Origin of the sequence: Lentzea aerocolonigenes, assembly GCF_000955955.1 — a bacterium.
GTDB classification, from domain to species: Bacteria; Actinomycetota; Actinomycetes; order Mycobacteriales; family Pseudonocardiaceae; genus Lentzea; species Lentzea aerocolonigenes_A.
Genome location: NZ_JYJG01000076.1, coordinates 1 through 57671, shown reverse-complemented (window position 1 = coordinate 57671; position 57671 = coordinate 1). Strand labels below are relative to the sequence as shown.

Below are 57671 nucleotides of genomic sequence, written 5' to 3'. Positions count from 1 at the left end.
CTGACCGGGCCGGTACATCTTGCCGCTGTGTGTGAAGCGGCGCACCAGCCGGTGGATCACCTCCACCACCAGCAACGCGAAGGCCACAGAGCAGCCGAGAACCACGAACAGCACATTTCCTCCTCCCGTATCGAGGCCGGGTACCCGGCGTCTGGGGTGGGGAACACGTGCTTGTGACTCGACGCTCAGTCCCGCAACCGCTTGTGCGGCCCAGCCGGGCCGCCATCCGGCCAGGCGGGTCCTGGCGATCTCCACCGCTAAAAGGCGTGCGCATTGGCACCCTCCGAAATGGGACGCTCACCGCATGAGGATCTCGGTGGAACAGCTCGTCCTACGCGCCAAGGAAGGCACGTTGTCCGCTGCGGAGGTCGACGCCGTGGCGGCTCGCCTGACGTCGGAGCCTCTGGACGAGGACACGTACTCGCTGCTCTACGTGATCGCCAGGACACGTGCGACGCGACACCGCCGGATCGTGGAATCGTTCCTGGACTGCTCGGAGGACCCGATGCTGGCACGGCTCGCGGTGCAGACGCTGTGCACGTTCTGGGGTGAGGCAGACCGGTACCGGGACGTCCTCGACCGCTTCATCGCCGGTGTGGAGTGGGACGAGGACGGCGACGTGCGGGATGTCGCCCTCTCCGCGCTGGAGGCCCGATGAGGGCGAGCGTGCGGCACTTCATCAGCCCGGACGTGGACCTGGTGGACTTCCGCCCGGACGATCCGGACGACTTCTCGTTCCTGCTGCAGGCGCTCGTCGGCCCCGCGGACGGCGAAGGCGAGGAGTCGCTCCAGTTCACTGTGAGCACCCTCACCGGACTGGCGTCCACGGTGGAGTCTCAGCGAGTCGTCCTCGGCAAGTCGTTCGTCATCGCCGGCACGTCGAAGATCGGTGAGATCCTCGGCTCGGTCAGGTCGGCGATCGAGCGGGTCGAGGGTGCGACGTGGGCCGAGGTCGCCGAACGCCTGACGCGCCTCGGCCATTACGAGTTCGAGGACTACGCCTGAGGAGTGCGGTGCGAATCGAAGTTCTGAAGATCCTGGACCCGGCGCAGGGGCTGGTGTTCTTCAGCTCCGACTTCGGGTCGGCGTCCGGCCGCTGGATGGAGCCGGGCGTCGGGACCAGGGAGTTCGACGTCGAGCTGGACCTGCCGGTGGTCGAGGAGTGGGCGGCGGCCGCGGGCGAGCCCGCCCTCGTGGGAGCCGAGGCCGGCTTCGACGTGTGGATCAGGTGTCAGGTCGAGCGGGTCCACGGCGGTGTCGACACGTGCGTGGTGGTGCGGACGGGTCCGAACCTCACGTTCGTCGAGATCGTGCACCGGAGAGCAGAACTGGTCGAGGGCGGCCTGATCTCCTTCCGGGTGCCCGAAATCCGTCTCTACCCGTACACCCTGTAGTCAGGCGGGCAGCGCGGGCTCGAACAGCCAGCGCGTGAGCAGATCGCGATGCCCTGCCAGCGACAGGAAGTCCTCGGTCGTCACCACGCCGTGCCGGTTCCGCGCACACCACTCCCGCAGCAGCGCGAAGAACGAGTCGTCACCCATCGCGCGGCGCAGTGCGTGCACCGTCAGGGCCCCGCGCTTGTAGACTCGGTCGTCGAACCAGTCGGCCCGCGCGGGCCGTCCGATCACCAGGTCCTGTGGCAACCGCCGCAACAGATCCCGTGCCCCGGCCGCACAAGCATCGGCGGAGCGGCCACCGGAAGCCTCGGACCACAACCACTCCGAGTAGCACGCGAAGCCCTCGTTGAGCCAGATGTGCTCCCATGAGGCGATGCCCACCGAGTTGCCGAACCACTGGTGCGCCAGTTCGTGCGCCACCAGCCGCTCGGAGCCGCGCCGGCCGTCCACGTGGTTGGCGCCGAACGTCGACAGTCCTTGCGCCTCAACGGGAACGTCCAGCTCGTCGTCGGTCACCACGACCGAGTAGGTGGTGAACGGGTACGGGCCGAACAAGGACGAGAACAGCTCGATCATCTGGTTCTGCCGGGCGAAGTCGTGCGCGACCAGCCGGCGCAGCCGCGCGGGTGCCCACACGCCCGGCAGCGCCTCGACGTACTGCCCGATCTGGACGGTCGCGAGGTACGTGGCCATCGGGGCGGCCATCGAGTAGGTCCAGCGCGTGGTGCTGCCGGACACCTTGCCGTCGACCAGAACCCCGTTGCACACCACCGTGTACGGCGAGGGCGCGGTGATCTCCAGGTGGTACGACGCCTTCGAGGAAGGCACGTCCAGGCACGGGAACCACGATGGCGCGCCAATGGGCTGCGAGGCCACGATCGAGCCGTCCGTGAGCTGGTCCCAGCCGACATCGCCCCACTCCGGCGTGTGCACCGGCACCGGCATGCCCGAATAGCGGACCTCGACCGAGAACGGGCCGCGCACGGCCGCGCGGATGTTCAGGACACCGCCCGTGTGCGCATAGCGCGCGGGCTTGCCGTTCACGAGCACCTTCGAGATCCGCAAGGGACCGAAGGACAACGAGAACGACGACAACGAGGTGCAGGAAGCCTGCAGCACCGCACGCCCGGAAAGGCGTGCGGAGTGCGGCTTGTAGTCAAGCTCTACTGCGTAATGGTGTACGGAGAAGCTCATGTCCACGCGGAGATCGGGTTGCCCAGCCAACGGGTTCCCGACGGTACATCCTCTCCGCGCATGACGAGCGAGGCGGGTCCGATCGTGGTGTCGGAGCCGACCGTCGCACCCGGCAGGACGATGCCGTGCGGGCCCAAAGTAGCGCCGCGACCGAGGGACACCCGGTCCATGCGCAGGATTCGGTCGTGGAACAGGTGCGTTTGGACGACGCAGCCGCGGTTGACCGAAGCACCGGCGCCCAGGGAAACCAGGTCCGCCTCAGGCAGCCAGTACGACTCGCACCACACGCCACGGCCGACGGACGCGCCCAAAGAACGCAACCAGAAGTTCATGATCGGCGTGCCACCGGAGAAGCCCACGAGCCACGGCACCGCGAGCACCTCGACGAACGTGTCCGCCAGCTCGTTGCGCCACACGAACGCCGACCACAGCGGGTACTCACGCACCTTGAAGCGGCCCACCAGCACCCACTTGGCGATCACGGCCACCAGGCAGGCGGCGACACCGGCGCCCAGCAGCACGACGCCGGACCACCAGAGCCCGAACTCCTTCAGCGCGAACAGCACCAGCACGACCAGCGCGACGTTCAGCATCACCGGGACGAACCGGCAGAGCTCGACCAGGGCCCGCGCCCACATCAGGTGCTTGGGCGGGTTGAAAGTGCGCGACTGGTCGGAAACCTCAGCGGCACGCGGCAGCTTCATCGGAGGCATGCCCAGATAGGACGATCCCGCCTTGGCCCGCTTCGGAGCAGCCGACAACACGCCGACGAGCCCGCCCTTGGGCACGTTGCGGCCCGGCGCCGTCATGCCCGAGTTGCCGAGGAACGCGCGCTTGCCGACCCGAGCCTCGGCGATGCGCAGGTAGCCGCCGCCGAGCTCGTAGGTCGCGACCATCGTGTCGTCGGCCAGGAAGGCGCCGTCGCCCACGCGGGTCATCTTCGGCAGCGCGACCACCGTGGACGCTTCGACGTGGCGGCCGACCTTCATGCCCAGCAGCCGCAGCCACACCGGCGTGAACAGCGAGGCGTAGAGCGGGAACAGGGCCGTGCGCGCGTTGTTCATCAGGCGCTCGGTCGTCCACGCCTGCCACGCGACGCGGCTGTGCACGGGGTAGTAGCCCTCGCGCATGCCGATGCCCAGCAGTCGCACGGAAACGAGCACCAGCAGCGCGTAGGAGCCGAACCAGATCGCGGAAGCGACGGGGACGTCCCACAGCGCCGATACCAGCGTCACTGGCTGGCGCAGCACGTACAGCAGGGCAGGAGCGGCTGCCAGCAACGGCAACGCGCCCAGCAGGCCGGAAGACACGCCGTACATCAGGTTCCAGAAGTGCGAGCGCGACGGGCGACGCGACGGGAACGAGCGCGCCGACTTGCCCTCGCGGATCGCGGGCACACCGGCCCAGCGCTGACCCGTCGGCACCGAACCGATGACACCCGAACCAGGAGCCACCTCGGCGCGCTTGCCGATGCGGGCACCGGGGAACAGCGTGCTGCGAGCGCCAACGGTCGCTCCGGCGCCGATCCGGATGCGGCCCAGCACGAGACGATCGCCGTCCAGCCACCAGCCGGACAGGTCCACCTCTGGCTCGACGGCGGCACCGCGGCCGACCTTCAGCATGCCGGTGACCGGCGGCAGCGAGTGCAGGTCGACGCCGGGACCGATCTTCGCGCCCAGCGCCCGCGCGTAGTGCGTGACCCACGAGCCGGAAAGCTCGGTGGCACGCGACATCTGCGCCAGCATCTCGGCGGTCCACAGTCGCATGTGGACAGAGCCACCGCGCGGGTACTCGCCCGGCTTCACGCCGCGGAGCAAAAGCCGTGCGCCACCGGCGGAGACCGCGAGACGGCCGGCGGGGGAGATGAACACCGCCCACCCGGCGACGACCCACCACCAGGAAACGGAAGTCCAGCCCAGCACGTTCGAGAGTGCGGTCAGGGCAACGACCCAGCGCGCACCGGAGATGGTGAGCAGCGGAATCATCAGCAGCGTCTGCAGCACACCGGCCCAGCGCGGCGTCGGCGCGACCTCGCGCACCTCGGCCGTCTGACCGTACGACTCCAGGCGCCGCGCGAGCTTGTGCAGCGTCGTGTTCTGGTAGATGTCCGAGACAGAGGTGCTCGGGTAGCGCGTGCGCACCATCGAGACGAGCTGAGCCGCGGACAGCGAGCTACCGCCGGACGCGAAGAAGTCCGCGTCCTCGGAAGCCGGACCGGAACCCAGCACGGCCGCCCACTGCTCGGCCAGCCAGCCTTCGAGACCCGAGAACACCACGCCGGCGGTGTCCATCGACTCGAGCGGCCACGGCAGCGCGGCGCGGTCGACCTTGCCGGACGTGCGCGTCGGCAGGGTGTCGACCACGGCGATCAACGGGACCAGCGCGGCAGGCAGTTCGGCGCGCAGCGTGTCCACCGCGGCGGTCTGGTCGAACTCGCCGTCGACCACCACGTAGCCGACGAGGATCTGGTTGCCACCACGCGTCGTGCGCACGGCGGCGGCGGCACCGGCCACGCCGTCGAGAGCCTGCAGGGCCGCGTCGACCTCGCCCAGCTCGATGCGACGGCCGCCGAGCTTGATCTGCTCGTCCGCGCGGCCCAGGAACAACAGACCCTCGGGCTCGGCGCGGACCATGTCACCGCTGCGGTACGCGCGGTCCCAGCCCATCGACGGCAGCGGCGCGTACTTCTCGGCGTCCTTCGCGAGGTCCAGGTAGCGCGCCAGTCCGACGCCACCGATCACCAGTTCGCCGGACTCGCCCATCGGCACGACCTCGCCCGCCGCGTCCACGACGGCGAGCTCCCAGCCGTCCAGCGGCAGACCGATGCGCACCGGACCCGTGCCGGTCAGCTGCGCGGCAGTGGCGACAACGGTCGCTTCGGTTGGGCCGTAAGTGTTCCACACCTCGCGGCCGTCCACGGCGAGCCGCTCGGCGAGCTCCGGCGGGCAGGCCTCGCCACCGAAGATCAGCAGCCGGATGTCGTCCAGTGCCTCGACCGGCCACAGCGCGGCCAGCGTCGGAACCGTGGAGACGACGGTGATCTCCTGCTCGACGAGCCACGGGCCGAGGTCCATTCCCGTGCGCACCAACGAACGCGGCGCGGGCACGAGGCACGCGCCGTAACGCCACGCGAGCCACATCTCCTCGCAGGAGGCGTCGAACGCGACGGAAAGTCCCGCGAGCACGCGGTCTTCCGGGCCGATCGGATCGTCCTGCAGGAAGAGCCGCGCTTCCGCGTCGACGAACGCAGCGGCGTTGCGGTGGGTCACGGCAACGCCCTTGGGCTTGCCGGTGGAGCCGGACGTGAAGATGATCCACGCGTCGTTGTCGAGACCGGGCTCGCCGGGTACACCGAGCGGAGTGCCGTGCAGCACAACGGATCGGCCTTCGCCGAGCACGGCACTCACTTGCGCCTCACCGAAAACGAGCTCGGCGCGCTCGTCCGGGTCCTCGAAGTCGACGGGCACGTAAGCCGCGCCCGCCGCGAGGGTGGCCAGGATCGAGACGTAGAGGTCCACCGTTCCGGACGGCACGCGAATGCCGACGCGGTCGCCGACCCCGACGCCCTCGGCGGCGAGCTTCTCGGAGAGTTCCAGTACTTCGGTGATCAGTTCGCGGTACGTGAGTGCGGTGGCGCCGTCGTCGACGGCCAGCGCGTTCGGGTGCTCGGTGGCACTCGCGCGCACGATGTCCAGGAGTGTGCGCGGTGCGGGCGCATCCCCTGCCGTGAACATCGATCGAAGAACAACGGGTCCGGCCGCAATGGTCACGACAGCGTCACTTCTCACCCTCTCGGCAACTTGTGGACCCGCCACTTTACCGTGAGTTAACCCACTACCTGTCGCCCCAGTAACCCGATTCACAGGTGGTCTCAGTCACCGGAACACTTTCGAGTGACTTCTTCGCGTTGTGCCGCGCCAGGTTGAAGTCGCGCCAGTCCTGCTCCACGTTGCGGTCCCGCACCCACTTCAGCGCGCAGAACCGTTGCGGCTCAGGCAACCTGACCAGCGCGGGCACCGCGTCCTCCGTCAACGTCGACAGGTAGCCGGTGTCGATCTTCTGCGTGGCTTCGAACCGCGACACGTTGTAGTCGGCAACCACTCGTTCGGGGTTCATCACCATCACCGCAAGGAGAAACGCCGTCCCGGTCCCGATGATCGCCTTGGGCAACCAGTTGGCGCGCAACGAGATCCCGCCCGCGATCACCATCAGGTACACGACGGCGAGCCACACCTCGCACGACGAAACGAGGAGCCGCAGCACGGTCCACCCGTACGCCTGCTGGTAGAACCACATGCGGCTCAACGCACTGGCCACGATCACCAGCGTCAGCACGGCGAGCGAGCCGAGCAACACCCGCAGCCACAACTGCTCCTGCTTGGTCTTCTTGGCCGCGAAGTGCCCCACGCCGGCGATGACGCCGAGCGTCAGGATCGCGACCCACAGCAGCTGCCAGAACCCGGATCGCGCGTACTCGGCGAACGTCACGCCCGCCGTCTCCATCACGTACTTCTCGCCACCGAAGAGAACCGCGAGCTGCGTCCCGACGAACCCGGCGAACAGCACCACGAGCACACCGACCGGCAGCGCGTAGTCCTTGACCCGCAACGCACCCGGCTTGGCCTCCGCGTCCTCGTTGATGCGGGGAGGCGCCGCCACGAGGTAGCACGCACCCAACGCCCCGAGCGCCGCCACCACCCCGAAGAAGCCCATCCGCACGTACACGCCGACGTCGAGGTCCGGCACCAGCCCCTCGAGGAACTTCCCGAACGCCTGGTCCGCGCCGGCCAGCAACGACCCGAAGATCAGCAGCAGCACCAACGCCACTCCGACCGAGATGAACGGCCTGATGCCGATCGGCCCGCGCCTGCTGAGCCCCTTGGCGACCCACGGAATCGACCGCAGCCCACCGAGTCCGACCCCGAGCGCGCCGAAGATCAGCCCACGCACGGTCTTCCCGCCCGCCATGGCGATCGAGCCGCACAGGAACGAGGCCATGACGCACAGCGGGAAGATCCACTCGGCGGCACGGAGAAAACCCATCGCCAGGAACGCCAGCGCGCCCGCCAGCCAGAGCGCACGCTCGACGGTCGGCTTGCCCGCGTAGTAGAGGACGGCGCCGACGCCGAACAGCCCTGCCAGGAACCAGCCGATGCCGTTGTTGGGCGGGGCCAGGAACGCCGCGGCCAGGCCCGCGACGAGGCCGACGACCATGACCTTCGCGGGTGCGGGGTCGACAGGTGGGGTCCACCAGGGCATGAACGGCACGCCAGGCGCCGCTGGCACGACCGCTGGGCCTGCGGTGGGGTAGCGAGCCGGCCCCTGCCACGGTGACGGCGGAGGCAGGGTGGCGGTCGCGACCTGACCTTGTCGGACCCCCTGAGTACGTTGAGATGCAGGGGTTCCCGGCTCGGGGGTACCCCTGCGGGAGCCTGCCTCGGCCTCCTCGACAGCCGATTCGGCGCTGTCGGTTTCCTCGACAGCCTCTTCGGCGCTGTCGGTTTCCTCGGCGGGCTCTTCGACCTCGTCCACCTCGTCGGGGTCCGGCGAGCCCCCAGAACCCGCCGGCCCACCCGCAACCGGCCGATACCCGACCTTTCGGAAGTGCCGATACCGCCGCCGCGCAACAGCCCCCTCGTCCGAAGACGACGACTCAGCGGAGTCGGGCGTGTCAGGTGTGTCCGTCATGTCTCTCTCCCAAGCCCGAAAATGGGCGCGCTTCACCGTCACACCGCCCAGCGGCGTGAGCAAGAACCGAGCTACAACGAAGTCAGCAAGAACGTCAGCGAGGCAAAGTCACCCGGATGCACGACCCGGGGTCGACCACGGCGATCGTCCCGCCGTGCAGGTCCACCACCCACCGGGCGATGGCGAGACCGAGCCCGGTCCCACCACCACCCGCCCTCTCCCCTCGGGTGAACCTCTCGAAGATCCGCGACCGGTCAGCCGGAGCGATTCCCGGCCCCTCGTCCCGAACCTCCAGCACCACACAAGAACCAGCGAGATACCCGGACACGGACACCAACCCCCCGGTGGGTCCGTGCCGGGCGGCGTTGTCCACCAGGTTCACCAGCACCTGGTGCAGCCGTTCCCCGTCGGCCAGCACCGTCAAATCCCCGGGCACGTCGATCGAGAACGACGCAGCAGGCGCGGCGACAGCAGCCTCGGCCACCACGTCGGCGACCAAGGAAGACACCGACAACGTCTCCCGGTTCAACGAAAGAACCCCAGCGTCGATCTTCGACAGGTCCAGCAGCTCGGTCACCAGCCGCCCGAGCCGTTCGGTCTGCGCCAGTGCCGTCCTCATCGTCGCCGCATCAGCGACAGCCACCCCGTCCACCACGTTCTCCAGCACGGCCTGCAAAGCCGAGATCGGAGTCCGCAGCTCGTGCGACACGTTCGCGATCAACTCCCGCCGCTGCTGATCCGCCGCGGCAAGATCCGAAGCCATCACCGTGAACGCCTCGGCCAGCTGCCCGACCTCGTCCGAAGACGTCGCCCGCACCGACCGCGAGTAGTCCCCGGAAGCCATCGACCGGGCCGCGGAAGTCATCTCCCGCAACGGCGAAGTCATGCCGTGCGCGAGCAACTGCGACGTCAGCAAACCCAGCACCAGAGCGATCAAGGTCGTCCGCGGCGGCAACCAGCCAGTCACGTAACGGAAGTAGGCGAACGACACGCATCCCGACACCACGATGACGATCCCGAGCTTGAGCTTGATCGACCGCACCGAGTCCAACGGCCGCGGCAGCTTGTCCAGCAAGCCCAGCACCCAGTTCACTGAGACACCTTCTTCTGGGGAACCTCCAGCGCGTACCCCACCCCGTGCACGGTCCGGATCAGGTCGGGCCCGAGCTTGCGGCGAAGAGCCTTCACGTGACTGTCGACCGTCCGCGACGAAGCCCCCTCGTGCCACCCGCACGCCTCCGCCAGCAACCGCTCCCTGGCCTGCACGGCGGACGGCCGCTCGGCCAGGAACACCAGCAGGTCGTACTCGGTGGGCGTCAGATGAGCCTCGACGCCCGACCGCGACACCCGCCGCGCCGCCAGGTCGATCACCAGATCCCCGAGCTCCAACGACCGAGAAGCCACTGCCCGTGACACGCGACGCAGCAGCACGTGCACCCGAGCCGCCAGTTCCCGCATCGAGAACGGCTTCGTCAGGTAGTCGTCCGCCCCCACGGCGAGCCCGACCAGCAGATCGGTCTCGTCCCCCCGCGCGGTCAGCATCAGCACCGGCACCGAACGCGACGCCTGGATCCGCCGGCACACCTCGAGCCCGTCGAACCCCGGCAGCATCACGTCCAGAACCACCAGGTCAGGCACGAAAGTGGCGGCCTGAGCCACCCCGGACGGCCCGTCATGAGCCACCGACACCACGAACCCCTCGGCCCGCAGCCGGGCGGCCACGGACTCGGCGATCGTGATGTCGTCCTCCACGACGAGCACCCGGCGCTGACCTGTCATGGCGGCGACTTTATGGGGAGGAAGTGGAGGACGCCGGGACAAGTTGTGAAGATCGTGTGCAGAGATCGATCAGTTACCGCTCGGTTACCGAAACCAGGAGCGCACGCACTGTTAACAAGGCGAACCATTTAATTAGGCTCCGAACATGGACGGGCTCACCTCGCAGCTCCTCGACGCCGCCCCGCTGCTGCTCGGCAGCAGCCACTCCCTCAAGGCCAGCCTGGGCAGGCTCGACGGCCGCACGGTCGGCGTAGTCGAGGAGTCCGGCCCGCTCGACGCGGCCACGGCGGAGCAGGGCGCGCGGTTCGTGCGCATGTGCGACGCGTTCGGCATCCCGCTCATCGCCATCGCCGGCTCACCGCAACCCGGCGGGGAAGTGCACGGCGGCGCGCTGCTGCACGCGTTCGCGGAGAGCGCCGTCCCCAGGATCACCCTGGTCACGGGCCCGGCGCACGTCACGATGATCGCCGAGACGACCTGCGCTTCTTTCGCTGACCCGCGCGACGCCCGCCGCGCCCTGGTGGAGGCGTTCTGTAAGTTCGGCCCATGAACGTCCTCGAAGCGGTCCTGGAGAGGATCACCTACGCCAACGAGGACAACGGCTACACCGTCGCGAAGGTCGACACCGGCCGCGGTGACCTGGTCACGGTCGTCGGCGCGTTGCTCGGCGCCCAGCCGGGCGAGTCGATCAGGATGCGCGGTCACTGGGGCTCGCACCCGCAGTACGGCAAGCAGTTCCACGTCGACGACTACACGACGATCCTGCCCGCGACCATCCAGGGCATCCGCCGCTACCTCGGCTCCGGCCTGATCAAGGGCATCGGCCCGGTGCTCGCGGACAAGATCGTCACCCACTTCGGCGTCGGCGCGCTGGACGTCATCGAGCACGAGCCGGAACGCCTCATCGAGGTCCCGAAGCTCGGTCCCAAGCGCACCAAGGCCATCGCGGCGGCGTGGGAAGAGCAGAAGGCCATCAAGGAAGTCATGATCTTCCTACAGGGCGTCGGCGTCTCCACGTCGCTGGCCGTGCGGATCTACAAGCAGTACACGGACAAGGCCATCGAGGTCGTCAAGGAAGAGCCGTACCGCCTGGCGAACGACGTCTGGGGCATCGGCTTCAAGACTGCGGACGTCATCGCGAAAGCCGTCGGCATCCCGCACGACAGCCCGCAACGCGTCAAGGCCGGCCTGCAGTTCACGCTGTCCGAGGCCACCACGGACGGCAACTGCTACCTGCCGGAACAGTCCCTCATCGCGGACGCCATCAAGATCCTCCAGGTCGACGCGGGCCTGGTGATCGACTGCCTGGCAGAGCTCGTCGAGGAGGAGGGCGTCGTTCGCGAGGAGTTCCCGGACGACGAGGTCGCCGTCTACCTGATCCCGTTCCACCGCGCCGAGATCTCGCTGGCCGCGCAGCTCAAACGCCTGCTGCACAGCGACGACGACCGCATGCCCGGCTTCGCGAACGTCAACTGGGACAAGGCGTTCGCCTGGCTCGGCACGGAACTCGAACAGCACCAGGCAGAAGCGGTGAAGCTGGCACTCACGCAGAAGGTCGCCGTGCTGACCGGCGGCCCGGGCTGCGGCAAGAGCTTCACCGTGCGCTCGATCGTCCGCCTGGCCCAGGCCAAGCAGGCGAAGATCGTCCTGGCCGCGCCCACCGGGCGTGCCGCCAAGCGCCTCAGCGAGCTGACCGGCCACGAAGCCCGCACCGTTCACCGGCTCCTCGAACTCAGGCCCGGCGGCGACGCGGCGTACGACCGCGACCACCCGCTCGACGCCGACCTCGTGGTGGTCGACGAGGCCTCGATGCTGGACCTGTTGCTGGCCAACAAACTCGTGAAGGCCGTCCCGCCCGGTGCGTACCTGCTGCTCGTCGGCGACGTCGACCAGCTGCCGTCAGTCGGGGCGGGCGAGGTGCTCAGAGACGTGCTGGCGCAAGGAAGCCCGATTCCGAACGTCCGCCTCACGCACATCTTCCGGCAGGCCCAGGAGTCCGGCGTCGTCACGAACGCGCACCGCATCAACAGCGGCGACTACCCGCAGGTGCAAGGGCTACCGGACTTCTTCCTCTTCAGCACCGACGAGGCCGAGGAAGCCGCCACGATGACCGTCGACGTCGTGGCGAACCGCATCCCGCGCAAGTTCCGGCTCGACCCGCGCAAGGACATCCAGGTCCTCGCCCCGATGCACCGCGGCCCGGCAGGAGCAGGCGCCCTCAACACGATCCTGCAAGAAGCTCTGACGCCGTCGCGCGAGAACCTGCCCGAGAAACGGTTCGGCGGCAGGGTGTTCAAGGTCGGCGACAAGGTCACCCAGATCCGCAACAACTACGACAAGGGCAAAAACGGCGTCTTCAACGGCACCCTGGGCAACGTCATCGCCCTGGACCCGGTCGAGCAGAAGCTCACGATCCGCACCGACGAGGACGAAGAGGTCGACTACGAGTTCTCCGAACTGGACGAGCTCAGCCACGCGTACGCCATGACCATCCACCGCTCGCAGGGCAGCGAGTACCCGTGCGTGGTCATCCCGATCACGACCAGCGCGTGGATGATGCTGCAGCGCAACCTGCTCTACACCGCCGTCACGCGCGCGAAGAAACTCGTCGTTCTCGTCGGCAGCAAGAAAGCCATCGGCCAGGCCGTCCGCACGGTGGGCGCAGGCCGCCGCCACACCGCGCTGGCCTACCGCCTCAGACAGACGTCAGATAGTCGGTGATCAGCCGCGCCCACGGCATCGCGGACTCCAGCGCGATCGCGTGCCCGCACGCGATGTCGGTGTACTTCGAACCCGGAATCAGATCCGACACCTCCTTGCCGAGGTTGCGCGACAGCAGCTGGTCACCGGACGCGCCGATCACCAGCGTCGGCTGCGACACCCGCGGCAGCACCTCGGACAGGTCGATCTTCAGAATCAGGTCGACGTGCGCCGGCGACCCGGTCGGCACGCTCGCCCCGATCAGCTCGGCGAAGCCCTCTGCCTGCGCGGGTGTGAGCCGGGCCAGGTACTCCCGGCTGCACATCACCGACAGGATGAACCGCGACAGCACCGCGCGTGACCCGTCCAGCAACGACTTCCACTCGTCGATCTTGGCCCGGGTGGCGGCGTCGATCTTCGTGAACGGCGTGCTCAGCACCAGCCCGCGCACCCGCTCGGGGTGCCGCACCGCAGCCGTGACCGCGACCGCGCAGCCCATCGAGTAGCCGCAGACGAAGAACGACTCGTGCCCGGCCTGCACCGCGACGTCCACGAGGTCGTCCGCGAGCTTCTCCAGGTCGAGCGGCCCCGCGCCCTTCGGTGAGCTGCCGGAGCCCGGCAGATCCGGCGCGATGACGGTGAAGTACTGGGTGAGGGTCCCGAGGATCGGGCCGTAGTTGGCCTGGACGCTGCCGCCCGCGCCGTGCACGAGCAGCAGGGCAGGGCCGGTGCCCTTGACGACGGTGGACAGGCCGGACATGGGGAACCCCCGATAGGTCAATCCATGCTGCGGACGATGGTCGGCTCCAACCCCTCGTCGTCGTCCGCGAGAGAACCGCGCCAGGGGAAGTCGTAGGAGATCTCAGCGACACCGTCGTTGTAGAGATGATCCATGGCTGTGAACTCCTGTCGACTTCTCAAGGGGTTTGTGCGGACCTCGCTTGTCGAGTCGGTTTCGGCCTGCCAGCACAATAACCGCTGCGATGCTGGGTGAAATGCTATTGACTTTCGTCACAGAGCACCAAGTGGCCCGTTTCCCGATCCCAAGCACCGGACGGTAATCATCCGGTCGGTCGAACGAACTGGCGTGTCTCACCCGGACAGCCCATCATCGTCGATCATGCGCACCGCTCTGGCCCTGCTCGCCTGTCTCGGCCTTCTCCTCAGCCCCGCACCGGCACCGGCGGAAGGTCCACAAGCGACGTTCGTGCTGCGTGTGCCCGCTCCTCTCGGTGCTGAGGCCCAACGTCTGCTCGGCAGCGGCTACGACGTGCTGGAGCAACGCGATGGTGCGGACCTGTTCGTCGTCGGCGACGCGCACACCGCTGATGAGCTCCGATCGGATGGTTTCCGGCCTTCTGTCGAGACGGCGATGCCTCCATCTCAATGGGCGCCGCGCTCTCTCGGAGACGCGACTTACTACGGCGGCTACCGAACGGTCACCGCTCATATCGCCCATCTCGACGAGGTCGCTCAGGCCCATCCCGATCTCGCCACGGTCGTCGACTACGGCGACTCCTGGCGCAAGACCCAGGGCTCTGGCGGATATGACCTGAAAGCCATCTGCATCACCCGGAAAACTTCTGGTGACTGCGCATTGACGCCGACCGCGCCGAAACCGCGCCTGTTCGTGATGGGACAGCTCCACGCGCGTGAGATCACCACCGGCGACATGGCGTGGCGCTTCATCGATGACCTGGTCAGCTCCGACCTCACCGCGATGCTCGGCGATCTCGAGGTCTGGGTCGTGCCGATCGCGAACCCGGACGGCGTCGAGATCGTCGAGTCCGGCGGTGACTCGCCCGTCCTGCACCGCAAGAACGCGCACGGCGACTGCTCGTCCGGCCCACGCGGTGTCGACCTGAACCGCAACGCCGGCTCGCACTGGGGTGAGGTCGGCACGTCGGCGAACAAGTGCAGCGACATCTACCGGGGCTCGCGCGCTGACTCCGAGGTGGAGACTCAGGCCCTGGAGTCGTTGTGGCGCAAGCTCTACCGCGACACCCGCGCGCCGGGCGACACCGCGGCCGCCGCTGCCGACACCACCGGCGCCGTGATCTCCATGCACAGCTACGGCAACTACGTGCTGTTCCCGTGGGGCTGGAGCACGCAGAAGACGGGCAACGACGCCGCTCTCCGCAAGATGGCGCAGGACATGGCCTCGCTGTCGGGGTTCCAAGCGGGCCAACCGGGTGAGGTGCTCTACAACGCGTCCGGTGCCACGGACGACTGGGTGTACGAAGACCTGGGCGTGCCGAGCTTCGTCTGGGAGATCGGCGCTTCGTCGGGCACGTGCGGCGGCTTCCTGCCGCCCTACTCGTGTCAGAAGGACGCGCATTGGCCGAAAGTGCGTTCCATGCTCGTTTCGGCCATGAATGCGGCGCACAAGCCCTACTGACGGCATCTTGGGTGTCATGGGGATTCGATTGCTCGCCACGCTCGCCGCGACCAGCCTGCTCTTCACCGGTGTCGTCTTCTCCGGCACCGCGGTCGCCGACGACCAGCAGATCGACCGCAAGGTCATCCAGCAGGGCCTGGACCAGATCACGGCCACTGCGGCCCAGGGCGTGCAACTGCGCGTCACGGAAGGCCGGCACAGCTTCACCGCCCGCTCCGGCTCCGCGGAGCTCGGGAATGAGCGCCCGGTGCCGGTCAACGGCCGGTTCCGCGCGGGCAGCATCACCAAGTCGTTCACCTCTGCGGTCGTGCTCCAGCTCGCCGGCGAGGGCAAGGTCGAGCTGGACGCACCTGTCGTCCGCTATCTGCCCGGCCTGGTCGACTCGCGCATCACCGTCCGTCAGCTGATGCAGCACACCAGCGGTCTCTTCAACTACACCAACGCCATCGGCTTCAGCCCGCAGGACTTCGAACCGATCCGGTACGAGCACTGGACGCCAGAGGAGATCATCGCGATCTCGACGAGCAAGCCGCTCCAGTTCGAGCCGGGCACCAAGTGGGAGTACAACAACACCGGTTTCGTCATCCTCGGCCGGCTCATCGAGAAGATCACCAAGCAGTCCTACGAGCGCACGGTCCAGCAACGCGTCCTCAGGCCGTTGCACCTCGGCGACACCACGTTCCCCGGCGACGACCCGAACATCCACGGCCCGCACGCGCACTCGTACGGCCTGGTGAACGGCAAGGCGACCGACACCACCCGCTTCAACCCGTCCGTGTTCTGGGCGGTGGGCGACGTCGTCACGACCCCTCGCGACCTCGACACCTTCTACACCGCGTTGATCGGCGGCAAGCTGCTCAAGCCCGCCCAGCAGGCCGAGCTGGTGAAGACCACGCCGGTCAGCCCGCAGTACGGACTCGGCCTGTTCATCCAGCCGACCCCGTGCGGCACCACGGTTCTCGGCCACACGGGCAGCGTGCCGGGTTACGGCAGCTACGCGTTCTACAGCCCGGACCTCGAGCGCCGCGCGGAACTGTCCGCCACCGCGGGCCTCGGCACGGGCGACCCGACGGCCGGTTACCACGCGATCCTCAACGAGGTGTTCTGCTGACCCTGAGCGGACCAAGGGAAGCCCCTAGGGCTTCGGTGCGACTCAAGGCTGATGCGCCGGATCGTCGTTCCTCGCCAAGGTGTGAGGCATGGGGATTCGACTGGTAGCCACCATCACCGCAGCGAGCCTGCTGGCACTGACCACCGCGGGAACCGCTCTCGCCGACGAGCAGAGCGTCGATCGCAAGGTCGTCCAGCAGGCTCTGGACCAGATCACGCAGGGCGGGGGAGGCCTTGGCGTGCAAGCGAGAGTGACCGACGGACGGCAGCGCTTCACCGCCCGTTCCGGCAAGGCCGACCTCAACAGCAACCAGCCGGTGCCACTTGACGGACGGTTCCGCGTCGGCAGCATCACCAAGACGTTCGTGTCGACGGTGATGCTCCAGCTGGCGGGCGAGGGCAGGGTCGACCTGGACGCGCCGGTGGTCCGCTACCTGCCGGGCCTGATCGACAGCCGCATCACCGTCCGCCAGGTCCTGCAGCACACCAGCGGCCTCTACAACTACACCGACGCGTTGCCGCTCAGCCCGGACGAGTTCGAGAAGATCCGCTACAAGCACTGGGAACCGGCCGAGATGCTCGCGATGTCCACGAGCAAGCCACTCGACTTCGAGCCCGGCACGAAGTGGAGCTACTCCAACACGAACTACATCGTCGCGGGCCTGCTCGTCGAGAAGCTGACCGGCAGTCCGTACGAGCAGGCGGTCGAGCAGCGGATCCTGAAGCCGTTGCGCCTCAAGGACACCGAACTGCCGGGCGACAACCCGAACATCCACGGTCCGCACGCCCGCGCGTACTGGACCGTGGCGGGCAAGCCGTCCGAGATCACCCGCCTGAACCCGTCGGTCGCCTGGGCCGCCGGTGAGGTCATCTCGACGACCCGCGACCTCGACACGTTCATCACCGCGCTGGCCGGCGGCAAGCTGCTCAAGCCCGCGCAACAGCAGGAGATGAGCAGGACCACCGCGGTCAGCCCCGGCTACGGCCTCGGTCTGCAGGTCGAGACCCTGCCCTGCGGGACCAAGGTGTGGGGTCACAGCGGCGGCATCCCCGGCTACTCGTCACAGATGCTGACCACGCCGGACAGCAAGAAGCGCCTGGAGCTCAACGCCACCAGCGCGCCGGTCACCGGCAACCCCGGCGACGCGTTCAACAAACTCCTGACGGAAGTCTTCTGCTGATCATGAAACTGGTAGCCGCACTCACCGCGGCCACCCTGCTCGCCACCGCCGGTGTCGCTTCTGCGGCACCGGCTTCGGCAGGGCAACGGGAGGCCGTGCAACAGATCATCGACGAGCTCACCACCGATGGTGGCGCGCTGGGAGTCCAGGCACGAGTCACCGGCCTCGGCACGTTCCGATCAGGATTCGCCGAGTACGGATCCCGCAAACCCGTGCCGCACAACGGAAGGTTCCGCATCGGCAGCAACACCAAGCCGTTCGTGTCCACAGTGGCGTTGCAGCTGGCCGGCGAGGGCAAGCTCGCCCTGGACGAACCGGTGGACCGCCACCTTCCCGGACTGGTCGACAAGCGCATCACGATCCGCCAGTTGCTGCAGCACACCAGCGGCCTCTTCGACTACTCGGAAGCGCTGCCGCTGGACCCCGCCGGTTTCCCGTCGATCCGCTACCGGACGTGGGATCCGCTCGACCTGGTCGAGATCGGCACGAGCCGGCCGCTCGCCTTCGAGCCCGGCGCACAGCACAGCTACTCCAACACCAACTACATCGTGATCGGCCTGCTGATCGAGAAGATCACCGGCAGGCCGTACGCGAAGGCGGTCGAGCAGCGGATCCTGAAGCCGTTGCGCCTGGGCGACACCGTGCTGCCGGGCAACGACCTGGACATCCCGGGCCCGCACGCCCACGGCTACTACCAGGACGCGGACGGCAAGCCGACCGACGTCACGCGCCTCAACCCGTCGTGGGGCGGGGCAGCGGGGGAGATGATCTCGACGACCCGCGACCTGGACACGTTCCTGAACGCGCTGCTGGCGGGCAAGCTGCTCAAACCCGAGCAGCAGAAGGAGCTCACGAAGACCACGCCGCAAAGCCCTGACTACGGCCTGGGCGTCGCCGTCGCCCAGTTGTCCTGCACCACGATCTACGGCCACGACGGCTTGATCCACGGTTACGCGACGATGATGATCGGCACGCAGGACAAGCGCGTGACGCTCTCCATCACGCAGGCCGCGAACGGTGGCACTCCGGGCGATGCCGCCTTCCGGTTGCTGGAGAAGGTCTTCTGCTGAAAACAAAAGGGGAGCTGGGTTGACCCAGCTCCCCTCCCGGCGTTGTGAGGATCAGCCGAGGCCGTTCCTCATCGCGGAAACCAACTCACCGTTCGAGGTGTCGCCGGACATCTCCCAGAAGAAGGCGCCACCGAGACCCTGGTTCTTCGCGTAGGTCATCTTGCCGCCGATGGTGGCCGGTGTGTCGTAGCTCCACCACTGGTCACCGCACTTGGCGTAGGCCGTGCCCGCGACCGTGCCGTTGGACGGGCACGACGTCTTGAGCACCTTGTAGTTCTGGATGCCCGGCTCGATGCCCGGCGCGGGGCCGGTCGCCGTGCCGCCAGGTGCCGACTGCGTGACGCCCGCCCAGCCGCGGCCGTAGAACCCGATGCCCAGCAGCAGCTTGGACGACGGGACGCCCTTGCTCTTCAGCTTCTGGATCGCGTTGTCCGAGTAGAAGCCCGCGGTCGGGATGCCGCTGTAGTTGGTCAGCGGCGAGTGCGGAGCCGTCGGACCCTGGGCCGCCCAGGCACCGAAGTAGTCGTACGTCATGACGTTGTACCAGTTCACGTACTGCGCGGCGCCACCGTAGTTCGCGGCGTCGATCTTGCCGCCGGACGTGCCGTCGGCCGTGATGGCCGACGTGACGAGGAAGCTCTGACCGAACTTGTTGCGCAGCGAGCGCATCAGGTTCACGTACGCCTCGGAACCGCTGGTGTCGCAGCTCAGACCACAGGCGTTCGGGTACTCCCAGTCGATGTCGATGCCGTCGAACAGGCCGTTCCAGCGCGGGTCCTTCAGCAGGTTGTAGCAGGACTGAGCGAACGCGTCCGGGTTCTGCGCGGCCTGGCCGAAGCCACCGGACCAGGTCCAGCCACCGAACGAGTACAGCACCTTGAGGTTGGGGTACTTCTTCTTCAGCTTGATCAGCTGGTTGAAGGCACCGCGCACCGGCGCGTCCCACACGTCCGCGACACCGTCGACCGACTCGGCCGCCGTGTACGACTTCTCGATCGCCGGGAACGACTCGCCGATCGTGCACTGCCCGTTCGAGACGTTGCCGAACGAGTAGTTGATGTGCGAGATCTTCGAGGCGGTACCGGAGGTGTCGATGTTCTTCGGCAGGTAGTTCGTCGCGGGGTAGGTGCCCCACTCGGTGAAGTAGCCGAGGTTGATCTTGCCACCGGGCTGGGGGTTGCCCGTCGTCGTGGTCGTCGTGGTGGTGGTCGTAGTCGTGGTGGTGGTCGTGCTGGTGGTCGTCGTCGGGTTGGTCCCGCCCGACTCACACGAGCCGCCGTTCAGCTTGCAGTTCGTGGGCGCGGCGAACGTGCCGGAGTACGCGCCGTTGAACCCGAAGCTCACCGACTGGCCGGCACCGACGTTGCCGTTCCAGGTGTTCTTGACCGTGACGACCTGGCCGGACGTGGTGTACGAGCCGTCCCAGAGCGAGGTGACGCGGTGGTTCGCGGGCATCGTGAACTCGACAGTCCACGACGTCAGGGCCGCCGTGCTGTTGTTCGTGATCGTGTACTTGCCCTCGAAGCCCGTTCCCCAGTCAGAACCCTTGGAGAACGTGGCGGACACGCCACCGGCACCGCTAGCAGCGGGGACGACGACGATACCGAGGACCATCGCGGCGACGGCCGCGAAGAGAGCAGCGAGATGCCATCGGAACTTGGACATCGGTCTCCTCAGTCGCAGGGGGTACCGGAACGATGTGGTTTAGACCACTCGAAGGTCAAGGTCTAGACCTCTGCCGTCACTCGAATGGAGCAGTCCGAAAACGGTTGCGGGACGCTGGATGTCCAGTCTTTGTCTACTTGGTTAACCATTCGCGTGTTCGCGAGACGGCAGCGCTAACTTTGTTCCGTGTCAAAGCGTTCGGCCGCGGCGAAGCTCGCGAGGAGGCGCAGTCCGTCCTCGGCGGGGCTGCCGGGAGGTGCGGACAGCACCAGCAGCTCCATTCCGGACTCGGACGGCAGCGAGAAGTTCTCCTGGTGCAGTTCGAGCAGCCCGACCAGCGGGTGCCGATAGGTCTTGCGGCCGTGCGCGCGGGCCCGCACGTCCGCGCGGGCCCAGAGGCGGCGGAAGCGCTCACTGCCCATCGCCAGCTCGCCGACGAGCGAGGCCAGCCGGGGATCGTCCGGGTACTTGCCCGCGGCCAGGCGCAGGTGCCCGACCACGTCGAGGGTGCACTGCTCCCAGCCCGCGTACAGCTCGGTCTCCTCCAGGAAGATGTGCCGGGCGGTGTTCATGCCCTGCAGCGGCCGGCCGTAGAGCAGTTCGGCGAGGTGGTTGCCCGCGAGCACGTCCATGCGGTGGTTCATGATCAGCGCGGGTGCGCCGGTGACCAGGCCGAGGACGCGCAGCAGCTCAGGCCGGACCTGGGTTCCCGGTGTCTTCCTGCCGCGGCGGCGTTGCCGGGCGAGCCGGTGGAGGTGTTCGCGTTCGGTCTCGTCCAGGCCGAGCACGCGGGCCAGCGCGTCGAGGACCTGCTCGGACGGCTGGGTGGCGCGGCCCTGTTCGAGGCGCACGTAGTAGTCGACGCTCACGCCGGACAGGTGCGCGATCTCCTCGCGGCGCAACCCTTCGACGCGGCGGTACCTCTCGGTGGGGATGCCGACGGAAGCCGGTTCGACGCGGGAACGCCGGGTCCGCAGGAAGCCTGCAAGGTCGTCCACCCCTCCACTGTGCCCGCGTCGGAGCTTCCGCACCTGGTCCTGCCAGTACCAGGAAGTCCAGTCCCTGAACACCGCGCTTCGCGGCGCCCAGGATCGAGGTCATCCGATCCGAAGGAGCTCCCGTGAAGACGCTGATCGTCTACGCCCACCCCGAGCCGAAGTCGCTCAACGGCTCGTTGAAGGACCTCGCGGTGTCCACACTGGAATCCGCCGGGCACGAGGTGCGGGTGAGCGATCTGTACGCGATGAACTGGAAAGCGACCGTGGACGCCGCGGACTACGGCCCGCACGCTTCAAGCCCGTTGAAGGTCGCGCTGGACTCTGGCCGGGCCTTCGACGCCGGGACGTTGACCGAGGACGTCCGCGCCGAGCAGGAGAAGCTGCTGTGGGCCGACACGATCATCTTCCAGTTCCCGCTGTGGTGGTACACGATGCCCGCGATCCTGAAGGGCTGGGTGGACCGGGTGTTCACCTACAACTTCGCTTACGGCGTCGGCGAGCACAGCGACATCAGGTACGGCGATCGCTTCGGCGAAGGCACGCTCGCGGGCCGGAAGGCGTTGCTGTCGGTGACCGCCGGCGGTCCGGAGTCGCACTACGGACCTCGTGGGATCAACGGGCCCATCGACGACCTGTTGTTCCCGATCCAGCACGGCATCCTCTACTACCCCGGCATCGAGGTGCTGCCGCCGTTCGTCCTGCACGGCGTCGACCGGATGGCCGGTGACGACTACGCGGACGTGGCCAAAGCGTGGGAGCAGCGGCTGCTCACGCTGGAGTCGACCGAGCCGATCGCGTTCCGGCGGCAGAACTTCGGCGACTACGAGATCCCCTCGCTGCACCTGAAGGGAGGACTGGAACCCGCGGGCCGAAAGGGTTTCGGACTGCACGTCCGCTGACTGTCAACTGTGAGTAAACCTTTACACGTTCAGCCGATTGCCCGCTCGGCTCCCCACGCCGCGATGTCCTCCCGGCTCTGCAGCCCCAGTTTCTCCCGGAGCCGCAGCAGCCGGGAGGCCACGGTCCGCACGGACACGCCCAGCCGGTTGGCGATCTGCTGGTTCGTCAAGCCGGTCGCGAGCAACGCGATCACGCGGCGCTCGTGGTCGTCCAACGAGTCGTGCGCGGCCTCTGTGCGGTCCAGCCACACCTCGTCCTGGATGAACGCCTCGGTCTCCGTCGCAGTCAACGGCGTAGATGCAGCCTCTGCGCGCGCGACAGGCAGCATCAGCCGTGCAGTGCGCATGGCCCCGGCGACCTTCTCCGCCCAGAACGGATCCGGCACCACGCCGACTGATCGCCTGAGGGCCCGTCCGGTCGCTTCTAGTCGTAGCGCGCGCTCAGCCTGTCCGCGCATCAACGCCACCACGGCCAACCCTTCGAGCGCGTCAGGTGCGGTCAACGGGTTCATGCCGTCCATCCGCAACGCCTCCTGGAAAGCGTGCGTCGACTCGTCGAGGTCGCCCTGCACCAACGCCACGGCAGCGCGCGTGTTCAGTGCCGACGCAATGCGCGCGGGTACGCCCGACGTGCGCGAGATCGGCAACGCCTTCATGACGGCCTTCTCGGCGCGTTCGTGCTTACCGAGCGACAACGCCGTACGGGCCAAGTCCACCAAGCAGGTCGCACGGGCAAGAGGTTCGCCAAGCAGTTCGGCAACCCGCAGGCACTCGGTGTTGTTCTCGTCCGAGGCCTCCCACTCGCCAGAGGACTGCTGCACCGCGGCCAGTGTGCTGCGACAGCTCATGGCCAGCGCCGGTTCGCCGAGCGGGCGCACCAGCCGCGAAGCCTCGCCGGACAGCTCGATCGCCTCGTCGTGATCACCCTGCTCGGCGGCGAACCGTGCCGCGTGGTTCAGCGCCACGCAGCGGTAATCGTCCCTTGTGGACGGTCGGCGCAACGCATCCCGCAGCAGCACCCGAGCCTGGCCGAGCCGACCCCGGCGAGCCGCGCAGTCCGCCAGCGCGGAAGTCAGCAGCAGCAACCGTTCATCATCGCGTTCAGCAGCCCATTCGACCGTGCCGAGCAGGCTGTCGACGTGGTTGTCGAGCTTGTCCTGCACCTCGAACGGCACCGACAGCGGCTGGGTGATCAGCACGTCCGACAGGTCCGTGAACCACCGGGCCAGCGCCTCGAACGCGACGTCCAGCTCACCCGCCGCCACCAGCTTCTCCCGAGCGTGCAGGCGAACGGGCTCGAGCTGGCGGAACCGGGTCGTCCCTGGAATGGCGGTGAGCAGCGACTTGGCCTGCAACCGGGACAACACGTCCAGCACGGGCTCGGCCGACCGTTCCGAGGAGCAGACCTCGGTGGCCGCACCCAGATCGAAGCCGCCGTCGAACACGGACAACCGCCGCAACGCGAACTGCTCGTCGGGGGCCAGCAACTGGTAGCTCCAGTCGATCGCCTCGCGCAACGAACGCTGGCGTGACGGCGACTTCCGGCAGCCCAGCGTCAGCAGTTCGAGCGGCTCGTCCATCCGGTCGCAGATGTCGGTGACGGGCAACAACTGCACCCACCGCGCTGCCAGCTCGATCGCCAGCGGCATGCCCTCCAGACGCGCGCACAACAGGGCGACAGCCGCGGTGTTGGCCGGCGTCAACCTGAAGTCGGGCTTGCGCTCGCGGGCGCGGTCCACGAACAGCTTCACGGCCTCCGAGCGCGGTGCGGCCGTCGTGACCAGGTCGCGATCGGTCGACGGCACCGGCAAGCCCTCGACGTGGAAGCTCACCTCACCCGTGATCCACAGGGCTTCCCGGGACGTCGCGAGCACCCGCACGCCGGGGCAGCGGTTCAGCAAGAGGTCGGTCAGTTCGGCGCACGTGTCGAGAAGGTGTTCACAGTTGTCGAGAACCACGACCACTTTCATGTTCACGAGCGTTTCCAGGACCGTGTCGCGCAACGGCTCATCCGGCTGCGCAACGACACCGAGCGCGTGAGCGACAGCCGGCATGACATCGGCGGGGCTCATCACCTCGCCCAGTTCGACCAGGAGCACCCTGTCCGTTCTCCCGCGCCGCAACCGGCCCGCGGCCTCCAGCGCCAGCCGGGTCTTACCCGCACCCGCACTGCCCACGAGCGTAACGAGACGGTGCCTGCGCATGAGCTGGTCGAGCTTCGACAGCTCCGGCTGGCGCCCGATGAACGTGTCGCGCGCCGCGGGCAGGTTGGCGAGCACTCTCGAGTTCTTGCTGCTCACCGGTGCCGGTGGGGCAACGGTCGCGCGACGCCGATACGCCCTTTGGCGGCAGGCGTTGGAGCAGTAGGACCTGCGCTGCTCGGAGGTGGCCGGAGGCAGCGTGCCGTCGCACAGGGCGCAACGTCCAGTGCTGATCATGGGGTCCTCTCCTCCAGCCGTAACGGCGGGCCTTCGCCGTCTTGGTCCGGCAACAACGCAGGTCGCGGGTGGTGACCTGCCGTGTGCAACCCGTTACACGTCGGTGCGCGCGAGACGGTTCGCACTGTGCTCGTTATGCCTACCTTCCCGAGATCCTCGTTCGGGAACAAACTGGCAACTGGTCCGGTCTGACAGGGAGTGCGCATGACGTTGACAACCAGCACCTCGTGGGCGAGCACAGGTCTGCAACTGGTGGACAAGCCGCGCACGATCACCGTTGGCATCGCTGACGACGAGGTTCTGATCCGCACGGGAGTACGCGGCGTGCTGGAGCGTTCCGGCAACGTCGTGGTGGTCGGCGAGGCGGGTGACGGCGGCGGTGCCGTCGAGCTCGCGCGACGCCACCGTCCGCAGGTGCTGCTGATGGACGCCGCGATGCCCGGCATGGAGGGCCTCGGGGCGGTGCGCATGGTGCGCAGGCACGTGCCGGGGACGCAGGTGATCATGCTGTGCACCCCGCAGACCGAAGAGATGTTGTTCCCGGCGTTGCGCGCCGGCGCGGCCGGGTTCCTGTTCAAGAACGGCGAACCCGACGCTCTCGTGAACGCCGTGCGCGTCGTCGCCGCGGGTGAGGCGATCCTCTCGCCGTCCGCGACGCGGGCACTCGTCGACCACTTCACGGGCGCCGACTCGGAACGCCGCGATGCCGCGCGCAGCCGCATCAGCCTGCTCACCCGGCGGGAGCAGGAGGTGCTGGTGTACCTCGCGCAGGGCATGGCCAACGCACGCATCGCAAGGCTCATGTACCTCTCAGAAGGGGCGATCAAGGCCCACGTCAGCCGACTGCTGACGAAACTGCGGTGCGACAACCGCGTCCAAGCCGCTCTCATCGCACGCGACGCCGCCCTTCCCTGCTGAACTGACTGCTGCAACGGCGCAGCAGCCAGACTAGCCAGGAGAGATCGCCGCGCGAAGCAGGTCACCCGGTTGGCCCCGTCCAGAGTGATGTCCTTTTCCCGCCAGCGTCTCGGATGGAATGGCGTCATGCTGGTGTGCATGCGCTTGGACACGTTCACGGAACGCTTGCCGTTCAAGGCACCTCTCTGCCCGTCCAACCTGTTCGGTCACTTGATCGCCACCGCCGTTCCCGGCGTCGAGGAGTGGCGGGACGGCGTGTACCGGCGCTCATTGCGACTGCCTTTCGGTTGCGGGATCGCGGCTTTGAGGCCCTTGACCGATCACGTCGCGTGCACTTTGGAGCTTTCCGATCCGCGAGATTTGAGTACTGCTCTAGACCTTTGTCGGTTCCTGCTCGACCTCGACGCGGATCCGGTCGTGGTCGACAGCGCGTTGTCTTCCGACCCGTTGTTGGCACAACTGGTGTTGAGCGCGCCAGGACGTCGTGTCCCGCGCACGGTGGACGGTGCGGAGTTCGCGATCCGGGCAGTGCTCGGCCAGCAGGTGTCGACGAAGGCCGCGCGCACCCACGCCGCCCGTCTTGTGTCGCGTTACGGCACGTCGGTCGGGGACTTGTTCCTGTTCCCGCTGGAGTTCGACGTCTCAGAGCTCGCGATGCCGGCGTCGCGCCGCCGCACGATGGCCGCGTTGCTGTCCGCGCTCCAGTCCGGTTTGGACCTGTCTCCGGCGGCTGATCGGGTGGTCGCGCGCGAGTGGCTGACGACGTTGCCGGGCTTCGGCCCGTGGACTGTGGAATCGATTGCGATGCGTGCTTTGGGCGACCCGGACGCGTTCCTGCCCACCGATCTCGGAATTCGATTGGCGGCCAAGGCTTTGGGCCTGCCGTCGACGCCGGGGGCGTTGGTCAGGCACTCGGAGGTGTGGCGGCCTTGGCGTGCGTATGCGGTGCAGCACTTGTGGGCGACCGGTGATCACGAGGTGAACCGGATCCCGGCCTGAGCTGGACGCTCGCGTACATCGCCGCGGTCGACGGGTTCTGCACGAAACCGGGCAACGGCGGCGGATCCTGGGCAAACCGTTGCAAATCAACGAAAACGTCCAGCGCGGTGGCCGGGCGGTCCGCGGGATCCTTGGCCAGCAACCGCTGCACCACCGGGTCGAGGGTGCTTCTGGTGCTCGGTGGCGGTTCCTTCACGTGCTTGTCGAACACCGCGTACGCCGTCGGGCCGGTGAAGAGTTGTTCGCCGGTCAGCATCTCGTGCAGCACGCAGCCCAGCGCGTAGAGGTCGCTGCGCGGTTCGGCGGTGCCGCGCTGGATCTGCTCGGGCGCCATGTAGGAGGGCGTGCCGAGGATCTGGCCGGCCCGGCTGAACGGGGCGACGTCGCTCTCCTTCAGCAGCGCGAGGCCGAAGTCGAGCACCTTCACCGCGCCGTCCGGGCACAGCATCAGGTTGGTGGGCTTGAGATCCCGGTGGCAGATGCCGTTCTCGTGCGCCTCGGTGAGGACCGCGGCCGCCTGCGCCGCGATGTTCGCCGCCCAGGCCTGCGGCAGCGGGCCGAACTCGTGCACCAGGTCCGCGACCGTGACGCCGTCGACGAACTGCATGACCTGGAAGAGGCGCTGGTCGTACGTCCCGAAGTCGTACAGGACCGGGACTCCGGGGTGCTCCAGCCTGGCGACGATCCTCGCCTCGCGCGCGAACCGGTGCTGCACCTCGTCGTCGCTGCCCGGCAGCCGCAGCAGCTTGACCGCGACCCGGCGATCCAGGCGCAGGTCCCTGCCCCGGTGCACGGCGCCCATGCCGCCCCGCCCCAGTGGCAGGTCGTCGATCTCGTAGCGGTCGGCGATCAGCACGTGCGAAGCCTAACTGTCACGCCGGGCCGATCTGGCCGCCCAGCAGGCCCGCATACCCGAGCCGGACGAGGCCGGCGGCTTCCTGGAGGCTGTTTTCGAGTGCTTTGAGCTGCGCGAACGTCTGGCCGTAGCGGCGCTGCCCGGCGAGCGGCAGGGACGGCACCTGCGTCCGGCGCACGTCCAGGCGCGTGGATCCGGTGGGGGTGCGGGCGAACGCGGCGCGCAGCACACCTTCGAGGAAGTCCGGGTCGAGCTTGGCCGGATCGATCTCGTAGGTGGCGCCGGTGGGGGAGGTGACAACGTGGGCGCCGGGTGCGTTGCGGATCAGCTCGCCGATCGTCGTCATCGGTGGTGAGGCTTGTTCTCGCAGCTCAGGAAGGCTCGGGACGGCGAAGTTCGGTTGCTCGGCGAGGTAGGCCGTGGCGTCGGTGCGGCTGTGGCGACCGGGGCTGAGGTCGACGTCGTCGTCGAGCAGGTCGATGACGCGCGTGTTCGGCTCGATCGGACCGAACGACTCCAGCAGCGCGATCTGCTCGGGCACGCGGCCGATCGGGTTCCGCAGCAGCCACAGGTCGCGGCCCGGTTGCACGGTGATGACCGCTTTGATCGCCCCTGCCCGCAACAGGTTTCCGCGGATCCGCTTGCCCGGCCTGCGGTTCGCGGCGGCAGACGGGAGCAGCACCGCGACCTGGCCGCCCGGCTTGGCGAGCGACAGGCAGTGCTGCAACCAGGCCAGTTCCGGCTCACCGCGCGGTGGCAGCCCGTACGTCCACCTGGCGTCACCGACCAGCTCCTCGTGGCCCCACGTCCTGTCGTGCCACGGCGGATCGCACAGCACCGCGTCCGCCTTCTGGCCGATCCCGTTGTGCCGCAAGGAGTCTCCGGTGATGATCTGCGCCTTGGGCAGCCGGCGCCGCGCGATGACCGCCGACACCGGGTCGAGCTCCTGCCCGATCTTGTTGCGCGCCTTCGACGCCATCAGCAGGTTTCCGGTTCCACACGCCGGATCGATCACCGTGTCGCCGTCGACGGCGGCCAGGACGAGCTCGACGACCTCGGGCGGAGTCGGGTTGAGCAGCCGCGAGTGGGCCTCCAGATATCGCTCGTGCAGGAACTCGAACGTCTTGGCGTCCGTTTGAACGTTCGCGAGCGCTTCACCGAGCTTGAGGTCGTCGACGGTCCGCAGCTGCGTCCACAGCCGCTCGGCCGGAGACACCCGGAACGGCTTTCCGTTGCGCCGCAGCCATGCCTCGACGTCGCGCAGGAGGTACAACGGACTGGAGGCCGTCCCGCCGACCGGCGCCGGGAAGTCCTCGAACCGCCGCCGCCAGTTGGACACGGCCGCCCGCCCCACGTCGGCGAGGCGAGCGATGTCCCCGGCGTTGACCGTCTCATCCATGTTCACAACCGTATTGCTTGTGAACTCACTTCACAACTGATCTACTGGAGTCATGACACACGAGCTGCGCATCGCCGTGGCGACCGATCCTGGTCTTGTGCGCGAGCACAACGAGGACTCGGTCTACGTCCGCGCGGACCTGCAGGCCGTGGCCGACGGCATGGGCGGCCACGAGCACGGCGAGCTGGCCAGTGCCATGGCGGTGGACGTCCTGGCGACCTGGCAGGGCGACCTGGGTCCGGCGGTCGCCGAGATCGCGCGCAGACTCGACGCCGAGGCCCCGCAGGGCGCCGGCACCACGCTGACCGCCATGCGCTGGGAGGGCCTCGCCTTCCAGCTCGCGCACATCGGCGACTCCCGCGCGTACGTGCTGCGCGAAGGCGAATTACGCCAGATCTCCCACGACCACACCATGGTGCAAGCCCTCGTCGACGCCGGCCGCATGACGCTGGAAGAGGCCGCGAACCACCCGCGCCGCGCGTATGTGCTCAGGGCGTTGCAGTCCGGCAACTCGCACGACCCGGACCTGTCGTGGCACCAGGCGAAGATCGAGGACCGCTACCTGCTGTGCAGCGACGGCCTCACGGACTACGCGGACCTGCACGACGTTCACGACATCCTTTTGTCCACTGAGGACGGAACCGAGGCCGCGTGGCAGTTGATCGCGCTGGCGAACGGCAACGGCGGCCCGGACAACATCACCTGCGTGATCACCGACGTGGTCAAGAAGAAGTGGTGGCAGCGCTAGCTTTCTGATGAATGGAAACGGCCCCCGGCGCAACGCGCCGGGGGCCGCAGCTCTGGATGGGTGTTACAGGTTGGCCGGCATGCCCGACTCGTCGGCCGGAGCCGTCGAAGACCCGCTCAGCAGGTCCTTGACGATCTTGTTGGCCTCCTTGACCGCCGGCGTGATCATCTTGATCTTGATCTTGCCGTTGGTGAGCTTGCCGCCGACCTCGAAGGTCTTGTCCTCGTTCGGCAGCGGAACTCCCTGGCAGCCGGTGAACTGCTTGCGCGGGGTGGCGCCGGTCTGGAAGTAGAAGACGACCGGGTCGTCGAGGCAGTCCGTGTTGTACGGGAACAGGCCGTGCGAACCCTCGTTGTCGACGCTGATCAGCTTGGCGTTCGGCAGGTACTTCGCGGTGGCGAGGCCGCCCTCGTACGCGGTGGCGGCGTCGAGCTCCGCCTGCGCCATCAGGATGCGCGGGAACGTCTTCTTGTCCGGCGCCGGCTTCGAGTTCTTGGTCTGCCAGTACGCGCACAGCGGCGTGCTCATGAACGGCGCGATGAACGGCGCGTTCACGGTCAGGTCAGCGAGCCAGTAGTTCCAGTAGTGCAGGTTCTGGTTCCACTGACCGTCCTGGCAGCGGATCGCCTCGAAGGTGGCGTCCCAGGTCTCGACCTCGGCGGCCGCGGTCGTGGCCTTCACCGCGACGCGCTCCTTCTTGGCGATCGCGGCGAGCGCGTTCTGCTTGCCCTTGGCGATGAACGCCTTGTTCTCGTCGGTGAGGCCCGGCGTCGCGAGCATCTTCGAGACGAGCTGCTCGACCTTCTCCGAGTCGGTGCCCGTGGTCCCGGCGCCGATCACCGCGGACACGGCGGACGCGGCCGTCGGGTACTGGGTGGTGTCGTACATGGCCGGGATCACGAACCACGCGACGAAGAGCTGACCGATGAACTCACGGGTGCCGCCGGCCTTCTCCCAGTTGCGGCGGATCTCCATCGGGTCGGTGCCCTGGGCGTACGTGGCGTTGTTGCGCGCCATGTACGGCAGCAGCGCGTCCTGGAACTGGCGGTCGCGCGTGCGCGGCTGCAGGTCCCAGGTGTTCTCCAACGTCGTCTGCGAGGCGTCGACGGCCGAGTCGAGCAGCATGCGGTGGACCTTGTTCGGGAACACGGTGGCGTACCACGTGCCGAGCCAGGTGCCGTAGGAGTAGCCGATGTACGACGTCTTCTTCTCGCCGAGCAGGACACGGATGAAGTCCATGTCGTAGGTGGTCTGCTCGGTGGTGATGAACTTGGTCAGCGGGTTCTCGAGGCAGCCGTCGACCTTCGCCTTGTTCAGCACGTTGACGTCGGTGCTGTTCGGGACGGTGTAGCTGCAGGTGAGCGGCGTGGAGAGGCCGACACCGCGCGGGTCGAAGCCGATGAAGTCGTACTGGCCGGCGAGGACCGGGGTGCGCAGGGCCATCGCCGCGCCCCACGGCAGGCCGGAGCCACCGGGGCCACCGGGGTTGACCAGCGCGATGCCCTGACGGCTGGTGCCCTTGTAGGCGGTCTCGGTCTTGGAGACCCGGATGCCGATCGTGTTGCCGTCGGCCGGGTTGTGCCAGTCGCGCGGCACCTGGACGGTCGCGCAGGCCAGGCCCTTGACGGTCTTGAACTTCTTGACGGTCTCCTCGGCGACGCCGGGGAACGTGCACTCCTCCCAGGTGATCTTCTGGGTGGTCAGCGCGCCCGCGAGCTTGGCCGTGTCCGGGTCCTGCTGAGGAGCCGCGTTCGCCGTCGGCACGAGCACCGCGCTCGTCGCGATCAACGCTCCCGTCAGTGCGGCCAGCCCGCCTCTGAAGTACTTCCTCAAGGTCGATCCCCTATCTGCCCCCGCACGGCCGAGTGAGGCCGCGCTTGCATCAGGGGAGGAAGGGGATTTCCCTCGTTTGACACTCGTGAGCGGTGGCAGAAAGTCGCCATGTCCGGAAACTGTCACGAAAGGTGTTCACAGAGTGATGAACGACCCTCGCGTCGTGACTTGGGGTAACTAAAGCCAACCGCGGCGTGACGCTTGGACTCCGAGCTGGAACCGGGTCTGGGCACCCAGCAGCTGCTGCAGGCGGCTCACGCGCCGATGCACGGTCCGTTCGCTGATGCCGAGTTCGCGCGCGATCGCCTCGTCCGTCAAACCGGCGCTGAGCAGGGCCATCAGCCTCCGTGTCGCCGTCGTCGGCTCCTCGTGGGTGTCCTGCTGACCGCCAGGCGTGATCGACACCGCCATCCGCCAGAACGCCTCGAACAGCTCGATGAGCGCGCTCAGTAGCACGGACGGGTGAATGAGAAGTGCCACGACGTTCCCGCCCGTGACCGTCGGGACCGCGATCAACGCCCGGTCCGAGTCGGCGATCACGAGCTTGAGCGGCACCCCGGGGAACGCCCGCGCCTGCTCACCCACGGAGATCGACTCCTGCACCGACGCGAACCCGAGCTCGGTCTGCAGCAGCTGGGAGTCGTACACCACCCGGTACCCGACACCGCGGGCCAGCGCCGGAGGCTGCGCCGGACTCGCCTCCGGCTGCGGGCTGAGGTACGAACCGGGATCCAGCGCCCGGATCTCGGTCTGGGCCTGGCTCTGCATCTCCTCGAACGCGCTGATCACCTCGTCCGCGTCCTTGAGGACCTCGACGAAGTCGACCTCCTTCGTCTGGTGCTCGGCGTAGGCCCGCGCCAGCATCTCGGCCGTCTCCCTGGCCCGGACGGCAGCGGCCTCGTGACTCGACGCGATGGCCGCCAGCGCCGACCGCGGCGGCCGCACGTCGTTGTCCCTGACCAGTCCGAGCCGTTCGAGCTCCGCGTGCGCCGCGCCGGGTTTGCTCATCGCACCGCGCAGCATCGCCAGGTACAGCTGCTCGGCTTCCTGCGACAGCCCCTCGTGCACACGACTCCCCTCGGTGGTACTCCCGAAGGTACCTGGTCAGGCCTTTGCGGCGCGCCGCATCGCACCGAGGAACAGTGCGTCGAACCCGCGGTCGGGCAACACCCTGCGCGCGAACAGGATCGGCGCCGCGCCGAACCCGGCGGCGTACCTCGTCCTCGGCCTGCGTGCCCGCGCGGCCTTCACGATCACGTCCGCGATGACCTTGGGCTCGCTGCCGCGGTCGGCCTGCCCGAAGAACGCCGACAGCTGCCGCACCTGCTCGGAGTACGCGCCCTCGCCGGACCGCTTCTTGAGGTTGTCGACCGCGATGCCGCTCCATTCGGTCTTGATCGCGCCGGGCTGGATCACCACGACGTCGATCCCGAACGGCTTCAGCTCCAGCCGCAACGAGTCGCTCAGCCCCTCCACCGCGAACTTCGTCGAGTGGTACCAGCCACCGAGCGGCTCGTAGATCTTGCCGCCGATCGACGACACGTTCACGATCCGGCCACTCCGCTGCTTCCTCATGTGCGGCACGACCAACTGGACGAGCCGCGCCAGCCCGAACACGTTGACCTCGAACTGGTACTTGCCCTCGCTCAGCGGCACGTCCTCGAACGCCCCGTACGACCCGTAGCCGGCGTTGTTGACGAGCAGGTCGATCCGCCCGGTGTCGGCGATGACCTGCTTGACGCCCGCGACCATCGAGTCGTCGTCCGTCACGTCCATCTCCAGCACCCGGACACCCTGCTCGCGGAGGCCTTCCATCCGCTGCACCCGGCGCGCCGCCGCGTACACCGTGTACCCGGCTTTCTGCAGCTCAACGGCCGTGGACTCGCCGATTCCCGACGACGCTCCCGTCACCAGTGCGACCTTCATGACCCATCACTCCCTGACTAACCGGTTGGCTGGACTAACTAACTGTTTGGTTGCTAAGTCCAGGCAACCGCGGTCGTGCCCGCGTGTCAACCAACTAGTTAGTTGCTTCTACCAACCGGTTGGTTAGAATGCGGAGCGTGGTGAGGGACAAGGAAGCGACCAAGGGCAAGCTGCTGGAGGCGGGCCTCGACGAGTTCGCCGAGTACGGGATCGCGGGCGCGCGGGTCGACCGCATCGCGGCCAAGGCCGGGTGCAACAAGGCGATGATCTACGCCTACTTCGGCAGCAAGGAGGGGCTGTTCGAGGAGCTGCTGAAGATCCAGATCGACCGCATGATCCAGTCGGTCCCCATCACGCCAGACGACCTGCCCGGCTACGCGGGCCGGCTGTTCGACTCCTACCAGGAGCAGCCGCAGATCCTCCGGCTCGCGGCCTACCACCGGCTGGAGAACGGCTTCGACGTCGTCCCGGAGGCGGAAGCCGAGGCGTACCGGCACAAGGTCGAAGCCGTCGCGAAGGCCCAGATGGAGGGCAAGCTCACCGCGGCGTTCGACGCGCTGGAGCTGCTCGACCTGGTCGTGCACATGTCGATACTGGCGTTCAGCACCCCGAACGCGACCCGTGCGCTCGTGGAGAAGGCGGTCCGCAGGCTGATCGCCGAGTGATCAGCTCCGGCGCAGCAGGTAGGTGTCCATGATCCAGCCTTTGCGCGCACGAGCTTCCTCGCGCACCGCACGGATCTCCGCCGCGACGTCGCCGACCCGCCCGGACACCAGGATCTCGTCCGGCATGCCCAGGTACGCGCCCCAGTAGATCCACGTGTCGGGGTCGACGCCCTCGAACGAGTACTTCGCGTCCAGCATCACGGCCACGTCGTCCACATCGGACGGCCACCCGGCGGCCAGCCGCCGCCCGGTGGTGATCTGCACGGGCTTGCCCACCTGGTTCAACGACACGCGATGGCCGGCCGTCAAAGCCGCCACCGACGTCACGCCAGGGATCACCGAGACCTCGAACGACTCGCCGCGGCCGAGAAGATCGTCCAGGATCGCGAGCGTCGAGTCGTACAAGGACGGGTCGCCCCACACCAGGAACGCCCCGACCTCGTCCTCACCCAGCTCCGAGAGCAGCGAGAGGACCACGTCCGCGCGCGCCCGCCGCCACTTGTCGATCTCGGCGGCGTAGTCGGACGGGGAACGGTCGCGATCCGGGTCGCGGCCCTCGACCCAGCGGTACGGCCGCGTGACGTGCTCGGCCAGGATCGACGCGCGCAGGTCGACGAGCTCCTGCTTCACGGATCCCTTGTCCAGCACGAAGAACACGTCGACCGTCTGCAGCGCCTTCACGGCCTGCACCGTCAGGTGGTCGGGGTTGCCCGCGCCGATACCGATGACCAGGATCTTTCGCACGGCCACACACTAACCGAGCGCTGGAACCGGCTCCCGGACCCGAGCCAGGACCGCACCCAACGCCAGCAACCCGGCACCCTGTGCCACCACGAGCACCTGCGCGCCCAGCAGATCGCCGAACACGCCGAAGCTGAGGAACGCCACCGGGAAGGCGATGCTCAGCACCGCCGTCAACGTCGCGAAGAAGCGTCCCTTCACCGCGTCCGGCACGACCTGCTGGAACAACGTCAGGAACTTGACGTTGCACACCCCGAGGCAGCACCCGCTCAACGCCAGCGCCACCACGTAGACCGGCAGTGACACCACCACACCGGGCACCGCCAGGAACAACCCGAACAACGCCACACAGCCGGCGCCGAACGAGGTGATCGAGCCGCGCACCGGGATCCGCGGGGCCAGCAGCGCGCCGCAGATCAGCCCGAGCCACACCGCGGACTCCAGCAACGCCAGCGACCCGGCACCCGCGCCCAGCACGGACTTCGTGTACAGCGGCAACACCAGCACGGTCGGCGCCGAGAAGAAGTTGACCCCGGCGAACACCAGCATCACCGGCTTCACGCCTGGCAATGTGCTCAGGAACGCCCACGTGCCCCGCTCGCCAGGAACACCTGGCGAAGACGGGAACCGCGCCATCAGCAAGCAGGACACCGAGATCAGGTACGTCAGAGCGTTGACCGCGACGGCACCCTCGAAACCCGCCGAGGCGAGCAGCACCGCGCCGAAGGCCGCTCCGGCGAAGTTCGCGACGGGCTGCGTCGACGAGCCGTAGCTGACCGCACGCGGCACATCGGCAGGAGAAACCAGCTCTGGCAACGCCTTCATCAACGTGGGGTCGAAGAACGCCTGACAGGTCGCCAGCACCAGCCCGACCACGTAGACGCTCCACACAGGAGGGTCGCCGATCAGGACCAACGACGTCACCGCGAGGAACGCCACCGCCTCGGCCCGCAGCATCACGGTCCGCGACGGCATCCGCGAGATGAGCCGGCCGATGTACCCGACGAGTGTCAACGACGGCAGCACGCCGACGACGAGGAACGCCCCGGCCGCGAGCCCTCGTGACGACGCGGGCAGCTGGTCCAGCAACCACCACAGCAACGCGATCTGGTACAGCCGGGTGCCGCCCTGCGACAGCACCTGGCCGAACCACACCAGCCGGAACGACCGGGTCAGCACGGGCGTTCGTCGATCAGCCGCAGGGTCTTGCCACTGCGGGGGTTGACCTCCAACGCAGATACCCACTCCAACGCCAGCGGAGCCACCGTCCCGCGCCCGGCCTGCAGCTCGAACCGCGGGCTGATCACGTGGACCTGCTCCCGGACGGCATCGAGAACATCCTGTGCGGCACCGGCGATCCGCAACACCAGCTGATCCCGCGCGTCCACCCGCCGAATCACGACCTGAACCCCGTTGTGCACCACACCGGCACGGTCGACCGCGGCCCGCAGGTGATCCAGGTGCAGCGTCACCGGCCCGACCCGCGCACCCTCGTCGGCACGTCCGAGCAACCGGAAGATCCCGTCCTCGGCGTCGACCCACTCGGCCAGATCGCCGACGGGATAACGGATCATCGGCTGCAACCGACGGGTCAGGTCCGTCTGCAGCAACCGGCCGGGCTGACCTGGCGCGGTGATCGGGCGGCCGGTGTCGACGTCGACGATCTCCAGCACCGAACTGTCCACAAAGGCCCGGAACACCCTCGGGTCGTCCAACCCGAGCACAGCCGTCCCGATGATCCCGCCGTCCACGCTGCCGTAGACGAACGACCGGAACTCGGCGTGCGGAAACGCCGAAGACAGCAACGCCCGCTGATCGTCGTACAGGGCCTCACCGCTGAAGAGGATCAACCGCACCAACGGCAGTGAGCCGACCGAGGCCACCACGTGAGCAGCCAACCGGCACAACGTCGTCGGGAAGCCGGCGACCACGTTGGCGTCGAAGTCCCGCATCGTCGACAGCGTGAACTCGACCGGAGCGCTGCCGGTGACCGGCAGCTGCACCAGGTCGATCGGCGAGCGCTGCAGCGCGTTCAGGGCGAAGATGAAGCTGGAGTACAGCTCCCCGGCCGCGAAGAGGTTCGCGATCCGGTCACCGTGCTGAAGACCGGCCGCGGGAAGCGTTTCCGCGTACGTGCGGCACATCGTGTCCCACTCCTCGTTGGTGTAGAAGGACACCCGGGGAGCCTTGGTCGTACCGCCGGTCTTGAAGATCAGCCCGTCGGTGTGCGCACGGGTCAGCACCTGGTTGTGGCGGATGGTGTTCGCGGCCCAGAACGCGGCCTGGTCGATCACCGGCAGATCAGCCAGCGACGAGCCCTCGACGCCGTCGTACAGCTCCTGGTAGAACGGGGAGTGCGTGCGGGCGTAACAAATCAGGTCGAGCACGGACACGTTCACACACTCCTGCTGCTGCGCTGGTCGACGACCGCGATCAACTTTCCACTGCTGCGAGTCCGCAAGAAGTCCGCGAGCGGTACGTTCTCCACCCGCACGGTCAGCAGCTCGTCCTGCTGGACCGCCTCCGCGACCTCGGCATAACGCGACAGCAGCATGATCTGGCTGGCGGCGGGCTCGGGCGCACGGCCGCGTTCCATCCGCACCACCAGCTCCTCGCCGGACGAGGATTCGTTCAGCTCGATCTGCAACGCGCCGGCGTAGCTGAACTCGTCCTCCAGGATCGTGAGGAACCGGCGGTAGTTCAACGTCTGCGCGGCCGCCCGGAACACGTCACCGGTGCGCCCCAACAGCTCGAACCGCGGCGTGCGACGGCCACAGGCGCACTCGCCGGGAACCCAGCGGCCGAGATCGCCGATCTCGTAGCGTTCCAGGCGCTGCCCACGTCGCGTGTGCGTGGTGAAGACGAGCCTGCCGGGTTCGGCACCGGAAACAGGACGATCGGACTCGGGGTCGAGGATCTCCAGCGTGTGCAGGCCGGTGAACAGGTGGTGCACCTTGCCGGACGACGCCTGGCACTGGTAGCCGACCGGCCCCGCGTCGACCGTGGCGTACGCGGCCGAGCGGATCGTCTCGACGCCGAACTCGTCCCGCAACCGAGCGATGGCCTGCGCACCGAAGTGCTCACCCGCGTAGAAGATCTTGCGGATGCCGCCGTACTCCTTGAGCATTTCTCCGTGCTCGGCGAAGAGCCGCTGCACGAACGAGGGTGCGGTGAGCAGCGTGTCCACGCGGTTGTCCACAATGGCCTGTGCGATAGCGTCGAGCTGGCCCCACTCGCCACCCATCGGGAACTGCACGGCGTTCATCCGCTCCAGGGCGGAGAAGAAGCTGACGAAGCTCGCGTACATGTGCCCGTTGAAGAACAGGTTCATGATCCGGTCGTGCCGCGGGTCGAGCCCGGTGGCGAGCAACGCCTCGGCGCCGACCCACATCTGCTCGTCCCAGTCCGCCCAGGTGTACGCGGACAGCTTGGGCGCGCCGGAGCTGCCGCCGCTGCGGAAGTACACGTCCGCCGGGCGGTCCTGCAGCGTCTCGAAGTCGGACTTCGCCGTCACCGCGACCGCGGGCACCGGCAGCTGACGCGACTCGGCCAGGTCGTCCAGGGACGCGTCGGCCGCGAACCTGTCGTCGAGCTGCACGGACACCCGGTTGCTGTAGCGCTGCAACGCGTACACGCCGTCGTGCGGCTCACCGCTGTATCCGCCGAGCATCGAGCCGGGGGTGGTGATCCGCTGCACGCCAACGGAAACGAACGACCGTGCCAGCAGAGCCACGTCGGGCCGCTCGGCCGCGAGCCCGACGGTCTGCAGGTAGCGGCGCATCGGCCGCAGCACGGAGGTGATCTCCTTGCGGGGCAGCGGCTTCACCCACACCGTCCGGTACAGCGGTGACGTGCGCAACGCCGGCCGCACGTCCGCCAGCACGCGCCAGCGATCGCCGGTGTGCACCTTGGTGAGTCCGAGGTGTTCTTCCAGCTGGGCGACGACCACGGTGTTCGTGATCTCGGCCCACTCCGCCTGCGAGGGCTCGCGGGTGAGCGGTCCGGTCAGCTCCAGCACGGAAGCGAACCGCTCGGCGAACGCGAACACCTGCGCCGGGTCCTCGGTGTCGAGGTAGATCACCTGCGGGCTGGAGCACGCCTGCTGCTCCAAGGCGCAGATGTCCGCGGCCAGCGCGTGCAGGGTGTCCACATCGGACCAGGAGTCGCGGGTCAGGTAGGCGAACGACAGCTTCGGACCCCAGTCGATCACCCGCGCGCCGGGCCGGACGAGCGACGCGACGCCGTTGATCGCCTCCTCGCCACCCCAGACGGCCACGGCGTCGGCCGCGCCGAGCATGCGGGTCATCCAGTCGGTGTTGCCGGAAGAAAACCGCAGCACGATCAGACGGGCGGCGATCTGGCCGGTGTGGTCGTGCGAGGCCAGCGCGGCGAGCACCTCGGCGGTGAAGCCGGAGTCGTCGCTCGCCACCTTGATGACGTTGAGGTTGCCCGACAACAGGCCCTCGACGGCGCTCAGCACTCCCGCTGCGGGCGCGTTGCCCGCCGTGACGTGGGCGAGCAGCCCGAGCGGCACCCAGGCCTCGTACGTGGGCGTGCGGAAGTCGAACCGGACCATCCGCGCCGGGTCGAGGTTGCCGAGCTCTCGCTTGAGCTTGCGCTCCAGCTCAGGGCGACTCAACGCGTGCCGCAACGCGTCGAGCGTCTCCTCGATCTCCATCTCGTCGAGTCCCCACGACGCCAGCGAGGAGCGGTGGTCGTCGAGGACCAGCTTCTCGGCCGCCGCGAGCACCACGAGCGGGCTCAGCCGCGGGCCGGTGACGACCTGCTGGGTGCGGTCCTCCAGGGTGTCGAGCCGGTGCGCGACCGAGTCGTCGTCGACCCACTCGCCCTGCCAGAAGTGCCTCATCAATTACCCTTCAAGAGTTCTGCGGCTGCGATGGCGCAAGATCGGTTGCGGGAGACGCCGGCGCGGCCGAGGATCTCGAACCACGGGGTCTCGTTGCCGCAACCGCACTCCTCAGGTGCGTGCAGTGCGGCGAGGTCACCCATCAGCACGCTCTGCGCGGGTGCCGAGGTGATGTACGGGGAGACGAACTGGATGTAGCCGGATTCGCCGTACGGCAACGGTTCCAGCGTCCGGACGTCCCTGACGATCGCACGTGACCAGGTCGGCACGTGCAGGTTGTGGTGGGAGCACTCGACGTAGGGCACGGAGTGCTCGACCGAGCCGTAGCTGTCGCGGATCCGTGCGTCCGGGATGCCGAGCATCTCGGTGACCTTGGCGCGCAGCTCTGCCTTGGAGATCTGCTTGTCGGCGTTGCCCTTCCAGCCGCCGCCGAACCACACCAGCGAGCGCTCGTTGAGCCTGATCGGCTCGACTCCCATGGCGCGCATGCGGTCGAGGGTGAAGCTGAGGAACGCGGGGAAGCCGAAGATCCGCACCGGCAGCCCGCTGTCCGCGAACTGCTGCAGCGCGCGGATGCTGCCGAACGCGTCGAACTCGTGGCCGGTGCCGGTGTGCGCGAGGCCGTAGTCGACCGACCGCACGGGCGCGAAGTCGGTCATGAACTGCCCGGTGAACGAGCTGCCGAGCTTGACGTCCGGCGCCGGCTGGTTGAGGTTGATCAGGTAGTGCACCGGCTCGGTGTCGTCGATGAACCCGTTGTGGTCGTAGATCCGCGCGACCATCCGCTGCCCGGCCCGCAACGTCCAGGCGTCCCAGAACATCTGCGACTTCTGGCCGGTCGTGCCGGACGACGTGGCGTGCACGACGACCTCGTCGCGCGGCACGGACAGCACCTCGTGCATTTTGAAGAAGTTGGCGTGCACGTACGGCTGTTCGGTGATGTCCTTGAGTGGCTTGCCGTTCCACAGGCTGCGGAAGAAGTCGTTGCGCGACGCGTGCCACCTGTTCGACTCGTTCATGGCCTCCAGGAACAGTTCTTGGTCGCTGTGGTCGTACGGCGCCGCGATGTCGCACAACTGCTGGACGGCACCGAGAGAGGAGTCCGGCACCGTTGCCGGACCGAGGTGCGGGTTCATGCGCGAAACACTCCGTTGGTGTTGAGGAACTTCTGCGTCCACAGCTCGATGTACTGCTCGGTGAAGGGCCGGAACGCCTCGTCGATCGTGAGCCCGCGGAAGTCGGGCGGTTGCGGCGTGTGCACCATGACCACGTAGTCGTGGTAGCGGTCGCCGTCCCTGCGCATCGCCGGGTAGAGCGCGACCGGCAGGAAACCGAACGCCAGCAACGCACTCAGCTCGTCGAACTCGTGCAGCGGCACCAGCGTCTCGACGTGCGGCGCGCCCATGCCGGTGAGGGTGTCGATCACGCCGGCGAGGTGCGGGATGATCGTCTGCGGGTTGGGCGTGGCACCGAAGATCGTGCAGTAGCCGTCGTGGCGGTTGAGGTGGCCGTAGATCTGGTACTCGCCCTGCTCGTCGGCCAGCAGCACGTTCGGCTTGTGCAGCGGGTAGAACCGGCGTGCGGGGTCGTTGATGGTGTGCTCGAAGTGCCGCTGCACGAACTGCGGTGCCTCGACGATCTCGAGTCGCGACGGTTCGGCCTCGGGGAGGTCCGCGCCCTCGACGAACTCCGGCAGGTGCGGCAGGCCGATCGTGCGGTGCGTTGCGGTGACGAGCTTTTCCAGCTGCTTCGGCACTTTGTGCACCTCGGCGCGTTGCTCGAGCACGCCGTCACGGTGCTTGGCCAGCAACGCCATGGTCTCCCGCTTGGCGTGCTTGAAGAGGTTCGGCACGAGCCCGAGCGCGTGGAATCCGTTGCGCAGGCACACTCTTTGCGGCGCGATGTGGATGGTGCGAGCCGTGCCGTAGACGGAGTCGACGTCACCGGTCGCGAGCATGCGGCCGGTGATCTGGCCGACCGCGTGGTGCGCGATGCCGCCACCCTGTGCGGCCGGGTCGACGACCAGCCCGGCGATCTTGCCCAGGCGGTCCTCGTGCTCGATGTGCCCGGTGATCGAGGCGACGACGCGGTTCTCGTCGCGCCACACCAGCCACGTGGTGCCCCTGGCCTCGATCTCGGCCGCCATCACCTCCGGGTCGGTGCCCATCGCGATGGGGTAGTTCGCGCCGTGCGCCCGCCGGTACAGCCTGAGCAGGTCGTCGATGTCGTCGAGTCGAGCCGGCTCGAACGCGGGTGCCACTGCACTGCCTCCTTCTGTTTCGGGCGCACACGAAATAAGCCGCGGACGGCTTCTGGTGAATGCGAGGGGTTGACCTAATTCCAGGCTACTGGCTGGTACAACCGCCGTTCAGGTGAGGTGAGCGCGTGAGCAGCGGAATTGATTCCCGAGGGCGAGAGGGATCACATCAACCCTCAAATCGCCCTTAATTCTAAATGCTTCCGTTAGGCCTTACGGGTGAGTTTCTACTGGTTGAAGGCTTGATCACCGCTGTGAGCAGCATCGCTTTCCCGGCTTTTTTCGAGAGTCTGTTCCTTTCTGTCACATGTCAACACACCTGCTTCTCTCAGCGCTATTTCCGTGCCAACACAACGAGTTGACAGGTTGACTGTGATGCGAAGCTGATGCCTGTGGAGCCCTTCTTACGTGATGAGGACCCCGCTGACGCCGTGCGGTCGCTACCGGAACCGGCGAGGCGGCTGTTCCTCACGCTGTGCTGCATCAGGGAAGACGATCTCTGCGACTACGTGGTCGGTGACGCCGACGACGAGCTCGCGGTGCTGTCCGAGCACGGTTTGATCGAGATCCAGGACGGGCGGCTGAGCCTGCACCCCGGCGCGGTGGAGGCCGGACGGGCGATGGCCGACCTGGTGGACAGCCGGTTCCACGTGGCCGACCAGCTGGCCGCCATCGAGGATCAGCAGGGGCGGCACGACCGTGCGCTCGCCTTCAAGGGCGAGGCGCTCGGACTCGCTTACGCGGCAGGCGATCCGCACGAGATCAGCAAGCAGCACCACGACTACGCGGTGCTGCTCGGCCGCGTGGACACCGGATCCCCGCGGGTGCTCGCGCACTACTTCGCGTCGGCGGCCATCGCGGTGCGGGCCGACGCCCCGACTCTGGGCGGCGAGATCGAGATGCTCGCGATGTTCGCCTTCGCGTTCGGCCTGCCGGAACGCATGTCGCTGAACGACGACATCTGTGCGTTGGCCGAGGAGGTCGAGGGCGTGCGGTTGTGGGATCTGCTCGAACGTCTGCCGCAACGCGTTCCGGACGACCTGAGCCAGCTGATCACGCGCGCGATGGAGCGGGCGCAGGAGACCATGCGGGACTGGTCGCCGCTGATGACCGCCGTGGTGCTGCAGGCGGAGGGCGACGTGCAGTACGCCGCGCAACTGGCTGCCGAGCTCGCCGGCCTGGAGCAGAACCCCGGTGCGGTACAGGTGGTGCACGTCTTCCGGCGGGTCCTGGCCGGCGAGCGCGGCCCCGAACTGCTGCACGGCCTGGGCATGCTGCCGTTCGGGATGGTGTCGAAGGTCCTGGCTACCCTGCGAGAACGTGCAGGATCCTGACCGGCTTCTTCGGCGCGCCGTCGAGGGTTCCGTCCCGCCGCGGCACGATCCCGGCCTGCACGATGCGGTCCAGCGTGTCCATGCCGTGCGTGACGTGGCCGATCACGGTGTACACGGGCTTGATGTTGGCGAACGAGTGCACGATGAAGAACTCGCTGCCGTTCGTGCCGGGACCCTGGTTGCCGTACGCGATGGTGCCGCGCTCGTAGGTTTCCTTGCCGGTCACCTCGTCGGCGAACTTGTAGCCCGGCCCGCCTTCCTCGGCGCGGTAGATGTCACCGCACTGCAGCACCCCGAGCCGCGTGGTGTTCGTCAGCCGCCAGCACTGGCTCATCGTGTAGAACCAGCTGCGGGCCAGGTGCGCGAAGTTCTCCACCCCGCACGGCGCGTTGGCGCGGTCCAGCTTCGCGACCACCACGCCGTAGTTGGTCACGATGGTGACCTTCACGGTCCCCTTGGCCGGGACGGTCGACGGTGGCGGCTGAACCGGGCGGGCGGCCGGGTTCTCCGGAGTCGGGGTGAACTCGCACTTCGCGGTCGGAGGTCCGGCATGGGCGGTGGCGGGTGCCAGCACGACCATCATCAGCACAGCGAGCAGTAGCCTCATGACCGCCGACCGTAGTCGTCAAGCCCGTCACGCGGGAACGGTTTCACGCTGTTCGACCTGGGGGCGTGCCTTGCGGCGCGGCTTGCGCTCCAGCCACCACTGCGAGATCAGCAGCGGGATCGTCCACCCGGCCCAGGTCGAGATCCCGGCGATCAGGTACGGCAGCTGCGCCTCAGGCACGCTGTCGGCCAGCAGGACGAACGCGACCGCGCCCCAGATCCGGTTGCTGATGATCGAGACGGTCAGGGCGAAGCTGCGGATCATCCACTTGCGGTGGTCGCGGAACTGCCGCTTCAGCGCCGCGCGCCACGCCAGCACGGTGAAAAGCAGCCACAGCGACGCCATCAGCACGTTGCTCACCATCGCGACCGGACCGAACGGCGTCATCCAGCCGATGACCAGGCCGGCCAGTCCGGCCGGGAGCACACCGGCGATCACGTAGACGCGGCCGATGCGGCGGTGCCACGCGGGGAAGCGAGTGCGGAACCACGGCCAGATCTGGACGACGCACGTGATGATGGCGATCGACGCGCAGACGACGTGCACCACCAGCAGGGGATAGTGCGGTCCCCAGTCCGACTGCACACGCGCCGCTGCACGGTCACCGGTCAGATAGGGCGGCAGCGAGAAAGCCACGAACGCCACCACCACGAAGGCCAACGGACCCACCCAAGGCTTGCGCAACCACGTCATGACGCCACGATCGCCAACGCCGCTGACCGATCACGCACCGCTCGCTGACGTCCCGGCGGCCTGACCATGATCTGTCCACTGATCGGTCGCTTCGCGAACGCTCGACCGGCTCCAAACTGACGCGATGACTCCCGAGTCGTTGGCCGCCGTCCTCGACACGATGCCGCAGCAGCGCCAGGCCATCGCCGACGGCGAGGCCTCCGCGGAGACGTACGAGGCCGTCGCCCTGCGGGTGGCGGTCTTCGAGCGCCCTGGCAGGCCCAGCCTCGGGAAGTCGTTCCTCGCCTCCAACGGGTTCTGCACGGGGACGAACGTAGCCTGTGCTGCGGTTCTGACACCTCGCTGACACCTGGACGGGTGCACCTGTCAGGTCCCTGTGAGCGCGGCTGAGCAAGGTCAGCGCCATGAAGTCGACAGCCCTGATCGCGGCGGCCGCGCTGACGCTCCTCGTCGCGCCGGACGCGCAGGCGGCGTCCTGCAGCGGGCGCTCCTGCAACGACAAGGACCCGGTCGCCACCGGGTGCAGCAGCGGCTCCACGGTCGCGGACAGCTCGCCCATGTACCCGTCGGGTACGGCGGAGCTGCGCTGGTCGCCGACCTGCAAGACGAACTGGGTGCGGATCACGAACTACCCCGGCGGCGACTCCGGGCTGCGCATCACCGTCTGGTCGAGCAGCGACCGAGTCGGCTTCATCGCGCCGGGAACGCCGGGTAACCACTGGGGAAACATGGTCTACGCGCCCGGTTGTGCCCGTGGAGAGGTGCTGTACGTCGCCAAGGACGGCAGCCACCAGACCGAACGACTCGCGTCCAGCGACTGCTGAGGGGGCGCGCCGTGACTGGCTACATCACCGACTGAAGAACCCCAGAACCTTCGCAAGAAACCATTGAGGGAGAAGCATGTTCAGCAAGATCGCCAGCACGCTCGGTGCGGCAGTCGTCGTCGGTGGCGCGATGCTCGGGATCTCCGCGACCGCGCACGCCGAGTCGGCGCCCGGTTGCGGCCCGGTGACGCAGATCGGTTCCACCGCGTACATCACGAGCGGTGGCACCAACATCGGCTCCGTCAAGCAGTTCAAGGGCTGTGGCAAGAACTGGGCCTACACCTACGTGTGGGAGGGCTTCCGCAGCTCGCACAACAGCTGGTACGTCTGCACCTCCGTGGCCAAGGAGAAGCCGGGCAACGACGACCTCGTCGACCTGAACTGCACCAGCAACAAGGCCGACAACTGGTCGTCGGGCGCGAACACGCTCTCCGACTGCACGCACGCGGTCGGCAACATCCAGTGGGGTTCCAACGAGCCGATGGCCCGCACGAGCACCCGCTGCTGACGCTGGTTTCTAACTGATCACGCTGTCCAGCAGGTTGTCTCTGCGCAGACCGGGTGTGCCGAGCAGTTCGGCCGCCCGGTCCGCGTGCTTTTCCAGCCCTGCCTTGACGAGCGTGCGCCGGGCGACACCCTCGCCGTACCGGTCGCCGCGCGCACTGGTGATCTCGAGGCAGCGCTCGGCGTCCTTTGTGGCCTGTTCCGGTTTTCCGCTCGCCAGCAACACTTCCGCGCGGCACAGCAGAGCCTGCCACTCGTCGTTGTGCTCACCGGTCGCCCGGCAGAGCTCGATGCACTCGTCCAGCGCGGTCAGAGCCTCGTCCAACCGGCCGAGCTTGAACAAAGCCTGACCCTGAGAAGCCAACGCGTAGGCCGTGCCCGCCGCGTCCTCGTCCTGACGAGCGAATCCCAGGCTCTCGGTGGCCGCGTCCAGGGCCTGCTCGTACCGGCCGGCGACCTGGTGCACCTGGGCCAGCGCCGAGAGCGGAACCCGTTGCGCGCCAGCAGGCCCGTGCTCCTCGATGAGCTTGATCGCGACAGCGAGAGTGTCCAAAGCCTCGTCCAGCTGCCCCAGCTCACGTTGGATCGTGCCGATTCCCGCGAGCGCACGGCCCTGCCCGAACGGGTCGTCGGCCCGCGCCTCCAGCACTTCCTCCAGCTGGGCGCGAGCGGTCTCGAACGAGCCGATCCTGCGGTTCGCCGCCGACTGCACGAGCAGCGCGGTCTGCAACGCGGCCGAGGTGCCGATCGTCCGCGCCGCCCGCAGAGCGATCTGGCCGAGCTCGATCAGGTCGGCGACTCTGTCCTGTTTGAACAGATGCGGGTACAGCATGTGCGCGATGGCCAGGGCGTGGTCGGCCAGCGCCGGTTCGGTCATGGTGGAACGCGCTGCCGCCAGCAGGTTCTCGGCCTCGTCCGTCAGCCACTGCAACGGCTCGTCGAGGTCCTGTTGCGTGGCCGAGTTCGTCAGAGCGCCGTACGCGTGCGGCCGCAGCTTCTTCAACGCGGCGGTGAGAGTCTCGCGGTAGTGCGTCAAGGCACGGGTCAACGCGTCGTGCTTCTCGGCGTTGGGATGCTCGGCCCCGAAGAGTCGCAGCAGGTCGTGCACCCGATACCGCTCCGGGCCGCACGGTTCCACGAGCTTCGCGTCCACCAGCGGATCCAGCACGCGATCCACGTCGTCCTGCCCGAGCAACGCCTGCGCGGTCGACTCGCTCACCGAAGGCACGTTGAGGCAGCACAACAGGATGAACGCCCTGGTCGACCGCTCGTCCAACCCTTCGAAGCTCAGCTGGAAGCTCGTCCGCACACCGAGGTCGTCGAAGTTCAGCTCGTCCAGCCGGTGGCGCTGGTCCGCGAGCCGCTTCGCCAACGTCGCGGTCGTCCAGTCCGGCCGTGACCGCAGCCGCGCGGCCGCGATCGTCAACGCGAGCGGCAGGTAGTCGCAGGCCCGAGCGACCTGCCGAGCCGCATCGCCGTCGGAACCGAGCAGCCTGACCGCGTCGTCCTCGGCCAACGGATCGAGCCGGACGTGCTGAGCGCCCAGCGTCGCGAGCATCCGGCGGCTGGTGATCAGCACGGTCGACCCGGCCTCACCTGGCAGCAACGGGCCGACCTGGGCCGCGTCCACCGCGTTGTCCAGCAGGATCAGCACTTTGCGCCGGGCCAGCGTCGACCGGTACAACGCGGCCGCTTCCGACGTGTCGGTGGGCACGGCGAGCGGTGGCGTGCCGAGCGCGCGCAGGAAGCGGCGCAGCACCTCGGCGGACGACAACGGTGAACGGCCGGGCGTGGCGCCGTGCAGGTCGACGTACAGCTGACCGTCCGGGAAACGTTCGGCCATCGCGTGCGCGGCCGCGGTCGCGAGAGCGCTCTTGCCCTGCCCGCCAGGCCCGTGCACGGCGATCACGGTCTCCGCGGACCCGGTGATCAGCGAGATCTCGGCGCCGCGCCCGACGAACGGCTCCGGCGCCTTGGGCAGCTCACGCGGCACGGCCGGGATGTCGCCCTGCAGGATCGCCGCGTGCAGGTCCTTGAGCTCCTGCCCGGGATCGAGCCCGAGCTCGTCGGCCAGGTGCCGCCTGCCCTCGTCGTACACCCGCAGCGCGTCCGCCTGCCGTCCGCTGCGGTGCAACGCGACCATGAGGGCGCCCCGCAGCCGTTCCCTGGTCGGGTGTTCGGTGACGTACCCGGTCAGCTCGCCGGTGACCTCGTGGTGACGGCCTTCCTTGATCGCCTTGTCGACCCGTCGCTCGATCGCCCCGAGGCGCTCTTCCTCCAACTGGTTCGCGAGCTGCGTGTTCGTCGTCAGCTCGGCCAGCGCCGGGCCGCGCCAGTGACTCAGCGCTTCGTCCGGATCTTCGGCCTCGCGGAACAGCTGCAGGTCGAGCGATCGATCCGGGATGTCGAGCCGGTAGCCCTGCCGGGACCACTCCAGCGAGACGCCGGGCAGGTCCTTGAGAGCCCGCCTGAGCTGCGACACGTGCACCTGCACGGCCTTGCGCGCGCTGGCAGGCGGATCACCGTCCCACAAGATCGACATGAGGTGGTCGACGCTGACGGTCTGGCCGGCGTGCAGGAGCAGGAGAACCAGGACCTGGCGCGGCTGACCTGCGGAGATGCGCACGTCCCGCTGCCCGTGCGTGACGAGCAGCGGCCCAAGCACCCCGAACCGAACGCCGTCCACGCAGGCAACGATATCCCGTCTATAACGGTGTTGCGGCCGCTACGCTCGGTGAGGTGACCATGCACCGGCTGCACATCAACGGTGAGATCCGCGAGGTCGACGCCGACCCGGAAACCCCGCTGCTCTGGGTCCTGCGCGACCGTCTCGGCCTGACCGGCGCGAAGTACGGCTGCGGCGTCGGCTTCTGCGGAGCGTGCACGTCCATAGTGGACGGCCAGGCGTTCCGGCCGTGCCAGCACACCGTGGAGAGCATGGCCGAGCAGGACGTGCTGACGATCGAAGGCGTCGAGGACCACCCGGTGCAACGGGCCTGGCTGGACGAGGACGTCGCGCAGTGCGGCTACTGCCAGCCGGGCCAGATCATGGCGACCATCGCGTTGCTCGCCAAGCACCCGGACCCGACCGACGAGGACATCGACGAGGCGTTGCGGGACAACATCTGCCGGTGCGGCACCTATCCCAGGATCCGCAAGGCGATCAGGAACGCCGTGGAGCGGATGAAGGCATGAATCCTTTTGTGCGCATCGACAAGGCATCTGGCCGGATCACGGTCACCGTCCCGGTTCCGGACACGGGACAAGGAGTGCGCACCGCCGTCGCCATGATGGTCGCGGAGGAGCTGAAGGTCCCGGTCGAGAGCCTCGCGATCGAACAGGCGGAGGGTGATCCGGACACGTACGGCCCGCAGATCTCCGCCAACTCCAACACGATGCAGCGCGTCCACGAGCCGATCCGCACGGCCGCGGCGACCGTCCGCCACCTGCTGGTCAAGGCGGCCGCGCGACGCTGGCAGGTCGCGGAGGCCGAATGCCGTGCTGCGGACGGGTTCGTGCGGCACGGCGACTCGCGGTTCAGCTATCGGGAACTGGCCGAGGAAGCAGCGGCTCTCACTCCGGGCGAGGTCGAGCTGACACCGCGGGACGAGTGGCAGGTGCTCGGAAACCCGGCGGTCAAACGGGTGGATCAGGACGCCATCGTCACGGGCAAACTCGCCTACGCCGTCGACCAGCCGTCCGACCTGGTGGCGGTGATCGCCAGGCCACCGTGGATCGGCGCCGCCCCAACGGATTTCGACGCCACCGGCGTCCGTGACGCCGAGGTCGTCCGGTTGGCCGACGGGTTCGCGTTGCTGGCCGAAGACACCTACACCGCGATCAAGGCGCGCGAAAATCTCAAAACGTCCTGGCAGGGCGGTTTCCCGGACGCCGACAGCGACCAGTGGCTCGCGGAGCTCGAAGCCGCTTTGCCAGCAGGAAACACGCCACCGGGTGCGTTCATCGAAAAGATCTTCGTCACCCCGATGCTCGCCCACGCGCCGATGGAACCGCCGACGGCGACGGCAGAGGTCAACGGCGGCGCGGTGACGCTGTGGGCGCCGACGCAGGCTCCTGACCGGGTGCGCAAACTTCTGGAAGAGGAGTTCGAGAGCGTCAGGGTGATCCCGACCAGAGCGGGTGGCGCGTTCGGGCGGAAGTTCGAGACCGACTTCATCTTGGAAGCAGTCCAGCTCGCACGGCACACCGGCAAGACCGTGAAAGTGCTGTGGACGAGAGACGACGACATCCAGCACGACTCGTACCGTCCATTGTCGGTCCATCGCGTACGAGCAACGGTCAACGACGAAGGACTACCCGTCTGGCGGGATCATGCCGTTTCCACCTGGCCTCTGTCGTCCATGCTGGATGTCACGAGCAACCCGCAGATGATGAAGATGATGTCGGCCGGCAAGTATCCGTACGACGTGCCGGGAGAGGTCCACTTCGCCATCACGTCCCCGCCGATCAGAACCGGCTTCTGGCGCAGCGTCTACGCAGGCCAGTTGGTTTATGCAGACGAGATGTTCCTGAGTGGCCTGGAGATGGCGGACAACCAGGTCGAACGCCGGTTGAAGCTGCTGGCTGACCAGCGAGTCAGAAAAGTTCTGGAAGCCGCCGCGGAAGCGCACGAAGGAGCGCCACAAGCCGTTGCCTGCCACCGCGACTACGGTTCGGTCATCGCGGTGATCGCTGAAACGACGCACAACGGCCGTACGAAAATCACCGCGGCGGTCGACGTCGGCACCGCACTGCACCCGCCGGGTGTCCGCCAACAGGTCGAAGGCGCGGTCATGGACGCGATCTCGGTGGCACAAGGTGCGCAAATCACGGTCAGACAGGGAAAAGTCGTGCAAAAATCGTTCGGGGACTACCCGTGGGCGCGCATCGGCGACACACCCGAGATCAACGTCGTCGTGCTGGAGTCGGACGCACCCGTGGGCGGATTGGGTGAGCTGGCGTACCCGGCTGCCGCAGCGGCACTCGGATTTCTTTCACGCTGAAAACAGAACAGGGATTTGCGGTAGCGTTCGTATTAGTGGGTCACCTCATTGGAGTAACGGCGGTGCCGCGATCATCCCGAGTCGGGCATCATCACCGTGCTCGACCAAGTCGTAGAACGAGGGGTCTCGTGTGACCATCTTCCGTGCCGGCCGGACCGGAGCGTGGTGGATGTACCTGGTGGCAGGTCACCTGCTGCTGGGTGTCTACTACCTGATTCCGGTCAGCCCTGCGGGGACAACGGGACAAACGGTGCGTGTGGTGCTCTACTGCACGATCAGCGCCTCGGCCGCGATCGCGACATTCTGGGGTGTCAAGCGCAACCGTCCCCAATGGCGGCGGCCGTGGGTGTTCCTCGCACTCAGCCAGGTCGTTTACGCGATGGCCGACCTCACGTTCTACACATCGCACTACGTCTTCCAGTACGACGTTTACCCCTCGTACGCGGACATCTTCTACCTCGGGCATTACCCGTTGATGGTCGCCGGTGTGATCCTGCTGATCCGCCGCCGCGCCCCGGGCCTCGACCTGCCGAGCCTGCTCGACGCCGCCGTGCTCGCGGTCGTCGCGGGCATGGCGTCCTGGCTCTACGTGATCGGCCCGCAGGCGCGGCTCACGTCACCGGTGCTGGTGAAGGTCGCGTCGCTCGGCTACCCGATGATGGATCTCGCCCTCTTCGTGGTGGCACTGCGTTTAATCTTCGGCGCCGGTCCGCGGCCCCGCGCGTTCGTCCTGCTGACGGCGAACCTGCTGGGAATCCTCACCGCGGACACGATCTACGTGCTGCAGCGGCTCGACGGCAGCTACCACGCGGGCAACTTCCTCGACGCGATCTGGTTGTCCGCCAACCTGTGCATCGGTGCGGCGGCACTGCACCCGACGATGGCGCGCCTCGTGGATCGCGCGCACGTCAAGGACGTCGGCCTGTCCCGCGGCCGGATCATCGCGCTGTCGTCGGCCGCGCTCGCCGCGCCGGTGCTGATGCTGATCCACGACGTCGGCCAGTCGTCGCAGGACGTCCTGGTGATCGCGGCCGGCAGCGCGCTGCTGTCGTTGCTGATCATCGCGCGGCTCGCGGGGCTCGTGGCGGACCAGCGCAAGCTCGCGATCACCGACAGCCTGACCGGGTTGCACACCCGCAGGTTCTTCGAGGCCCAGCTGCCGCTGGAGATCGCGCGCGCACGCCGCAACGACGGTTCCGTGGCGGTGTTCATCATCGACGTGGACCGCTTCAAGTCGATCAACGACAACTACGGCCACCCGGCGGGCGACGACGTGCTGATGGAGGTCGCGGGCCGGCTGCGCGCGGCGTCCAGGTCGGGTGAGGTGCTGGCGCGGTACGGCGGCGAGGAGTTCGCGCTGCTCGTGCCGGACGCAGGCCCCGGCCGGTTGTCCGTGATCGCCAACCGGCTGCGTGAACGGGTGGCGGAGAAGCCGATCCCGGTCAACGCGGGCAACGACGACATCCCGTTGTCGGTCACGGTGTCCGTCGGTTCGGCGAGCTTCCCGACGCACGGCGACGGCCCGGACGACATCGTGGTGATCGCGGACCGCGCCCTGTACGCGGCGAAGGCTGCCGGGCGCAACCGGATCGCGGTCGGCCCGGAGCCGTTGCCCGCGGTCGATCCCGACACCGACGGCGCGATGGCGGAGTTCCTCTGCCAGGTCGCCGACCGGGTGGACGGGTGGCTGCACCGCTACGACCACAGCCGTTCGGTGTCGCGCTGGGCCGGCGTGGCGGCGGGGGAGTTCGGGCTCGACGCGCCGACGATCAGGATCACGCAGCTCGCGGGGCGCCTGCACGACATCGGCAAGGTCATCATTCCCGAGGTGGTGCTGACCAAGCCGGGTGCGCTGTCGGAGGAGGAGTGGCGGTTGTTGCGGCAACACCCCGACTTCGGCTACCGGCTCGCGCGGATGGTGCCGGGGTTCGCGGGCGTGGCGCACGTGATCAGGCAGCAGCACGAACGTTATGACGGCGACGGCTACCCGGACGGGTTGCGCGGCGCGGACATCCGGGCCGAGGCGCGCATCTTGTCCGTATGCGTGGCTTGGGCCGCGATGCGGTCGAATCGTCCACATCAGACCGCGCTGGACGAGAACCGGGCGCGGCGCGAGCTGTGGGCCGGTCGCGGCGAGCAGTTCGACCCGGACGTCGTGGACCTCTTCCTGGATCTCCACACGCAGGGCAGCATCGGGACGCTCCGTCCGTCCGGATTGTCCGTTCAGGAGGCTGGTTTTCCGGCGGACTTCAGGCCTTGATCATCTGGTGATGGCATGCTCTGCGCCATGAGCACGGAGTACGCCATCCCCGCAGAGGTGCCGAGCCCGGAACGACCGGCGCCACCGGGTGGGCCGTTGGGGCGGTGGCTGCTCGCGGACCGTGTGGCGCCTTCCGGCCCGGAGAGCCACGAGTCGCACGCCAAGCCGCACGCCTGGTGGAAGGTCATGACGCTGACCGGCGTCGACTACTTCTCCACGCTGTCGTACCTGCCGGGTATCGCGGCGCTGGCGGCCGGCGCGCTGTCACCGCTCGCGACGCTGCTCATCGTGGCGTTGACGCTGCTGGGCATGCTGCCGATGTACCGGCGGGTGGCGAAGGAGAGCCCGAACGGCCAGGGCTCGGTGGCGATGCTCGAGGACCTGCTGCCGTTCTGGCGCGGCAAGGTCTTCGTGCTGGTGCTGCTCGGGTTCGTGGCGACGTCGTGGATCATCACGATCACGCTGTCCGCGGCCGACGCCTCGGTGCACGCGCTGGAGAACCCGTACGTGCCCGAGTCGCTGCGCGGGTACGAGATGGCGTTGACGATCGTGCTGCTGCTGATTCTCGGCGGCGTGTTCCTGATGGGCTTCAGCGAGGCCGTGGGCGTCGCGATCCCGTTGGTCGCGGTGTTCCTCGTCCTGAACGCCGTTGTGGCCGTGGTGGGGCTCGTGGACGTCTTCGCGACGCCGGACGCTCTTGATCGCTGGATCTCCGCACTGGGGTCGCACGGCAACGGGGTCTTCGGCGTGGTCGGCCCGGCGATCTTGGCGTTTCCGTTGCTGGTGCTCGGTTTGTCCGGCTTCGAGACCGGTGTGTCGATGATGCCGCTGGTGTCGGCTTCCGGGAAGACGCCGGAGGAGCGGCTGGAGAGCCGGGTGCGCAACACCCGCAAGCTGCTGACGACCGCCGCGCTGATCATGTCGGTGTACCTGATCGCGACGTCGTTCATCACGACTGTGCTGGTGCCGCAGGAGAAGTTCGCTCCCGGCGGCCCGGCGAACGGCCGTGCGCTGGCCTACCTGGCGCACGAGCTGCTCGGCGAGGTGTTCGGCACCGTCTACGACATCTCGAGCATCCTGATCCTGTGGTTCGCGGGCGCGTCCGCGATGGCCGGTCTGATCAACATCGTGCCGCGGTACCTGCCTTCCTACGGCATGGCACCGGAATGGGGCCGCGCGGTCCGTCCGGTCGTGATCGTCTACACGCTCATCTGCATAGTCATCACGATCATCTTCAAGGCCGATGTGAACGCGCAGGCCGGTGCGTACGCCACCGGAATCCTCGCGATGATGGTGTCCGGTTCGTTCGCCGTCACGGTTTCCGCGTGGCGCAAGAAGCAGCGCGGCGCGACCGCCGGCTTCACCGTCCTGACGCTGGTGCTGCTGTACGCGCTGGTGGAGAACGTGATCGAGAAGCCGGACGGCATCACGATCTCGTTCTTCTTCATCCTCGGCATCGTCGCGATCTCGTTGGTGTCGCGGATCTCCCGCACGACCGAGCTGCGCGTTGACAAGATCAAGTTCGACGAGAAGGCGCGCGACTTCATCACCTACACCATCGCGAACGACGGCCGGATCACGTTGATCGCGAACCGCCGTCAGGACGGTGACAAGGCGGAGTACGACGAGAAGGAGAACGAGCAGCGCGGGATCAACCCGGTACCGGGCAGCGCGGACGTGATCTTCCTGGAGATCGACATCGTCGACCCGTCGGCGTTCAGCAACGTGTTGTGCGTCCAGGGTTTCGAGGTGGACGGGCATCGCATCCTGCGCGCTTCCGCCCCGGCCGCGCCGAACGCGATCGCGGCGATCCTGCTGGCGTTGCGCGACTCGACCGGTGTGATCCCGCACGCGCACTTCGAGTGGTCGGAAGGAAATCCGCTCGGCCACCTGTTCCGCTACCTGATCCTCGGCCGCGGCGATACGCCTCCGGTCGTACGCGAGATCATCCGCTCGGCCGAGAAGGATCCTGCTCGACGGCCACGCGTGCACGTCGGATAGCTGTCAGACTTCCCCACGTACGTACGTCTGCTGGGGAAGGACGATATGTATCGGAAGTTGTTGGTATTCGGAGTTTCTCTTGTTGTCGTGGCAGCGGGGATCATGCCCGCTGCCGCGTCTGCCGATGCTCGCCCGGTTCGGTCGTGCGCGGATCTGGTGCGCACGTTCGACGTGCCTTCCGCGCGCACTCAGGTGACGTCGGCTGTGGTTGTTGCTGGTACACCGGAGTTCTGCGATGTTCGCGGCACGATCGAGCCTCACGTGGGCTTCCAGCTGAAGCTGCCTCTGCGCGGGTACCAGGGCCGCTATCTGCAGTACGGGTGTGGCGGATTCTGCGGAATCACCGCTGATCCGGCCTTTCCGCAGGGCTGCGGGCCGGCGTTCGGTGACGCGGCGGTGGCCGCGACCGACGACGGCCACCAGGTCTCGGCGGAGAACCCGTTCGACACCACCTGGGCCGTGCACGACCAGCAGGCCCGTGACGACTACTTCTACCGCGCGCCACACGCGTTGTCGAAGGTGTCGAAGGCAATCATCAAAGCGTTCTACGGCAAGGCGCCTGCCCAGTCCTACTTCAGCGGGTGCTCGAACGGCGGCCGTGAAGCGCTGCTGCTCGCCCAGCGCTACCCGCACGACTTCGACGGGATCATCGCGGCGGCACCGGGTGCGTACTACAGCGCGCTGATCGGCTACCAGGCGTGGATCGCGCGCAACACCATCCCGAACGACAAGCTCTTCCTGTTGCACGGCGCGGTGATGGCCGCGTGCGACGGTCTCGACGGTTTGGTGGACGGGCAGATCGACGACCCGCGGCTGTGCAGGTTCGATCCCGGAACGCTTGCGGGTCAGCTGACCGACGACGAGATCGCGCGGGTGCGCAACCTCTACGCCGGACCGTCCGACCGGGGTGTGCGGCTCTACCCCGGTGGCCAGCCCTACGGCTCGGAGATCTCGTGGACGTTCTGGCTCAACCCAACCCCGGGGCTCGGCAGGGGAGTCGCCGCGGAGCTGGCCGACAACGGGTTGAAGAACCTCGTCTACCCGATCGGGAAGCCGTCCTCGTCGCTCGAGTCGTTCGAGTTCACCGTCCGCGAGCTGCGGCGGGTAGCGCAGGAGACGGTCAAGGCGAACTCGTTGTCCCTGGACCTGCGGGAGTTCCGGCGTTCCGGCGGCAAACTGATCATCTGGCACGGCGCAGGGGATCAGGGCATCCCCTTCGAGGGCACGCTCGACTACTGGCAGCGCCTGACGGGTGGTCGTGCCGCGGACTGGGCGCGGTTGTTCGTCGTGCCTTCGATGTGGCACTGCCAGGGCGGCGACACCCTGACCGACTTCGACCCGTTCCGCGAGCTGGTCTCCTGGGTCGAGCACGGGGTCGCGCCGGAGAAGGTGATCGCGTCCGGCCGGGATGCGGATGGCACTGTGGTGCGCACGCGTCCGGTGTTCCCGTATCCGTTGCGTGCTCTCTATGACGGTTCGGGCTCGGTGGACGACGCGGCGAATTTCGTTGCTGCGCCTGGGTATGGTTTCTCCGACCGGATCCGGTGGGCCGGTGAGGATCTGTATCACCGGCCCGGACCCGTTGCGCCCTAACGGAGTTGTTGGGGCTTAACGGAACTTCTCGATGGCGGCGGCGATGGCCTGGTCCATGCTGTTGCCCTCCATGATGAGATGGCCGGCGTCGTTCAGGATCACCAGTTCGGCGTCGGGCCACCTCTTCGCGATCTCCCACGCGGTGGTCAGCGGTCCGCCGAAGTCGTTGCGGCCGTGGATGAGCACGCCCGGGATGCCCTTGAGCCTGTGCAGGTTGTCGAAGATGTAGGTCGGCTCGAGGAAGCAGTCGTTGCCCCAGTAGTGCGTGACTGTCCGCGCCAGCTGGTACCGCATGACCGGGTCCGCGTACCGGGTGCCTTCGAAGTCGTTGTCGCCGCCGGTGATGGTGGAGAGGTCCCACTTGTTCCAGTCCCACGCGGCTTTCTCGCGGGTTGTTCGGTCCGGGGAGTTGAGGAGCTTGTTGTAGGCGAGGGCGAGGTTGCCGTCGCGGTCTTCTTCCGGGACGCCGTTCTGGAAGGCTTCGAAGTAGTCCGGGAAGAACAGCCCCAGGCCTCGGGTGATCCACTCGATCTCTTCCGGGCGGCCTGCCGTCACCGCGGGGATGATGATTTCGCTGACGCGGTGCGGGTGTTGGATGGCGTAGGCGAGGGCCAGGGTCGAACCCCAGGAGCCGCCTTCGACCAGCCACTTTTCTATGTTCAGGTGTTCGCGGAGTTTCTCGGCGTCGTCGATCAGGTGCTGGGTGGTGTTGAGCGACATGTCGGTTTGCGGGTCGCTGGCCGGCGGGGTGCTCTTGCCGCATCCGCGTTGGCTCCACAGGACCAGTTTCCAGTGATCCGGGTCGAAGTCCTCGCGCCATCGGGTGTTGAGGCCGGAGCCTGGGCCGCCGTGGAAGACGACGGCGGGCTTGCCGTTGGGGTTGCCGCTGACCTCGTAGTGGATTCGCTGGTTGTCGCCGACGTCTAGCATGCCCTGGTCGTAGGGCTCCACCTGTGGGTACATGGGGTGGAGGGTATTGAGGGCTGGGGGCTGCCGCGCCTCAGTTTTGGCTGGGCGCTGTCGCGCAGGGGCGCTTTACGCCGGGCGGTCGGGGCGCCTTGCGTCGCTAGGTCGCGTTTAGAGAATTGGACGAGTGTTGGTTGCGTCATCGCCGCTTCGCGACGAT

48 protein-coding genes (1 of these 48 running past the window's edge) are annotated in these 57671 nt (G+C 67.8%); 23 read left to right on the top strand and 25 right to left on the bottom strand.

Annotation, left to right across the window (positions count from 1 at the left end; genetic code table 11):
- Nucleotides 1-114 carry the 5' portion of a mechanosensitive ion channel family protein gene (locus UK23_RS13235; protein ID WP_045311765.1) on the bottom strand. The gene continues 966 nt to the left of window position 1, outside the view, so the window shows 114 of its 1080 coding nt (coding positions 1-114); its start codon is at nucleotides 112-114; its stop codon lies beyond the left edge, outside the window.
- A gap of 190 nt (nucleotides 115-304) precedes the next feature.
- On the opposite strand from UK23_RS13235, the gene UK23_RS13230 reads away from it, so the two are divergent.
- Genes UK23_RS13230 through UK23_RS13220 form a run of 3 tightly spaced genes read left to right on the top strand, consistent with a single transcriptional unit; the run spans nucleotide 305 to nucleotide 1394 of the window.
- Complete coding sequence (locus UK23_RS13230; protein ID WP_156213072.1) at nucleotides 305-658, top strand: hypothetical protein; 354 nt, start codon at nucleotides 305-307, stop codon at nucleotides 656-658.
- Nucleotides 655-1005 (top strand): Imm8 family immunity protein, encoded by a 351-nt coding sequence (locus UK23_RS13225; RefSeq protein ID WP_082114621.1) that lies wholly within the window; start codon nucleotides 655-657, stop codon nucleotides 1003-1005. The genes UK23_RS13230 and UK23_RS13225 overlap by 4 nt, the downstream gene beginning before the upstream one ends.
- 8 nt (nucleotides 1006-1013) lie before the next feature.
- Nucleotides 1014-1394, top strand: coding sequence for a hypothetical protein (locus tag UK23_RS13220; protein WP_045311762.1), 381 nt, complete (start codon nucleotides 1014-1016; stop codon nucleotides 1392-1394).
- Here UK23_RS13220 and UK23_RS13215 read toward each other — a convergent pair whose 3' ends face one another.
- The 5 genes from UK23_RS13215 to UK23_RS13195 all read right to left on the bottom strand — a co-directional run bounded on the left by UK23_RS13215 (nucleotide 1395) and on the right by UK23_RS13195 (nucleotide 10058).
- Nucleotides 1395-2591 carry a M1 family metallopeptidase gene (locus UK23_RS13215; RefSeq protein WP_045311791.1) on the bottom strand — a complete coding sequence of 399 codons (1197 nt, stop codon included), beginning with the start codon at nucleotides 2589-2591 and terminating at the stop codon, nucleotides 1395-1397.
- Nucleotides 2588-6325, bottom strand: coding sequence for a Pls/PosA family non-ribosomal peptide synthetase (locus tag UK23_RS13210; RefSeq protein ID WP_082114620.1), 3738 nt, complete (start codon nucleotides 6323-6325; stop codon nucleotides 2588-2590). Before UK23_RS13210 ends, UK23_RS13215 begins: the two co-directional genes overlap by 4 nt.
- A gap of 100 nt (nucleotides 6326-6425) precedes the next feature.
- Nucleotides 6426-7850, bottom strand: a complete 1425-nt coding sequence (locus UK23_RS13205; protein WP_156213071.1) for a DUF4153 domain-containing protein — start codon at nucleotides 7848-7850, stop codon at nucleotides 6426-6428.
- A gap of 523 nt (nucleotides 7851-8373) precedes the next feature.
- Nucleotides 8374-9372 (bottom strand): HAMP domain-containing sensor histidine kinase, encoded by a 999-nt coding sequence (locus UK23_RS13200; RefSeq protein WP_045311760.1) that lies wholly within the window; start codon nucleotides 9370-9372, stop codon nucleotides 8374-8376.
- A complete protein-coding gene (locus tag UK23_RS13195) occupies nucleotides 9369-10058 on the bottom strand; it encodes a response regulator transcription factor (protein WP_063778065.1) in 690 nt (229 codons plus the stop codon). Before UK23_RS13195 ends, UK23_RS13200 begins: the two co-directional genes overlap by 4 nt.
- 145 nt (nucleotides 10059-10203) lie before the next feature.
- Here UK23_RS13195 and UK23_RS13190 point away from each other — a divergent pair, with 145 nt between their 5' ends.
- Complete coding sequence (locus UK23_RS13190) at nucleotides 10204-10608, top strand: carboxyl transferase domain-containing protein (RefSeq protein WP_045311758.1); 405 nt, start codon at nucleotides 10204-10206, stop codon at nucleotides 10606-10608.
- A complete protein-coding gene (locus UK23_RS13185) occupies nucleotides 10605-12779 on the top strand; it encodes an ATP-dependent RecD-like DNA helicase (protein WP_045311757.1) in 2175 nt (724 codons plus the stop codon). The genes UK23_RS13190 and UK23_RS13185 overlap by 4 nt, the downstream gene beginning before the upstream one ends.
- On the opposite strand, the gene UK23_RS13180 is transcribed toward UK23_RS13185, so the two are convergent.
- Nucleotides 12754-13518: an alpha/beta fold hydrolase gene (locus UK23_RS13180; protein ID WP_045311756.1), complete on the bottom strand. Its 765-nt coding sequence runs from the start codon at nucleotides 13516-13518 to the stop codon at nucleotides 12754-12756. The genes UK23_RS13185 and UK23_RS13180 overlap by 26 nt on opposite strands.
- A 360-nt stretch (nucleotides 13519-13878) precedes the next feature.
- Between UK23_RS13180 and UK23_RS13175 the strand changes: the two genes are divergently transcribed.
- The 4 genes from UK23_RS13175 (at nucleotide 13879) to UK23_RS13160 (ending at nucleotide 18517) form a co-directional block, all read left to right on the top strand.
- The gene (locus UK23_RS13175) at nucleotides 13879-15156 is read left to right on the top strand and encodes a M14 family zinc carboxypeptidase (RefSeq protein WP_045311755.1); all 1278 of its coding nucleotides are present in this window, start codon (nucleotides 13879-13881) and stop codon (nucleotides 15154-15156) included.
- Nucleotides 15157-15172: 16 nt separating this feature from the next.
- Complete coding sequence (locus UK23_RS13170; RefSeq protein ID WP_231114492.1) at nucleotides 15173-16267, top strand: serine hydrolase domain-containing protein; 1095 nt, start codon at nucleotides 15173-15175, stop codon at nucleotides 16265-16267.
- A gap of 88 nt (nucleotides 16268-16355) precedes the next feature.
- Complete coding sequence (locus UK23_RS13165; protein ID WP_045311754.1) at nucleotides 16356-17447, top strand: serine hydrolase domain-containing protein; 1092 nt, start codon at nucleotides 16356-16358, stop codon at nucleotides 17445-17447.
- A 2-nt stretch (nucleotides 17448-17449) separates the two neighbouring features.
- The gene (locus UK23_RS13160; protein ID WP_156213070.1) at nucleotides 17450-18517 is read left to right on the top strand and encodes a serine hydrolase domain-containing protein; all 1068 of its coding nucleotides are present in this window, start codon (nucleotides 17450-17452) and stop codon (nucleotides 18515-18517) included.
- A gap of 51 nt (nucleotides 18518-18568) precedes the next feature.
- On the opposite strand, the gene UK23_RS13155 is transcribed toward UK23_RS13160, so the two are convergent.
- Nucleotides 18569-20182, bottom strand: coding sequence for a glycosyl hydrolase family 18 protein (locus UK23_RS13155; protein ID WP_045311753.1), 1614 nt, complete (start codon nucleotides 20180-20182; stop codon nucleotides 18569-18571).
- A 173-nt stretch (nucleotides 20183-20355) separates the two neighbouring features.
- Nucleotides 20356-21180 (bottom strand): helix-turn-helix transcriptional regulator, encoded by an 825-nt coding sequence (locus tag UK23_RS13150; RefSeq protein ID WP_045311787.1) that lies wholly within the window; start codon nucleotides 21178-21180, stop codon nucleotides 20356-20358.
- 122 nt (nucleotides 21181-21302) lie between these two features.
- Here UK23_RS13150 and UK23_RS13145 point away from each other — a divergent pair, with 122 nt between their 5' ends.
- Nucleotides 21303-22079 carry an NAD(P)H-dependent oxidoreductase gene (locus tag UK23_RS13145; protein ID WP_045311752.1) on the top strand — a complete coding sequence of 259 codons (777 nt, stop codon included), beginning with the start codon at nucleotides 21303-21305 and terminating at the stop codon, nucleotides 22077-22079.
- 29 nt (nucleotides 22080-22108) lie between these two features.
- On the opposite strand, the gene UK23_RS13140 is transcribed toward UK23_RS13145, so the two are convergent.
- Nucleotides 22109-24517: an ATP-binding protein gene (locus UK23_RS13140; RefSeq protein WP_082114618.1), complete on the bottom strand. Its 2409-nt coding sequence runs from the start codon at nucleotides 24515-24517 to the stop codon at nucleotides 22109-22111.
- A gap of 204 nt (nucleotides 24518-24721) precedes the next feature.
- Here UK23_RS13140 and UK23_RS13135 point away from each other — a divergent pair, with 204 nt between their 5' ends.
- Together UK23_RS13135 and UK23_RS50170 are read left to right on the top strand one after the other, a co-directional pair.
- A complete protein-coding gene (locus UK23_RS13135) occupies nucleotides 24722-25435 on the top strand; it encodes a response regulator (protein ID WP_082114617.1) in 714 nt (237 codons plus the stop codon).
- Between the two features lie 138 nt (nucleotides 25436-25573).
- Nucleotides 25574-26434, top strand: coding sequence for a DNA-3-methyladenine glycosylase family protein (locus UK23_RS50170; protein ID WP_231114491.1), 861 nt, complete (start codon nucleotides 25574-25576; stop codon nucleotides 26432-26434).
- Here UK23_RS50170 and UK23_RS13125 read toward each other — a convergent pair.
- Nucleotides 26340-27290 (bottom strand): serine/threonine-protein kinase, encoded by a 951-nt coding sequence (locus UK23_RS13125; RefSeq protein ID WP_082114615.1) that lies wholly within the window; start codon nucleotides 27288-27290, stop codon nucleotides 26340-26342. The two genes, UK23_RS50170 and UK23_RS13125, sit on opposite strands and share 95 nt — an antisense overlap.
- Nucleotides 27291-27306: 16 nt before the next feature.
- Nucleotides 27307-28689, bottom strand: coding sequence for an N-6 DNA methylase (locus UK23_RS13120; protein WP_052684628.1), 1383 nt, complete (start codon nucleotides 28687-28689; stop codon nucleotides 27307-27309).
- Nucleotides 28690-28741: 52 nt separating this feature from the next.
- Between UK23_RS13120 and UK23_RS13115 the strand changes: the two genes are divergently transcribed.
- On the top strand, nucleotides 28742-29437 hold the full coding sequence (locus UK23_RS13115) for a PP2C family protein-serine/threonine phosphatase (RefSeq protein WP_045311748.1): 696 nt from the start codon (nucleotides 28742-28744) through the stop codon (nucleotides 29435-29437).
- 63 nt (nucleotides 29438-29500) lie between these two features.
- Here UK23_RS13115 and UK23_RS13110 read toward each other — a convergent pair whose 3' ends face one another.
- From UK23_RS13110 to UK23_RS13100, 3 genes are all read right to left on the bottom strand, one after another.
- Nucleotides 29501-31270, bottom strand: coding sequence for an alpha/beta hydrolase (locus UK23_RS13110; RefSeq protein ID WP_231114490.1), 1770 nt, complete (start codon nucleotides 31268-31270; stop codon nucleotides 29501-29503).
- 177 nt (nucleotides 31271-31447) lie between these two features.
- Nucleotides 31448-32338, bottom strand: coding sequence for a helix-turn-helix transcriptional regulator (locus UK23_RS13105; RefSeq protein ID WP_231114489.1), 891 nt, complete (start codon nucleotides 32336-32338; stop codon nucleotides 31448-31450).
- Nucleotides 32339-32374: 36 nt separating this feature from the next.
- Entirely contained in the window at nucleotides 32375-33196 is an 822-nt protein-coding gene (locus UK23_RS13100; RefSeq protein ID WP_045311747.1) for an oxidoreductase, read from the bottom strand.
- A gap of 137 nt (nucleotides 33197-33333) precedes the next feature.
- Here UK23_RS13100 and UK23_RS13095 point away from each other — a divergent pair, with 137 nt between their 5' ends.
- Entirely contained in the window at nucleotides 33334-33861 is a 528-nt protein-coding gene (locus UK23_RS13095; protein ID WP_045311746.1) for a TetR family transcriptional regulator, read from the top strand.
- Here UK23_RS13095 and cobF read toward each other — a convergent pair whose 3' ends face one another.
- From cobF to UK23_RS13065, 6 genes are read right to left on the bottom strand one after another with little or no spacing between them, the layout of a single operon-like run.
- Nucleotides 33862-34605: a precorrin-6A synthase (deacetylating) gene (gene cobF, locus UK23_RS13090; RefSeq protein ID WP_045311782.1), complete on the bottom strand. Its 744-nt coding sequence runs from the start codon at nucleotides 34603-34605 to the stop codon at nucleotides 33862-33864.
- Nucleotides 34606-34614: 9 nt separating this feature from the next.
- A complete protein-coding gene (locus UK23_RS13085) occupies nucleotides 34615-35781 on the bottom strand; it encodes an MFS transporter (protein WP_045311745.1) in 1167 nt (388 codons plus the stop codon).
- On the bottom strand, nucleotides 35775-37001 hold the full coding sequence (locus UK23_RS52625) for a phenylacetate--CoA ligase family protein (protein ID WP_045311744.1): 1227 nt from the start codon (nucleotides 36999-37001) through the stop codon (nucleotides 35775-35777). The genes UK23_RS13085 and UK23_RS52625 overlap by 7 nt, the downstream gene beginning before the upstream one ends.
- Nucleotides 36998-39469: an acyl-CoA reductase gene (locus UK23_RS13075; protein ID WP_045311743.1), complete on the bottom strand. Its 2472-nt coding sequence runs from the start codon at nucleotides 39467-39469 to the stop codon at nucleotides 36998-37000. The genes UK23_RS52625 and UK23_RS13075 overlap by 4 nt, the downstream gene beginning before the upstream one ends.
- Nucleotides 39469-40605 carry an acyl-protein synthase gene (locus tag UK23_RS13070; protein ID WP_045311742.1) on the bottom strand — a complete coding sequence of 379 codons (1137 nt, stop codon included), beginning with the start codon at nucleotides 40603-40605 and terminating at the stop codon, nucleotides 39469-39471. Before UK23_RS13070 ends, UK23_RS13075 begins: the two co-directional genes overlap by 1 nt.
- Nucleotides 40602-41729: a GNAT family N-acetyltransferase gene (locus tag UK23_RS13065; RefSeq protein WP_045311741.1), complete on the bottom strand. Its 1128-nt coding sequence runs from the start codon at nucleotides 41727-41729 to the stop codon at nucleotides 40602-40604. The genes UK23_RS13070 and UK23_RS13065 overlap by 4 nt, the downstream gene beginning before the upstream one ends.
- Nucleotides 41730-42118: 389 nt before the next feature.
- Between UK23_RS13065 and UK23_RS13060 the strand changes: the two genes are divergently transcribed.
- Complete coding sequence (locus UK23_RS13060; RefSeq protein ID WP_156213069.1) at nucleotides 42119-43060, top strand: hypothetical protein; 942 nt, start codon at nucleotides 42119-42121, stop codon at nucleotides 43058-43060.
- Here UK23_RS13060 and UK23_RS13055 read toward each other — a convergent pair.
- The gene (locus UK23_RS13055; protein WP_045311739.1) at nucleotides 43032-43667 is read right to left on the bottom strand and encodes a peptidylprolyl isomerase; all 636 of its coding nucleotides are present in this window, start codon (nucleotides 43665-43667) and stop codon (nucleotides 43032-43034) included. The two genes, UK23_RS13060 and UK23_RS13055, sit on opposite strands and share 29 nt — an antisense overlap.
- A gap of 27 nt (nucleotides 43668-43694) precedes the next feature.
- Nucleotides 43695-44360, bottom strand: a complete 666-nt coding sequence (locus UK23_RS13050; RefSeq protein WP_045311738.1) for a DUF2306 domain-containing protein — start codon at nucleotides 44358-44360, stop codon at nucleotides 43695-43697.
- A 124-nt stretch (nucleotides 44361-44484) separates the two neighbouring features.
- Here UK23_RS13050 and UK23_RS13045 point away from each other — a divergent pair, with 124 nt between their 5' ends.
- The 3 genes from UK23_RS13045 to UK23_RS48590 all read left to right on the top strand — a co-directional run bounded on the left by UK23_RS13045 (nucleotide 44485) and on the right by UK23_RS48590 (nucleotide 45692).
- Nucleotides 44485-44706, top strand: coding sequence for a hypothetical protein (locus UK23_RS13045; RefSeq protein ID WP_045311737.1), 222 nt, complete (start codon nucleotides 44485-44487; stop codon nucleotides 44704-44706).
- 58 nt (nucleotides 44707-44764) lie between these two features.
- On the top strand, nucleotides 44765-45184 hold the full coding sequence (locus UK23_RS13040) for a DUF2690 domain-containing protein (protein ID WP_045311736.1): 420 nt from the start codon (nucleotides 44765-44767) through the stop codon (nucleotides 45182-45184).
- 76 nt (nucleotides 45185-45260) lie between these two features.
- A complete protein-coding gene (locus UK23_RS48590; RefSeq protein ID WP_052684620.1) occupies nucleotides 45261-45692 on the top strand; it encodes a hypothetical protein in 432 nt (143 codons plus the stop codon).
- A gap of 9 nt (nucleotides 45693-45701) precedes the next feature.
- Here UK23_RS48590 and UK23_RS13030 read toward each other — a convergent pair whose 3' ends face one another.
- Complete coding sequence (locus tag UK23_RS13030) at nucleotides 45702-48374, bottom strand: AfsR/SARP family transcriptional regulator (RefSeq protein WP_045311735.1); 2673 nt, start codon at nucleotides 48372-48374, stop codon at nucleotides 45702-45704.
- A 59-nt stretch (nucleotides 48375-48433) separates the two neighbouring features.
- On the opposite strand from UK23_RS13030, the gene UK23_RS13025 reads away from it, so the two are divergent.
- From UK23_RS13025 to UK23_RS13005, 5 genes are all read left to right on the top strand, one after another.
- The gene (locus tag UK23_RS13025) at nucleotides 48434-48883 is read left to right on the top strand and encodes a (2Fe-2S)-binding protein (RefSeq protein WP_045311734.1); all 450 of its coding nucleotides are present in this window, start codon (nucleotides 48434-48436) and stop codon (nucleotides 48881-48883) included.
- Entirely contained in the window at nucleotides 48880-50691 is a 1812-nt protein-coding gene (locus tag UK23_RS13020; RefSeq protein ID WP_082114613.1) for a molybdopterin cofactor-binding domain-containing protein, read from the top strand. Before UK23_RS13025 ends, UK23_RS13020 begins: the two co-directional genes overlap by 4 nt.
- Before the next feature lie 130 nt (nucleotides 50692-50821).
- Nucleotides 50822-52951: a diguanylate cyclase gene (locus UK23_RS13015; RefSeq protein ID WP_231114488.1), complete on the top strand. Its 2130-nt coding sequence runs from the start codon at nucleotides 50822-50824 to the stop codon at nucleotides 52949-52951.
- Nucleotides 52952-52978: 27 nt separating this feature from the next.
- The gene (locus UK23_RS13010) at nucleotides 52979-54952 is read left to right on the top strand and encodes an amino acid transporter (protein WP_045311732.1); all 1974 of its coding nucleotides are present in this window, start codon (nucleotides 52979-52981) and stop codon (nucleotides 54950-54952) included.
- An 87-nt stretch (nucleotides 54953-55039) separates the two neighbouring features.
- Entirely contained in the window at nucleotides 55040-56545 is a 1506-nt protein-coding gene (locus UK23_RS13005) for a tannase/feruloyl esterase family alpha/beta hydrolase (RefSeq protein WP_231114487.1), read from the top strand.
- A gap of 15 nt (nucleotides 56546-56560) precedes the next feature.
- Here UK23_RS13005 and pip read toward each other — a convergent pair whose 3' ends face one another.
- The gene (pip, locus tag UK23_RS13000; RefSeq protein WP_045311730.1) at nucleotides 56561-57508 is read right to left on the bottom strand and encodes a prolyl aminopeptidase; all 948 of its coding nucleotides are present in this window, start codon (nucleotides 57506-57508) and stop codon (nucleotides 56561-56563) included.
- Nucleotides 57509-57671 lie beyond the last annotated feature (163 nt).

Coding starts and splice junctions, on each gene's coding strand:
- UK23_RS13165 (WP_045311754.1), top strand. CDS start 16,356: ATGGGGATTCGACTGGTAGCCACCATCACCGCAGCGAGCCTGCTGGCA.
- UK23_RS13175 (WP_045311755.1), top strand. CDS start 13,879: ATGCGCACCGCTCTGGCCCTGCTCGCCTGTCTCGGCCTTCTCCTCAGC.
- UK23_RS13160 (WP_156213070.1), top strand. CDS start 17,450: ATGAAACTGGTAGCCGCACTCACCGCGGCCACCCTGCTCGCCACCGCC.
- UK23_RS48590 (WP_052684620.1), top strand. CDS start 45,261: ATGTTCAGCAAGATCGCCAGCACGCTCGGTGCGGCAGTCGTCGTCGGT.
- UK23_RS13075 (WP_045311743.1), bottom strand. CDS start 39,469: ATGAGGCACTTCTGGCAGGGCGAGTGGGTCGACGACGACTCGGTCGCG.
- UK23_RS13210 (WP_082114620.1), bottom strand. CDS start 6,325: ATGTTCACGGCAGGGGATGCGCCCGCACCGCGCACACTCCTGGACATC.
- UK23_RS50170 (WP_231114491.1), top strand. CDS start 25,574: ATGCGCTTGGACACGTTCACGGAACGCTTGCCGTTCAAGGCACCTCTC.
- UK23_RS13055 (WP_045311739.1), bottom strand. CDS start 43,667: ATGAGGCTACTGCTCGCTGTGCTGATGATGGTCGTGCTGGCACCCGCC.
- UK23_RS13180 (WP_045311756.1), bottom strand. CDS start 13,518: ATGTCCGGCCTGTCCACCGTCGTCAAGGGCACCGGCCCTGCCCTGCTG.
- UK23_RS13040 (WP_045311736.1), top strand. CDS start 44,765: ATGAAGTCGACAGCCCTGATCGCGGCGGCCGCGCTGACGCTCCTCGTC.
- UK23_RS13100 (WP_045311747.1), bottom strand. CDS start 33,196: ATGAAGGTCGCACTGGTGACGGGAGCGTCGTCGGGAATCGGCGAGTCC.
- UK23_RS13050 (WP_045311738.1), bottom strand. CDS start 44,360: ATGACGTGGTTGCGCAAGCCTTGGGTGGGTCCGTTGGCCTTCGTGGTG.
- UK23_RS13225 (WP_082114621.1), top strand. CDS start 655: ATGAGGGCGAGCGTGCGGCACTTCATCAGCCCGGACGTGGACCTGGTG.
- UK23_RS13155 (WP_045311753.1), bottom strand. CDS start 20,182: ATGTCCAAGTTCCGATGGCATCTCGCTGCTCTCTTCGCGGCCGTCGCC.
- UK23_RS13190 (WP_045311758.1), top strand. CDS start 10,204: ATGGACGGGCTCACCTCGCAGCTCCTCGACGCCGCCCCGCTGCTGCTC.
- UK23_RS13140 (WP_082114618.1), bottom strand. CDS start 24,517: ATGATCAGCACTGGACGTTGCGCCCTGTGCGACGGCACGCTGCCTCCG.
- UK23_RS13020 (WP_082114613.1), top strand. CDS start 48,880: ATGAATCCTTTTGTGCGCATCGACAAGGCATCTGGCCGGATCACGGTC.
- pip (WP_045311730.1), bottom strand. CDS start 57,508: ATGTACCCACAGGTGGAGCCCTACGACCAGGGCATGCTAGACGTCGGC.
- UK23_RS13170 (WP_231114492.1), top strand. CDS start 15,173: ATGGGGATTCGATTGCTCGCCACGCTCGCCGCGACCAGCCTGCTCTTC.
- UK23_RS13010 (WP_045311732.1), top strand. CDS start 52,979: ATGAGCACGGAGTACGCCATCCCCGCAGAGGTGCCGAGCCCGGAACGA.
- UK23_RS13205 (WP_156213071.1), bottom strand. CDS start 7,850: ATGCCCTGGTGGACCCCACCTGTCGACCCCGCACCCGCGAAGGTCATG.
- UK23_RS13135 (WP_082114617.1), top strand. CDS start 24,722: ATGACGTTGACAACCAGCACCTCGTGGGCGAGCACAGGTCTGCAACTG.
- UK23_RS13120 (WP_052684628.1), bottom strand. CDS start 28,689: ATGGATGAGACGGTCAACGCCGGGGACATCGCTCGCCTCGCCGACGTG.
- UK23_RS13230 (WP_156213072.1), top strand. CDS start 305: ATGAGGATCTCGGTGGAACAGCTCGTCCTACGCGCCAAGGAAGGCACG.
- UK23_RS13115 (WP_045311748.1), top strand. CDS start 28,742: ATGACACACGAGCTGCGCATCGCCGTGGCGACCGATCCTGGTCTTGTG.
- UK23_RS13185 (WP_045311757.1), top strand. CDS start 10,605: ATGAACGTCCTCGAAGCGGTCCTGGAGAGGATCACCTACGCCAACGAG.
- UK23_RS13070 (WP_045311742.1), bottom strand. CDS start 40,605: ATGAACCCGCACCTCGGTCCGGCAACGGTGCCGGACTCCTCTCTCGGT.
- UK23_RS13215 (WP_045311791.1), bottom strand. CDS start 2,591: ATGAGCTTCTCCGTACACCATTACGCAGTAGAGCTTGACTACAAGCCG.
- UK23_RS13025 (WP_045311734.1), top strand. CDS start 48,434: ATGCACCGGCTGCACATCAACGGTGAGATCCGCGAGGTCGACGCCGAC.
- UK23_RS13045 (WP_045311737.1), top strand. CDS start 44,485: ATGACTCCCGAGTCGTTGGCCGCCGTCCTCGACACGATGCCGCAGCAG.
- UK23_RS13195 (WP_063778065.1), bottom strand. CDS start 10,058: ATGACAGGTCAGCGCCGGGTGCTCGTCGTGGAGGACGACATCACGATC.